Source organism: Curtobacterium sp. MCLR17_059 (assembly GCF_003234665.1).
In the GTDB taxonomy this organism is placed as follows: domain Bacteria; phylum Actinomycetota; class Actinomycetes; order Actinomycetales; family Microbacteriaceae; genus Curtobacterium; species Curtobacterium flaccumfaciens.
Genome location: NZ_QKSU01000017.1, coordinates 1 through 52,160 on the forward strand (window position 1 = coordinate 1; position 52,160 = coordinate 52,160).

39 protein-coding genes, 1 rRNA gene and 1 pseudogene are annotated in these 52,160 nt (G+C 68.6%); 21 read left to right on the forward strand and 20 right to left on the reverse strand.

Features of this window, described 5'->3' with window-relative positions; all coding sequences use genetic code 11:
- Window positions 1-94: 94 nt before the first annotated feature.
- The 10 genes from DEJ12_RS16950 (at window position 95) to vsr (ending at window position 8,973) form a co-directional block, all read left to right on the forward strand.
- Window positions 95-574, forward strand: a complete 480-nt coding sequence (locus DEJ12_RS16950; protein ID WP_111030946.1) for a DUF4395 domain-containing protein — start codon at window positions 95-97, stop codon at window positions 572-574.
- A 255-nt stretch (window positions 575-829) separates the two neighbouring features.
- On the forward strand, window positions 830-1,279 hold the full coding sequence (locus DEJ12_RS16955; protein WP_111030948.1) for a hypothetical protein: 450 nt from the start codon (window positions 830-832) through the stop codon (window positions 1,277-1,279).
- Window positions 1,276-1,878, forward strand: a complete 603-nt coding sequence (locus DEJ12_RS16960) for a hypothetical protein (protein WP_111030950.1) — start codon at window positions 1,276-1,278, stop codon at window positions 1,876-1,878. The genes DEJ12_RS16955 and DEJ12_RS16960 overlap by 4 nt, the downstream gene beginning before the upstream one ends.
- An 86-nt stretch (window positions 1,879-1,964) precedes the next feature.
- Entirely contained in the window at window positions 1,965-2,708 is a 744-nt protein-coding gene (locus tag DEJ12_RS16965) for an ATP-binding cassette domain-containing protein (RefSeq protein ID WP_220034820.1), read from the forward strand.
- Window positions 2,708-4,000, forward strand: a complete 1,293-nt coding sequence (locus DEJ12_RS16970) for a hypothetical protein (protein WP_111030952.1) — start codon at window positions 2,708-2,710, stop codon at window positions 3,998-4,000. Before DEJ12_RS16965 ends, DEJ12_RS16970 begins: the two co-directional genes overlap by 1 nt.
- Window positions 3,997-4,584, forward strand: a complete 588-nt coding sequence (locus tag DEJ12_RS17865; RefSeq protein ID WP_146245622.1) for a hypothetical protein — start codon at window positions 3,997-3,999, stop codon at window positions 4,582-4,584. The genes DEJ12_RS16970 and DEJ12_RS17865 overlap by 4 nt, the downstream gene beginning before the upstream one ends.
- A 56-nt stretch (window positions 4,585-4,640) precedes the next feature.
- Complete coding sequence (locus DEJ12_RS16975; RefSeq protein WP_181433193.1) at window positions 4,641-5,537, forward strand: MurR/RpiR family transcriptional regulator; 897 nt, start codon at window positions 4,641-4,643, stop codon at window positions 5,535-5,537.
- 8 nt (window positions 5,538-5,545) lie between these two features.
- Window positions 5,546-6,469: an N-acetylmuramic acid 6-phosphate etherase gene (gene murQ / locus DEJ12_RS16980; protein ID WP_111030956.1), complete on the forward strand. Its 924-nt coding sequence runs from the start codon at window positions 5,546-5,548 to the stop codon at window positions 6,467-6,469.
- Between the two features lie 43 nt (window positions 6,470-6,512).
- Window positions 6,513-8,024 (forward strand): PTS transporter subunit EIIC, encoded by a 1,512-nt coding sequence (locus DEJ12_RS16985; protein WP_111030958.1) that lies wholly within the window; start codon window positions 6,513-6,515, stop codon window positions 8,022-8,024.
- A gap of 94 nt (window positions 8,025-8,118) precedes the next feature.
- Window positions 8,119-8,973 (forward strand): DNA mismatch endonuclease Vsr, encoded by an 855-nt coding sequence (gene vsr, locus DEJ12_RS18270; RefSeq protein WP_258370654.1) that lies wholly within the window; start codon window positions 8,119-8,121, stop codon window positions 8,971-8,973.
- Here the strand turns inward: vsr and DEJ12_RS17000 are convergent.
- Window positions 8,963-9,901, reverse strand: a complete 939-nt coding sequence (locus tag DEJ12_RS17000) for a hypothetical protein (RefSeq protein ID WP_111030960.1) — start codon at window positions 9,899-9,901, stop codon at window positions 8,963-8,965. The genes vsr and DEJ12_RS17000 overlap by 11 nt on opposite strands.
- Before the next feature lie 370 nt (window positions 9,902-10,271).
- On the opposite strand from DEJ12_RS17000, the gene DEJ12_RS17005 reads away from it, so the two are divergent.
- Window positions 10,272-11,042 carry a hypothetical protein gene (locus DEJ12_RS17005; RefSeq protein WP_111030962.1) on the forward strand — a complete coding sequence of 257 codons (771 nt, stop codon included), beginning with the start codon at window positions 10,272-10,274 and terminating at the stop codon, window positions 11,040-11,042.
- A gap of 11 nt (window positions 11,043-11,053) precedes the next feature.
- The gene (locus tag DEJ12_RS17010; RefSeq protein ID WP_258370655.1) at window positions 11,054-12,430 is read left to right on the forward strand and encodes an XRE family transcriptional regulator; all 1,377 of its coding nucleotides are present in this window, start codon (window positions 11,054-11,056) and stop codon (window positions 12,428-12,430) included.
- A gap of 186 nt (window positions 12,431-12,616) precedes the next feature.
- On the opposite strand, the gene DEJ12_RS17015 is transcribed toward DEJ12_RS17010, so the two are convergent.
- Together DEJ12_RS17015 and DEJ12_RS17020 are read right to left on the reverse strand one after the other, a co-directional pair.
- Entirely contained in the window at window positions 12,617-15,547 is a 2,931-nt protein-coding gene (locus DEJ12_RS17015) for a DEAD/DEAH box helicase family protein (RefSeq protein WP_111030966.1), read from the reverse strand.
- Window positions 15,544-17,436 (reverse strand): DNA methyltransferase, encoded by a 1,893-nt coding sequence (locus DEJ12_RS17020; RefSeq protein WP_111030968.1) that lies wholly within the window; start codon window positions 17,434-17,436, stop codon window positions 15,544-15,546. The genes DEJ12_RS17015 and DEJ12_RS17020 overlap by 4 nt, the downstream gene beginning before the upstream one ends.
- 1,122 nt (window positions 17,437-18,558) lie before the next feature.
- Here DEJ12_RS17020 and DEJ12_RS17030 point away from each other — a divergent pair.
- Window positions 18,559-19,284 (forward strand): annotated as a pseudogene (locus tag DEJ12_RS17030) (leucine zipper domain-containing protein); the annotation flags it as partial.
- A gap of 102 nt (window positions 19,285-19,386) precedes the next feature.
- Here DEJ12_RS17030 and DEJ12_RS17035 read toward each other — a convergent pair.
- Both DEJ12_RS17035 and DEJ12_RS17040 read right to left on the reverse strand, forming a co-directional pair.
- Entirely contained in the window at window positions 19,387-21,513 is a 2,127-nt protein-coding gene (locus DEJ12_RS17035) for a DUF262 domain-containing protein (protein WP_111030972.1), read from the reverse strand.
- Window positions 21,514-21,553: 40 nt separating this feature from the next.
- Window positions 21,554-22,369: a hypothetical protein gene (locus DEJ12_RS17040; RefSeq protein WP_111030974.1), complete on the reverse strand. Its 816-nt coding sequence runs from the start codon at window positions 22,367-22,369 to the stop codon at window positions 21,554-21,556.
- A gap of 213 nt (window positions 22,370-22,582) precedes the next feature.
- On the opposite strand from DEJ12_RS17040, the gene DEJ12_RS17045 reads away from it, so the two are divergent.
- A complete protein-coding gene (locus DEJ12_RS17045; protein WP_220034823.1) occupies window positions 22,583-24,703 on the forward strand; it encodes a nuclease-related domain-containing DEAD/DEAH box helicase in 2,121 nt (706 codons plus the stop codon).
- A 40-nt stretch (window positions 24,704-24,743) separates the two neighbouring features.
- Here the strand turns inward: DEJ12_RS17045 and DEJ12_RS17050 are convergent, their stop codons facing one another.
- From DEJ12_RS17050 to DEJ12_RS17070, 5 genes are all read right to left on the reverse strand, one after another.
- Entirely contained in the window at window positions 24,744-25,217 is a 474-nt protein-coding gene (locus DEJ12_RS17050; RefSeq protein WP_111030976.1) for a hypothetical protein, read from the reverse strand.
- A 4-nt stretch (window positions 25,218-25,221) separates the two neighbouring features.
- On the reverse strand, window positions 25,222-25,896 hold the full coding sequence (locus DEJ12_RS17055) for an ABC transporter ATP-binding protein (RefSeq protein ID WP_181433200.1): 675 nt from the start codon (window positions 25,894-25,896) through the stop codon (window positions 25,222-25,224).
- 2 nt (window positions 25,897-25,898) lie between these two features.
- The gene (locus DEJ12_RS17060; RefSeq protein WP_111030980.1) at window positions 25,899-27,797 is read right to left on the reverse strand and encodes a hypothetical protein; all 1,899 of its coding nucleotides are present in this window, start codon (window positions 27,795-27,797) and stop codon (window positions 25,899-25,901) included.
- Entirely contained in the window at window positions 27,794-28,162 is a 369-nt protein-coding gene (locus DEJ12_RS17065) for a lactococcin 972 family bacteriocin (RefSeq protein ID WP_181433201.1), read from the reverse strand. The genes DEJ12_RS17060 and DEJ12_RS17065 overlap by 4 nt, the downstream gene beginning before the upstream one ends.
- A gap of 225 nt (window positions 28,163-28,387) precedes the next feature.
- Window positions 28,388-29,320 carry an NADP-dependent oxidoreductase gene (locus tag DEJ12_RS17070; protein WP_111030991.1) on the reverse strand — a complete coding sequence of 311 codons (933 nt, stop codon included), beginning with the start codon at window positions 29,318-29,320 and terminating at the stop codon, window positions 28,388-28,390.
- 139 nt (window positions 29,321-29,459) lie between these two features.
- Between DEJ12_RS17070 and DEJ12_RS17075 the strand changes: the two genes are divergently transcribed.
- From DEJ12_RS17075 to DEJ12_RS17100, 6 genes are all read left to right on the forward strand, one after another.
- A complete protein-coding gene (locus DEJ12_RS17075) occupies window positions 29,460-30,032 on the forward strand; it encodes a hypothetical protein (RefSeq protein WP_111030993.1) in 573 nt (190 codons plus the stop codon).
- Window positions 30,033-30,196: 164 nt separating this feature from the next.
- Window positions 30,197-31,036, forward strand: coding sequence for an ABC transporter ATP-binding protein (locus tag DEJ12_RS17080; protein ID WP_181433190.1), 840 nt, complete (start codon window positions 30,197-30,199; stop codon window positions 31,034-31,036).
- Window positions 31,033-31,830: an ABC transporter permease gene (locus tag DEJ12_RS17085; RefSeq protein WP_111031023.1), complete on the forward strand. Its 798-nt coding sequence runs from the start codon at window positions 31,033-31,035 to the stop codon at window positions 31,828-31,830. Before DEJ12_RS17080 ends, DEJ12_RS17085 begins: the two co-directional genes overlap by 4 nt.
- A 29-nt stretch (window positions 31,831-31,859) precedes the next feature.
- On the forward strand, window positions 31,860-33,062 hold the full coding sequence (locus DEJ12_RS17090; protein WP_181433191.1) for a sensor histidine kinase: 1,203 nt from the start codon (window positions 31,860-31,862) through the stop codon (window positions 33,060-33,062).
- Window positions 33,059-33,691 carry a response regulator transcription factor gene (locus tag DEJ12_RS17095; protein ID WP_111030999.1) on the forward strand — a complete coding sequence of 211 codons (633 nt, stop codon included), beginning with the start codon at window positions 33,059-33,061 and terminating at the stop codon, window positions 33,689-33,691. Before DEJ12_RS17090 ends, DEJ12_RS17095 begins: the two co-directional genes overlap by 4 nt.
- Before the next feature lie 79 nt (window positions 33,692-33,770).
- Window positions 33,771-35,375, forward strand: a complete 1,605-nt coding sequence (locus DEJ12_RS17100; RefSeq protein WP_111031001.1) for an MFS transporter — start codon at window positions 33,771-33,773, stop codon at window positions 35,373-35,375.
- A 205-nt stretch (window positions 35,376-35,580) separates the two neighbouring features.
- On the opposite strand, the gene DEJ12_RS17105 is transcribed toward DEJ12_RS17100, so the two are convergent.
- From DEJ12_RS17105 to DEJ12_RS17130, 6 genes are read right to left on the reverse strand one after another with little or no spacing between them, the layout of a single operon-like run.
- On the reverse strand, window positions 35,581-37,725 hold the full coding sequence (locus tag DEJ12_RS17105) for a glycoside hydrolase family 36 protein (RefSeq protein WP_111031003.1): 2,145 nt from the start codon (window positions 37,723-37,725) through the stop codon (window positions 35,581-35,583).
- Window positions 37,722-38,615: an ABC transporter ATP-binding protein gene (locus DEJ12_RS17110; RefSeq protein ID WP_111023915.1), complete on the reverse strand. Its 894-nt coding sequence runs from the start codon at window positions 38,613-38,615 to the stop codon at window positions 37,722-37,724. The genes DEJ12_RS17105 and DEJ12_RS17110 overlap by 4 nt, the downstream gene beginning before the upstream one ends.
- Complete coding sequence (locus DEJ12_RS17115) at window positions 38,612-39,568, reverse strand: ABC transporter ATP-binding protein (RefSeq protein ID WP_111031005.1); 957 nt, start codon at window positions 39,566-39,568, stop codon at window positions 38,612-38,614. The genes DEJ12_RS17110 and DEJ12_RS17115 overlap by 4 nt, the downstream gene beginning before the upstream one ends.
- Window positions 39,565-40,605 carry an ABC transporter permease gene (locus DEJ12_RS17120; RefSeq protein WP_111023919.1) on the reverse strand — a complete coding sequence of 347 codons (1,041 nt, stop codon included), beginning with the start codon at window positions 40,603-40,605 and terminating at the stop codon, window positions 39,565-39,567. The genes DEJ12_RS17115 and DEJ12_RS17120 overlap by 4 nt, the downstream gene beginning before the upstream one ends.
- Before the next feature lie 14 nt (window positions 40,606-40,619).
- Window positions 40,620-41,609, reverse strand: a complete 990-nt coding sequence (locus tag DEJ12_RS17125) for an ABC transporter permease (protein WP_071247140.1) — start codon at window positions 41,607-41,609, stop codon at window positions 40,620-40,622.
- 34 nt (window positions 41,610-41,643) lie between these two features.
- On the reverse strand, window positions 41,644-43,329 hold the full coding sequence (locus DEJ12_RS17130) for an ABC transporter substrate-binding protein (RefSeq protein ID WP_111031007.1): 1,686 nt from the start codon (window positions 43,327-43,329) through the stop codon (window positions 41,644-41,646).
- 116 nt (window positions 43,330-43,445) lie between these two features.
- Here DEJ12_RS17130 and DEJ12_RS17135 point away from each other — a divergent pair, with 116 nt between their 5' ends.
- On the forward strand, window positions 43,446-45,995 hold the full coding sequence (locus DEJ12_RS17135) for a glycoside hydrolase family 2 protein (protein ID WP_111031009.1): 2,550 nt from the start codon (window positions 43,446-43,448) through the stop codon (window positions 45,993-45,995).
- 527 nt (window positions 45,996-46,522) lie between these two features.
- Here DEJ12_RS17135 and DEJ12_RS17145 read toward each other — a convergent pair.
- The 4 genes from DEJ12_RS17145 to rrf form a co-directional block, all read right to left on the reverse strand.
- The gene (locus DEJ12_RS17145; protein ID WP_258375603.1) at window positions 46,523-48,682 is read right to left on the reverse strand and encodes an alpha-galactosidase; all 2,160 of its coding nucleotides are present in this window, start codon (window positions 48,680-48,682) and stop codon (window positions 46,523-46,525) included.
- The gene (locus DEJ12_RS17150; RefSeq protein ID WP_111031013.1) at window positions 48,679-50,694 is read right to left on the reverse strand and encodes a beta-galactosidase; all 2,016 of its coding nucleotides are present in this window, start codon (window positions 50,692-50,694) and stop codon (window positions 48,679-48,681) included. Before DEJ12_RS17150 ends, DEJ12_RS17145 begins: the two co-directional genes overlap by 4 nt.
- A 104-nt stretch (window positions 50,695-50,798) precedes the next feature.
- Window positions 50,799-51,929 carry an ROK family transcriptional regulator gene (locus DEJ12_RS17155; RefSeq protein ID WP_111031015.1) on the reverse strand — a complete coding sequence of 377 codons (1,131 nt, stop codon included), beginning with the start codon at window positions 51,927-51,929 and terminating at the stop codon, window positions 50,799-50,801.
- A gap of 128 nt (window positions 51,930-52,057) precedes the next feature.
- Window positions 52,058-52,160 (reverse strand): 5S ribosomal RNA (gene rrf, locus DEJ12_RS17160); the annotation flags it as partial.

Consider the following 52,160-nt stretch of genomic DNA (forward strand, 5'->3'; position numbering starts at 1 on the left):
CACCCCGCCCACCCGAGCTCGCCGCAGCCCTCGCCACCGTCCTGACCGCAGGAACCGCAGGCACCGCAGACACGACCGGCACCCAGGAGTCCCGATGACCACCACGAACGACACCGACCGAGGCATCGACCCGCGCTCCCCACGCTTCGGCGCCGCCATCACCACGGTGCTCCTCGCCGCGACGATCGTCCTCACGCTGATCCCCGAGACGTGGGTCGCCGGCATCGTGCTGCTCGCGGTCATCGTCGCGCTGTTCGCCGTCGGAGGCATCGCCGGCGTCCGCCGACACCCCTACGGCGCACTCTTCCGACGGGTCGTCCGCCCCCGCCTCGCCCCGCCCGCCGAACTCGAGGCCCCGGAACCCCCGACCTTCGCCCAACAGGTCGGCCTGTTCGTGACCGCGGTCGCCCTGCTCCTCGCGCTGCTCGGCGTGCCGTACGCAGCTCCGATCGGTGCCGCGGTCGCCCTGGTCGCCGCATTCCTCAACGCCGTCTTCGACGTCTGCATCGGCTGCCTGCTCTACGTGTGGCTGGTCCGGGCGGGCGTCTTCCGTCCGCGGCGCGGCGTCGCCTGACGGCGTCCGGCCTGGAGGCCCGCCTCGCCTCGACCGCACCGCCAGCGCCTGACGGGTGCTCGGCTCCAGAACACGGCTCTGCCCCGCCCCGTAGGGTGAGCGGGTGGGGGAAGACGAACGAATCATCCGGCGCGCCTGGCGTCGCACCGCCCTGGTCGTGTCGATCGCCGCGGTCGCGGGGCAGTAGCCGGTTGGGCAACCTCGCGGGACGAGGGCGGTTGGACCGTCGCCCTGGCGATCTTCACGTGCGTCGCCGTGTTGGTCGGCATGGCCGGGATGCTCTCGTTGCTCCCCACCACAGCACGCGCGTCGTCGATCATCACGCAGGCGACCGAGGACCTGACGAGAGACCGTCGCAAGATCATCAAGGGAGCCATCCGCTCGGGCGTTCCGCTCGCGGAAGACGCGGGCCCGGAACTCCAGCACCGCGCGCTCACCCTCGCTCGCGGGACCGCGATGTTCAACGGGATCTTCCTGGGGCAGGGCCTCCTGCTCTTCGCAATGGTCGCTGCTCCTCACTTCGCTCGTGTCCTCAGCGGCGGCGGCGATGTGGTCTTCAGCCGGATCATCCTGGCGCTCTTCGTCGTCGAAATGGTGTTCGTCGTGCCGTTGCTGGTCGTCCGAGGCCGCCGCGCTCGGCGCTACGCAGAAGCCGCGGCGGCCGACAACGAACGCCGCATCGACACTCCGGTTTCCGTCGTATGACCACCGCGACGGAGGCACCAGAGACGCCCGAGGCGATCGCCCGCCGAGCCTGGCGCAGAACCGCCGTCATCGTCACGATCGGGGTGGTCCTCGGTGCGGTCGGCGGGTCGCTCTTCGCACGGCAGGACAGCACGGTCGAGACCACCCTCGCGATCGTCGGCATCGCTGCAGGAGTTGGTGGTCTCCTCGGCACCTTGTCGATGCTCACCACGACGCTCCGCCGATCCTCCGACATGCAGGCGCCGATCGATGGGCTCTCACGCTTCGGCCGGAAGACGCTCGCGCAGGCGATCGCGAGCGGGACCCCGCTCGAACCGACGGACTCTGACCTCGCACGACGGGCATTCGCTCTCGCCCGTCTCCGCGCCGCCTACCAACCGGTCGCGCTCGGCCAGTTCCTGCTGCTCTACGTGGGGATTGCTGGCCCGCAGATCCCGAACCTGTTCGACGACAACTCGTTCGTAGCTGGCCTCAGTCGCATCATCTGCGGAGCACTCCTCGTCGTGGCTGCCGCCATGTCCCCCGTCATCCTGCGTCAGACCCGGGCTGCACGACGCTACGTGCAGGCGGCCCCCGAAGCAGCCGCCCGCCAGCGCTGACTCAGGAGGCCTGCCGCACCTCGTGCTCCTGAGTGATCCTTCGCCCTGTACGGTGAAACACCAGTACAAGGTTTCAAGGGGGCGCAGTGGGCATACAGATCGACGAACTCACCTTCGGGTACCGGCGCGACCACACGGTGCTCTCCGGGTTGTCGACGGTGTTCCCGACCGGAGCGAGCGTCCTGCTCGGGCCGAACGGCGCTGGCAAGTCGACCCTGCTCGGGCTCGTCGCCGACACGCTCCGCCCCCGCGCCGGGACGATCAGCATCGAGGGACTAGGGGAACCGGGGACGCGCGGAAACCGCCGACGGTACCGCCGCGGCGTCGCGTGGCTTCCACAGCGGAGCGGCGCCTTCCCCGGCTTGACCACACGGGAGCACGTCGCGTACTGCGGTTGGCTGAAGGGCTTGTCGCGCGCCGACGCCTGGGATCGCTCGACGGCCGCGCTGACCGCCGTCGATCTCGCCACCCGTGCCGACGCACGAGCGACCTCGTTGTCGGGCGGCCAGATCCGGCGGCTCGGCGTTGCCGGCGCGTTGGTGTCCGGCGCGCAGTGGATCCTGCTCGACGAACCGACGGCCGGACTCGATCCGGCACAGCGCGCGCGGTTCGCTCGGGTGATCCAGAACCTGCCGACGGAAGTGTCCGTCGTCGTCTCGACGCACCAGACCGAGGACGTCGCCGCGACCTACGACCACGTGACCGTCCTCGTCGACGGCCGGGTGCCGTTCGCTGGTTCGGTCGCGTCGTTCACCGAGCCGTTCGCAGACCTCTCGCCCGCCGAGGCGATCACCGCTTCGTACGCGCGGTTCAAGAGTGAGGACGACTGATGCGCCCGATCATCCCGTGGCGCAGCCGAGCAGCAGTGTGGCTCCTCATTCCTGGGCTGCTCGGCGTCGTCGCCTACAGCGTGCAGTTCGCAGATGAGACGACCGTCGCCGGCTACTGGCCCGCGGCGATGGCCGGCTCCGCGATCTACCTGGTGTTCTCGTGCGGAGTGGCGGCCACGGCCGGCGCCTGGGAAGGGAAGCGCTTCCGTCTGGCTGCGCCCGTGATCGAGTCCAGCAGCCGATCCAGTGCAGCAGTCGTCACCGATCACCTGTGGACACCACTGGCCGCTGGTCTGCTGCTCCAGCTCGTCGCGGTCGCACTCATGAGTCGGGACACCTGGGGCGCTCCCGGTGGCCCGTCGCCCCTCGTCGGCCTCGCCTTCGCGGGGATCCTGTTCTTCAACAGCTGCATCGGGTTCGCACTGGGGCGGTGGCTCCCGCCGGTGGCATCCATCCCACTGAGCCTGCTCGTCTCGTACAGCTGGCTCGGCTTCACCTGGTCCGTGGACTACTTTCCGCTCCGGTACCTCGCCGGTCTCGTGATGGCGGACTGCTGCTCGGTCGAGACCTCGCTCGACATCCGGGCTCCGGTCATCGCGACGGCGTTCAGTCTGCTCGCCGGGTGCAGTCTGCTCGTCATCGCGGTCGCTCGACGCTCGAGTGGTGACCGTGCGCGCCGGTTCGGACTCCAGATCGGCGCGAGCTCGTTCGTCGTGATCACCCTCGTCGCGCTGACCGCGGGCTCCGGCCTCGGCGCGGCACCGATCATCGACCGTCCGCAAGCGCAGGCGATCTGCAGCGGCGCGGCGCCGACGATCTGCCTCTTCCCGGAGCAACGCGACAGCGGCAACTCAGAATCCGTCATCCGCAAGGCTGCGGAGAACCTCGGCCGCTCGGGCGTCACGGCACCGTCGACCATCCGCGCGAGTAACGCGCCGTCGACGCTCGACGTCCTGAACATGATCGTCCAGGTCCGGATGACCGACGCCGACGTGCTCCACAGCATCACCACCTCCTTGCTCGGCGACGCCGAGGTGGCGTACTGCGGCACCGAGGAGGACGATGCCGAACGCCTCAACGATGCCGCCGTCGCCAACCGATGGCTCATCGACGTCGCCGCCGAGGGCATCGTGAACGCCGACCAGGTGGAACCCGCCCTCGAGCTGGATGACCCCGACGTTCTGCGAACCCTTCACCGGGCTCCGATCTCGGCTCAGGCGGCGTGGGTCACCGCGACGATCGACCGGCTGACGGATTGCTCGGTCGGCCACATCGCGGTGCCGTCCTCGTGATCTGGTGGCTGCGTGTCCACCGCACCCTGCCGTTGCTCGGACTCACGACCGCCCTGGCGGTGCTCTCGATCGCGCTCGGCCCGATCGGCATGCTCTTCCCCTCGTTCGGCGGCGGCGCACCGTTCGCGCTGATCCCCGTCGCGGCCGTGCTCCCGCTGGTGATCGCCATCGCGACGAGCGCTTCGGTCACCCGCGCACCGTTCTCCGCGCCCACTCGGCGGACGGACCTGCTCGAACTGGCCACCGTCATCGCGGTGGTCGCGCTGGTGACAACCACCGCGAGCATCGGCCTCGCGGTCGGCGCCGAACCCGAGGCCGCGGTCCCAACCGCCCGGAACACGATCGCGTTCTGCGCACTCGCACTGGTCAGCCGAGCGGTACTCGGCGACCGGTACCAGTCCGTGCCGGGCGTGCTCTACCTGTTCGTCGCAGCGCTGTTCGGTCGCGGGACCCCGGATCAACAAGCCGGATGGGCCGGAGTCGTGTCGACGAACACCGACCCGGCGTCGTGGGCGTTCGTCCTCCCCCTGGTGATCGCCGCCACCGTCAGTCCACTGGCACACAAGTCGGGCAGAACGACTTAACACGCAATTTACTTTCAGCACTGGCGCTCACTTGCGAAAGACGCTTTCATGGCGGGATGACGATCACCGAGCGGCCCGAGCGATCCGAGCGCGCCGACGCCTTCGCCCTCGTCCGCACCCAGTCGGCGAGCATGCCGTCGAGCATGCGCGCCATCGCCGACGCCGTCCTCGAGGACCCGGCAGCCGCGGCCACCACCAACGCCACCGACCTCGCCGGCCGAGCCGGGGTCTCCCCCGCCACGGTCTCCCGCTTCGCCCAGCACCTGGGTTTCGCGAACTTCGCCGCCCTGCAGCGCAGCATGACCCGGGCCGTCGAACGCGGGATCCACGAGCGTGAGTCCACCGAGATCCACGCCGGGGTCGCGGTCGACGACGACGTCGCCACCGTCATCGCGAAGGTCACCGAGGACGTCCGCGCGGTGATGGCCGACACCCGCGCCGCACTCGACCCGCACGCGCTCGACGAATCAGCACGAAAACTAGCCGACGCCCGCCGCGTCGTCCTGTACGGCGTCGGCGCGAGCGGCATCGTCGCCCGCGACCTGCACCTCAAGCTCGAACGCATCGGCATCGTGAGCTCCATCGCCGACGACCCGCACAACGCCCTGACCCTGGCGAGCGTCATCGGCGAGCACGACGTCCTGGTGCTCGTCAGCCACTCGGGCTCCACCGTCGAGACCCTCGAGGTCGCCCACGCCGCCCGAGCCCAACACGCCACGATCGTCGCGATCACCGGCCACGCCTCCGCCCCGCTCGCCACCACCGCCGACCACGTCCTGCTCGGTGTCGCCGGTGCCGAGAGTGCCCTGCGCCCCGCAGCCATGGGCAGCCGGATGAGCCAGCTCGCCATCGTCGACACCCTGTTCATCGTCGTCGCCCAGCGCACCGACGAGCGCTCCCAGACACTCCTCGCCCGCAGCCGCGACGCCGTCCGCACCCACCACCGGAACTGAGCACCACCATGAACCAGACGCACGAAACCCACGACGCCCTCCGCGACGAACTCGCCGCCCTCACCACCGAGGCGACCGACCACTCGCTGGACGACATCGACACGATCTCCACGCTGGAAGCTGCCCAGCGCATGAACGCCGGCGACCGCAGCGTGCCTGCGGCACTGGAGCCGTGCCTCCAGGCCATCGCTCTGGCGGCAGACTCGATCGCCGCAGCGTTCGCGCGCGGCGGCCGCCTCGTCTACGTCGGCGCCGGCACGCCGGGCCGGCTCGGCGTCCTCGACGCCAGCGAGTGCCCGCCCACCTTCGGTACGGACCCGAGCCAGGTGGTCGGCGTGATCGCCGGCGGCGACCCCGCCCTGACCACCGCGGTGGAGGGCGCGGAGGACGACGAAGCGGCCGCCGTCCGCGACCTCGACGCGCTCGGCCTGACGGCCGACGACGTGGTCGTCGGGATCAGCGCGTCCGGCAGGACTCCCTACGTCATCGCGGCCATCCTGGAGGCCCGGCGCCGCTCCGCCCTGTCGGTCTCCGTCGCGTGCAACCCCGACTCGGCCGCGGGGCGGGAGGCGGACATCGCCATCGACGTCGTCGTCGGCCCCGAGTTCATCGCCGGATCGACCCGCCTGAAGGCGGGCACCGCGCAGAAGCTCGTGCTCAACATGCTCACCACGCTCGCGATGGTGCGCAGCCACAAGACCTACGGCAACCGCATGGTCGACGTGCGGGCGACGAACGCGAAGCTCGTCGCCCGGGCGTTCTCGCTCGTGCAGGACGTCACGGGCGCTGCCTCCACCGAAGTCCAGGCGGCGCTCGATGCCTCGGACGGCGAGGTGAAGACCGCCATCGCCGTGATCCTGACCGGCGCCTCCGCTGCCGATGCCCGCGAGCGCCTCGATGCTGCTGCCGGCTCGTTGCGCGCCGTGCTGTAGACCCCGTTTCCCCGTTCGTTTCCTTTCCCCCGAGGAGCATGCCATGCCCGATGCCCAGCAACTCGCCCAGCAGATCCTCGACGCCGTCGGCGGTTCCGCGAACATCGCAGACGTCGAGAACTGCATGACCCGCCTGCGGGTCGAAGTCGTGTCCGACTCCTCCGTCGCGCTCGAGGACCTCAAGGCCACCGACGGCGTCATGGCCGCCATCGCGGCCGGCTCGAACCTGCAGATCGTGCTCGGCCCGGGTCTCGTCGACCGCGTGGCCGACGACCTGGAGGCCCTGCGCGCGGCCGCTCCGCCGGCTGCGGCTGGTGGGCCTGGTGCGTCGCCCCAGGAGCTCGCTGCTCGCGGTGCGTCCATCAAGGCGACCGCGCGATCCCGTTCCGACGGCCGCACGATGCGCGCGATCCGGAAGATCTCCGCGATCTTCATCCCGCTCATCCCCGCGCTGATCGCCTGCGGGCTGATCGCCGGGATCAACGGCATCCTGACGAACCTGGGGTGGGTGCCCGGGGTGACGCCGTTCCTCGGCGTGCTCTCGTCCGGGTTCCTGTCGCTGCTCGCCGTGTTCGTCGGGATGAACGCCGCGAAGGAGTTCGGCGGCACGCCCATCCTCGGTGGTGCGGTCGGCGGAATCATCGTCGCGGCCGGCGTCGCGAACGTCACGGTGTTCGGCGAGACCCTGGCACCCGGCCAGGGCGGTGTACTCGGGGCGCTGGCCGGCGGCATCCTCGCCGCGTACGTCGAGCGCTTCATGCGGCGCGTCACGCCGGACGTCATCGCGCTCATCGTCGTGCCGACCGTCACCGTCCTCGTCGCCGGTTCGGTAACGCTGGGGATCCTGATGTCCGTCGCCGGTGTTGTCTCGGTCGCGATCGGCACTGCTGCGACCTGGCTACTCGCGAACGGCGGGGCGTTCGCCGGATTCGTGCTCGGGGGCCTCTTCCTGCCCCTCGTCATGACCGGGATGCACCAGGGACTCATCCCGATCCACACCACCCTGATCGACCAGACCGGGTGGACCGTGCTGCTGCCCGTCCTGGCGATGGGTGGTGCCGGGCAGATCGGTGCGTGCATCGCGCTGTGGGTGCGGTTCCGGTCGAACGCTTCGCTGGTGCGGACCATCCGCGGAGCGCTGCCGGCCGGGTTCCTCGGTGTCGGTGAGCCCCTGATCTACGGCGTGACGCTCCCCCTCGGCCGGCCGTTCATCACCGCGTGCATCGGTGGCGCGTTCGGTGGCGGTGTCGTCGGGCTGTTCGACCAGCTCGGGCACTCTGTCGGGGCGATCGCCATCGGTGCGTCGGACCTGTCGCTCATCCCGCTGCTGAACGGCTCGTCCGGGTACGGGTGGGCCCTTCTCGGGTACGGGTCGGGGCTCGTCGTGGCGTACGTCGTCGGGTTCGTGGCGACGTTGTTGTTCGGGGTGTCCGCGTCGGTGCGGGCTGACTTGGAGGCGCAGTCGGCTGCTTCGGCCGGGGATCCGGTCGCTCCGGACGCGCCGCTCGACGTCCAGGTCACGCCGGTCGGTGCGACCGCGGCTACCTCGCGCTGATCGCCCGTTCCTCCACATCGCGATTCACCGCCGATCCGTTCACAGACCATCGCTCCGATCCTCGCCCGAACCGTCGTCAGGCGAGGATCGGAGCGTGGGGACCTGGGAAGCAGACGAAGCTCGTCGGCGGCACATGGCCCGCTTCGGTCGACGGGACACCGCGCCCGAGCTCGCGCTGCGCCGTGAACTGCACCGCCGAGGGCGACGGTTCTTCGTCGATCGGCGCGTGAGCAGTCAGTGCCGTGTTCGACCCGACCTCGTGTTTCCACGTGCACGGATCGCGGTCTTCGTCGACGGGTGCTTCTGGCACTTCTGCGAGGAGCACGCCCACCTTCCGAAGGCGAACGCCGACCTCTGGCGCCGGAAGTTGCTCGCCAACCGCCAGCGGGACGCACAGAATCAGGCGATCCTGATGACGGAAGGCTGGCGTGTGCTCCGCTTTTGGGAGCACGACCGTCCCGAGGATGCAGCCGCCTGCGTCGAGCACGCCCTGGATCAGTGGAGTGCAATCGTTCGTACCGCGTTGAGCTTCTCAGGCAGGATGGAACGCATGATCGAGGTCGTCGCCGGCGTACTCACTCAGCCCGACGGTCGCGTACTCACATGTCGAAGGGCACCTGGTCGACCAGCGGCGGGCCAATGGGAGTTCCCCGGAGGGAAGGTCGAGCCAGGAGAGCCCGCTGCGGAAGCCCTGCGACGCGAGCTCCGCGAAGAGCTCGGTCTGGACGTCGTCGTTGGCGAACCGATCGACCGGTCCATCACGCGTGTCGGCAACGTCGACATCGACCTCGCCACCTACCGAGTCGCCTGGACCGCGGACGGACCGACGTCGAGCACGGACCACGACGAGTTGCGCTGGGTGCTCCCCGTCGAACTCGGCTCGCTCGGTTGGGCCAAGCCAGATCTGCCCACCGTGAAGATCCTGAGCAGCGCCGCGGCTACGGCCTGACCTCCTGGAAGTCACCGCTCGAGATCGGCCACCACACGGTGATCCCGACCGAGGTGCACAGCTCCACCATCGAGGGTTGGGGCTCGGACGGCAGGAGGACGGCCGGGGTCACCGTCAGGCCACGACGTCGCGCGACCGCCGCGTAGTCGAGCGCCTGCCCGATCGCGGTGCGGACGTACGCCCGCGCGGTCGACTTCTTCGCCTCGACGACCTGGCCGATCGTCGGGACGTAGAGATCGGGCACGATCGTCACACCGTCGTCCGTGAGACGCAGCACCTGCACGTCCTCACCCCGAGCGCGGAGCCATTCGCCGAAGCGGGTCTGCAGCTCAAACTCGCGACGGGAGACGGATCGCACCGACTCGCCTTCGTTGACCCGCCGCACCTGGTACTGGCTGAAGTCGAGCGGTTGCCAGGCGGACGTGGCTGAAGAGGCACCGATCGCTGACGCGCGGCCGGAAGGGTCGCCGGCCTCGTCGACGAGGGCGGGCAAGAGCGACGTGTCCGCGTCGACGGCGACGAGGTTGAACACCAGTCCGTCTCGCTGAGGAGACGAGCCGGTCCCGGGGAAGCGCTCCCAGGTGTAGGGCGGATCAGCGAGCGCGAAGCTCCCGACGTAGGTCACGGTCTTCTGACCCCGGAACACGCGGATGGGGCGACCGATCGCCTCGGAATCCGCCAGCGCCTTGTTGTTTCCGGTCAGCTTCTGGTCGCCGTTCTGTCCTTGCCCGCTGTAGCGGAACAGGCCATCACCGCGGAGGCCCTCGTGCACGCCGTAGCCATGTTCCCCGCCGCCATCGTTCGTGAAGACGAGCATCTCGTTCGTCTTCACGACACGCGTGATGCCGTCCTGCCAGCTGCCACCGCCGAGACGGCTGTGCAGCTCACGCCGTCCGATACTTGTGCCGATCGGGATGTCCCAGACCATTTCCATTCCCCTCGTTATGGAAACGCTAGGCGACGACCGACGAGCTGCTCGAACGCCGAGCAGCCCCAGAACGGGGAGCTCCCTTGACGGTTGCTAACGAGAGAGGATGTAGCAGTACCGGAGCGTTCGAGGGCGACGCCGGTGTGATCAGGACACTCCTCGGGGAGCACCACCATGACCATCGCCGGAAGCTCTGCAGGGGCAGAAGCTCGACGACTCCGCAGCCGCGCCGACGAACACCGGCGGCAGTCCCGATAGCTGCGGCCAGAGTGCTGACAAAAAGCCGGACGACACTGTATTCCTAGTGACTGATTTGCGCTCCGATCCGAAGTTCTGCAGTATGGTGGGAGCAGCACCTTAGGAGGTTGCGATGACGACGACCGGTCTTCCCATGACGACGACCCGCGACTGGCATGACGCGTTCCAGCCCGGCGAGCTGGACGCGCTCCGGCGGATGATTCCCGCTGGCATCCACGCCGCACAGGCGCGCACCGGGCGGGCGAACACGGAGTACGCGGACCCCGAGGGCGAGCTGGATGTGTACGGCGTCGGCATGTCCAAAGCCGCCGCCAAAGAGATTCGTGCGCTGATTCGTACCCTCCCGAGCTACCACGAACTGACCATCCCGAAGACCTCGCGGCGTTTGATGTTCGTCGGACGAGCGCTGATCTTCCCCATCCGGGTCGGCGAGAAGATGCGCCGTGACAAGAGCCGCCTCTGGCTCCGGTCCTTCTCCGAATCCCGCCAGAAATACCTCGGTGAGAACAGCACAACGCGACGGGCACCCGAGCACACCGCGCTGTTCGAGACCGACGCGACGGCTTCACCGATCACGGAGGAGACCGGTGTGATCGACGCCCTAAAGCACGTCGAGGACGATGCAGGTCGATCCGAGCTGTTCGTTGCGTACTTCAGCAGCTCTCCTCTCGGCGTGGGCCAGATCATGTGGGCGCCGGCGCACCTGGACGGTCGCCACCTCCAGTTTCTCGACGCTGAGACACTGAGCTTCCGAAAGACTGTCGTTGGCGAGACAGCTGCTCAGAAGCCACAAGTGGCCTCCGGTTTCGCCTCGTCGGCGAGGCCGAGGACCTCCGTCAAGCGTCGTCCGCGGCCCACAACCACGACCGATCCGGGTCACTGATGGCGGGCACCATGAGTCCGGTCGACGTCGCCCGGGCGTTCGACCCCGCTCGCCTTGGACAAGCCCGACGATTCCGCGCCATGACGAAAACCGACCTGCACCGGGTGGTGGGGGTCTCGGCGAATGCGATCGGCCAGTACGAGCGGGGCGAGATCAGCCCTCGGGCTGAAACGGTTGCCTCCCTCGCCAGCGCGCTCGACGTCCCCGTTGCTTTCTTCTCTCTCGGCCGCCCAGGCGTCCGAGTCGAGGTCGCCCAGGCGTCCTTCCGTCGGCTTCGGTCAACGACCGTCGCGCAGCAGCAGCAGGCGACCGCCTACGTCGAGCTCGTCTGGGAGCTAAGTCGCTACCTCGAGCATGACGTCGAGTTCCCCTCCATCGATCTCCCAGCGTGGGCGGGTGCCGACTCCGATGACGTGCCGGACCCAGTAACGGCCGCCCGACTGATGCGGGCCCACTGGGGACTGGGCACAGAGCCGATTCCGCACCTCGTCTATGAGCTCGAACAGCACGGCATCCTCACCGTGCTGTTCTCGATGCGCGAGACCGAGACCGACCCAAAGCGGAAAATCGACGCCTTCTCGACGAGCTCGCTGCCCCGGCCGATGATCGTGTTGACGCCTGATAAGGCCGATGACGTCATGCGTCACCGGTTCTCTGGCGCGCATGAGCTCGGGCATGTGGTCCTCCACCATGGTCGGCACGGCTCCGACACCAACATGGAGCGCGACGCGGACATCTTCGCGGCAGAGTTCTTGACGCCGAGAGAGATCATCCAACACGAGCTCCCGCGACGCATGAACCTCGCCAAGCTCGATGACGTCAGCATCCGGTGGGGAGTGTCGATTCACTCGCTCCTCTACCGGTGCCGCGAACTCGACCTCATCTCGGACTCAACCTATCGCCGTGCGTTCATCACGCTCAACACCGTCAAACCGACGACATACTCGATCCGCGATTATCCCGGCGAACGGCCTGAGCTGCTGAAGAACGCCCTCGCCCTACTCGACGAGGACGGTACCTCGCTCGCAGACGTCGCGAACGATCTACGAGTCAGCCCCCGCATCATCCGCCGCCTCGCCGATGTCGACGAGCCCCCGGCTCCGCGACTGAGCCTCGTCCGCACCGCGGGCGACTCGGACGGCCGCCTGGCCGATCCGGACACCACGGACGACCATGAGGAAGGAGGAGCCATGCCGAACAGGTCAAGCATCTCGGTCCGCTACATCTCGAACTCTGCTGCGACACGTCACCCGCGCAACAGCATCGCCGAGACGGGCGCGAACCGCACGAGCGCTAGGCAAAACCGCAGCGCCGCTAACGGGCGGGACATCACGCCGGCCGCTCCTGCACGCAACCTCCACACCAGCCTCGCGGGGAAAGAGAAATAATTCATACCCGAGAGGGCTCGATATCAATAAACCTGGGATCGAGCCCTCTCATCATGAACGAAACACGCGAGGGCGGAGCGGCATCTTCAACGCAGGGCTGTTTGATTCGCACCCTTCTGCCCTCACCAGGTTGATCACAATCGCGCGTTTCAGACATGGATCAGCCGCGAGACCAGCCGCCTAGACCTACAGAAGCTTCTCTTGACGTGCCGTTATAGACCGTCGCAGACGGGCATAGTCGAGAAGTTCGCTCGCGCGGGCGTTCTTCTTCTTCCAATCCTTGACGATCGTTTCACCGAGTAGCACATAGTGCCACTGACGGCCATCGCGTTGCTCATCTGGAAGTTCGTTAATCTGCTCGCACCAAGCGAGAGCCGCACGTTGCTTGCGCTTAACATTTTCGTCGCTGAGCGCTGACTGAGCTTTCGTCTCAACCACGTAAATGTCTCCCCCGGTGCGTACCAGGAAATCGGGCGAGTACTGCGCTGGCATACCGTCGTCCTTCAGATAAGGCCGACGGAGGAAGTCATGGCGGTATTCGTGAATCTTTGCAAGCGCCTCAATTGCCGAATCGCCGTCCGCCCATTGAATGAAAGTGCGCTCTAACCCTCCGGCCTTCGTCGGGATCGGCAGGCGCTCGTAGATGCACTTATTGACCTCAACTGCCGAGCTTGCGCGCACGGGGATCGTGGCGACATCGGACAGCTTGCGGTACTGAACGATCGCTGAGTCGACTTCCTCGTTCTCCTGCAGTTCAACCATCCTTGTCGCGAACGTGCCGGCCAGCTCCTGAGCCACGTCGTCGAGCATGAGCACGCGCCAGTTCTCACCCTCGAGCGGGTCGAACGGCGCGCCGAACATGCGCTTGCGGATGTAGGTGTCTATCCACCCGAGCAGAAGCGGGCGGTAAGATTGCAATATTGGGAACTGACTGATTTCGCGGTATTTCTTCGCGGACGTCGTCATATTCCGACCCAGCGCTTCCGTAACACGCCTGGTCATACGCGACAAGTAGTCGTTATAGCCGGTCGCCGTGAGCACGCCACCGTCGACACGGTAGTCACCGAACTGCGTGCCCGTCTGCTGATCCTCTGAGACGAACCTATCGCCCTTGCCGACCTGCTTGAGGATGAGGTCGAGTGGGAAGCGGCTGACTTGAAGCTCGAGCGGGTTCATGCTCGGCTCGCGGAGTTCTTCGTCAGCGTCGCGGATGATAATCGGTATTTCGAAGTCGTACGCCTGGTACCCGGGACGGAGATCAACGAACTCCAGGTCGCCCGTCGGCGACGTGCTGTTCTCGTTCTCATCGCCGACCTCGACGGCGATGCCGCCGTTGAGCAACTCCTCGTAGAAGTCAGAGAATGCCGGGTGCTCGACGACGAAAAGCACGTCGAAGTAGTTGGTGGGTTCCAAGCGCTTTGCCATGCGCTCGCGTGTCTCTGCCTTCAGCTCGTCGATCGCATCGTTACCGCGCCACATGAGACGAAGACCTCGCCCGACGGTCTGCTCCAGCAGGATTGATGCCTGCGAAGAACGTAGCGGCACGATCACACAGATGTTGCTCACGTCGAAGCCTTCGCGGAGCATCAGGACGGAGATGATCACTTTCGGCTGCGCGAGCTTGTCGACGTCGAAGAGCTTCTCGCGCACCGGTTCCCAGTCCTTTGCGCCCAGTTCGGACTTCCGGCCCGAGTCGACTCGGAGGATATCGTCCTGCTGAAGTCCAGCCGTCTTCAAGAACTCCTCGACGTGTGGGGACACGGTGGTGTCCTCGCAGATCACCAGGAGTTTTGGGTACTTGCTGGGGTCTGCATCCTTGAATTTGTCCTCGAGGATCTGCAGCTTCTTGAGGCCGGCACGCAGCATGACCCTCTGACCGTTCGATAGTCCCGTGACCGCGTTCTGCTCGTCGCGTTCGGCACGGAAGTCGAGCGGAAGCGCTGCGACTTCCTTGCGCTTGTCGAGCGCGAGCGTCTTAACAAGTCCAGCCTTCATCGCAGAGGTAAGATCGAAATCAACGACGATGTGTGGGAAATACGCCTTGTTCTTGTTTCGACCAGAGCCCACCTCATTGTACGGAGTTGCGGAGAAGTCGAACTGCACGAATCGCTCACCCTTGGGGGACGCAATCTCCGACAGGCTCTTCTGCCACTCGACATCCGTGACTTCCTCGGATTTCTTTACCTCGTGAATGTGGTGTGCTTCATCGTTGAACACAACCAGGCTCGGCAGGTCCTTCAGCGCCGCGAGCGGGCCGCCACGGGCGAAGCGTCGGTCGAGAGTGTCGAGCGCGTTGCCGGCCGATGTTCCGGGCGTGAGCGGGAAGAGGCTCTGCACGGCATCCTTCGGGCTGATCGCGACCCCTGTCGCCTCGACCTCGTCTCCGTCGTCGAGGAAGTTCGGATCCTCTTGGCCTGCGAGGAGGTGCCAATTGGTGATGGCAATAAGGCCAGAGCCCGTGACCTTGCGCCCGATTTCTGTCTTCGTCACGACCGAAGACTGCAGGAAGGCGAAGACCTTCGGGCGGTAGTTTTCGGGGACGAAGAGGTCGCGCTGCGAGTAGATATCGCTAGACGAAAAGTCTCGCTCGCCGGCGCGTTCCTTCCCCATGAACGAGTCGAGGAGTCGTTCGTAGACGATCAGGCCGGGCGCGACGAGCAAGAAGTTGCTCGAGAACCGCGCGTCTGCTGGGGCGGCAGCGTTGTTCAGGTACTGCCAGAGCATCAAGGCGTTGAGCACCCACGTCTTACCCGATCCGGTCGCCATCTTGGCGCCATACTTCGGGTAATCGTGCCGCTGGCGAGTCACCTCTCCAAGCACGCCGCTCTGTTGAAGGTACTCCCCCGCGACAGCCTCGTAGAGGTCGCGCAGGCGCGTCGTGCCGAGGACTTCGTGGGCATAGATGATGTTCAGAATCGCCTGCCGCTGCCCCTCATGGAAGTTGAGGAAGCGGGTATCGCAGTAATCCTGTTCAAACCAGTAACGAAGTAGCTGAGCCGTGACCGGAGTAACCTCCTCGAGGATCGGTGCGCCGAGACCTCCGACGAGATCAGGAATCTGTGGCGCGACAATAGTGCTCAGTCCCTTCGCAAGTGGGAAGTCAGCGAACCCGCTCATGCGGACACCTCGACGCCCGGAATGAGCACCTCCGACTCGAAGCCGAACACGTCGACGGCACGGATGCACACCGTTCGCGGCCCATCCTTCGGGGCCAGATCCAGCGTCGCTGTGGTCACGACGCGCAAAGGATCTCCATCATTGTCGACGTTGCCTCGATAGTCTTGCCACACGGAACGAAACACTTGACCGTCATAGTCGGGGTCGACTGCCCAGTACTCGACAAGAGCAAGTGGCTCGTCGTTCATCACTTCCTGAAGCTTCAGGCGATTTTTCTCGTCGAGATTGATGGCTTCCGGCGATAGCAAAACGTAGTTCTGGAGGCTCACACTGAGGGACTCACCCGCACTGCGCTGAGTACGTGAAATCACGTGTGCCTGCAGGTACTGAAGGCTGGAGAAGCGCACCTGTCCGGCAAGCCTCTCAGCGCCCTTCTTTTTCAGTCGGTCAAGCAGATCCGGCGGGATGACGAGGACTTCAAGCTTCTCGTCGTTGAGGTCAGCAATGTCTTGTCCAATTCCGGCGACGAAGTTCCAGCCGAGTACGATGACCTTTTCAAAACCACCCATCTTCGCGTCCCGATACCCCTGTGCACGCTTAAGAGTTGAGAGCGTCGTCATACGGGAAGGACTTTCTGCCACCACCAGCGTTCGCGTCCCTGGCAATCGGCCAAGACCGCCATTAACGTTTTCCTCTGCGGGAAGGGGCAGGGCTCCAAACACATCCAAAACCACCTTTGCCAAGTCACCGACGCGGAAGCTTCTACCGAGAGTTGATCGCGCTTGCTCCACCTGGTAGTCGCCGATGGCTTGGTAAAGGAATGGACCAGCGTTGGAGTCGATCAGGCGCTTGCGCATGATCATCGTTGCCGGCTTGCCCAAGTCGGTCGTGACCCAGGTCCGCCCCAAGGACTCGGCTACAGCGGCGGTGATCCCCGATCCGCCAAAGAAATCCGCGACGATTGAATCAGGGTTTGAACTGCCCTTCACGATTCGCTCGATGAGGGGCCACGGCTTCTCTGTAGCGTAACCCACTCGCTTCTTTCCGTCGACCGGATAGCGACCCGATATTGCCATAATCCACCAATCTTCCGGAATCTTGCCACCAGCATCGAGGGCGTAGTCGTCAACGATGAACCCAGAACCGGCTAGGCCCGATTTGAAGTTGCCCACTGTTTTTTGCGAGTGCTGCTCTCGGATGGCCTGATCGTTGAATATCCATTTGTCGGTTTTTGAATACCAATAAATCGAGTCGTGCTTCCGGTTGTATTGCTTCATACCAGGGGAGCCGGGCCCGTGATAGGCCCAGATAATTTCGTTTCGAAGATTCTGCTTTCCGAAAATGTCATCGAGAAGCAGCTTTGCATAATGCCCTACATGCCAGTCTAGGTGCACATAAATCGATCCCTGATCAGAAAGGAGTTCTCGCATCAGCACGAGACGAGGCACCAACATCGCAAGGTATGACGCCGTCCCGTTTGACCACGTGTCCGAGTAGGCGAATTGCTCAAGAACCGCAGGGCGCTGCTCAATGGTCCCGCCCGGAAGCGTTACCTTCGTCCGGTAATCGGCTTTCGAGTCGAACGGCGGATCGATATAGATCAGATCGATTTTGTTTCTGAGGCTGGGCGTGCGTTCGTCGCCCGCCAAAAGAGCTGCGATAGCCAGGAGATTATCGCCGTAGATAAGGCGATTAGGCGCCGTGAAGGTTTCTTCATCAGCTTGCGACGCCCAAAGATTGAATCCCGTCTTATCCTTTGAGGGAATGACAAGCTCGCGGGTCTGCAAACTAACTTTATTCTGCCCCTCCAACTGCTCGAGGATCAGCGCCGCCTGCCGCTTGCCGGCAGCGACGATGCTGGGAAGTTGCTCGAGTAGTGACTTAGCCATATGAGTGAGGTCTCCTTCGCACGTTCACGTGCGGACTGCAGGTTGAGCTAGTGGGTGACTCAACGATATCTGCGAGACTCAACTTTTTGCGAGGCCAGGCGCGCCCTCATCATCGACTTCACGATTCCTCCTGTGTATTCAACATACATATCAGTCGTTCGGCGCATCGGGGCGCCCCCGCGATTCATCGATTTTCGCGAGCGTTCCCTACAGCGGTGCCCCGGCGATCACGCCCGGGTGTGCCTGTCGGCCGCGCTGGTGAGCGCGTGCGCCGACACGCAGGATTCGACTCAGGAAGCGTGCGTCGCTAAAGGGCGGCACCATTGTTGCACCACGACCGTCCTACATCAGCAGAAAGACCCCGCTTGAGCAGGGGTTTTCCGTGGCCACACCGGTCGGGGTCTGAATTCACGGGTATGCAGCGAAGGTCTCTGGGCGACTCCCCCGAACGCGTGCGCCGGCGCCGGCACGACGCCATCGTCCGTCGTCGTCTTCGCAGATCACGCTCCCGGCCGAGCATCGCGCACAGCCACCGTCTCGTCCTCTTCGGTCGGATCCACGAATCGTGACCGGCGATCCGGACAACACCAACCTTCGGCCCGCCGCTGGCGCGGTACTCGTCGCCGACGAATGTTGGCGAGACGTCCGAGATGCGCGCGACGACGAGGTGGGCCGCGACCTCGTGCGGCATCCGGTGCCGGGTCGGCTGGTCCGCCTCCCGCAACTCAACCCGCGGTGTCGGCACCTTCGGCGCCATCCGCCACGGAGGGCGTCGCCTGGCAACCCAACACCACCAGGCCACACCGAGCCTCCAGGTCTACGCCATGGCCGTGGTAGTGCTCCGCGAGGAGCGGCCGCCGCACGTCCGCCAGACCGTTCGCATCGATTTCGCGCATCAGGAACAAAGGCCTCGCCTTCGCATCGTGGCCGGCGAGGGCAGTGTTGAGTCGCGTCAGCAGAATGGCGCGCTTGTTTTGAGACCCTCGGTCGCCGTGCAGCCGGCTAGTTGTGATGTCCAGGGACGTTGTGTCGCAGGGCGGTCGGTGACGCGCTGATCGAAGAAGGCCTCCCGGTGGTGGAGTAGAGCTGTCTAGGAACCGCTTCACCCATCAGGAGGCCTTCGTGTCTCACGCTAACGCTGCGCGGGCCCCGCGCACTCGTCGTCGCCTCGCGAGGCTGATCGTTGAGCGCTGATGGCCCGCGACCACCGCGGCGAAGATGTTCATGGTGTCGCCCGTCACAGCCCGGAAATGGGCTGCCCGCTACCAGGTGGAAGGCCCAGCCGGGATGACGTATCGGTCCAGCCGTCCGCACCGGATGCCGGCGAAGACACCACCGGAATTGGTGAAATGGATCGTGAAAGCGAGGTGGCGACGGCGCCTCGGGCCGGTGCAGATCGGCGGCGAGCTCGGCCTGCCGGCATCGGCGGTGCACGCCGCCCTGGTGCGGTGCCGCATCAACAGGCTCTCTCACATCGACCGGATCACCGGCGAGTCGATCCGGCGTTACGAACACGACGCTCCCGACGCGATGATCCACGTGGCTGTCACGAAGTTCGGCAACATCCCCGACGGCGGCGGCTGGCGATTCGTCGGGAAGCAGCAGGGCGACCGGAACCGGGCAGCAACGCCAGGCAAGCCGCGATCGGCAACCCGAGAACCGCCGCTGGGCGGAGCGTTCGTGCATTCGTCATCGATGACCACTCCCGCATCGCCTACGCCGAGATCCACGCCGACGAGAAAAGCGGCCACCGCGATCAGTGTCCTGCAACGGGCTGTTGCATGGTTCGCCGATCGCGGTGTCACGGTCGAGCGGGTGCTCTCCGACAACGGCTCCGCCTACAAGTCCCAATAGCGGCGCTTGTCATCGGCGCACCACGCTCGCGTAGGACCACGAGCATGGCCTCGTGCAGGTACACGCGGCCATCCTCGCGCAAACGCACGCTCGTGCCTAGCTTTCCTCGTCGGCTGCTTCGTCATCCGTTCCCGCGAGGTACTCGGCGCGGACCTCCGTGAGGACGGTGCCGTCTTCTCGCGCCCAGTAGTGCCAGCCCGCTTCGGCGCTGTTGCCGCTGACTGCTTTCGCTGCGCCGCTGAGGGTGGCGTGCACGCTGCCGCTATCGAGGTGGATGCTGCCGTCCTGTCCGATCGTCGCCGTCCTGCCTGCGGCGCCCCCGGGCCGAGCGCGGAGGACGCCACCAACTGTGAGCAGGCCGGCGCGGGTCAGGTCAGCGACTTCGACACGGTGCACGGTGCGGTCCGCGCCGTCCTCGTGCTGCACATGGTGACCATCCGGCACAGGCCAGACCTTCAAAATCATGTCAGCGAGCGTGGCGGTGCGGGCTGCGATCAGGCTGTCATCCCAAGCCGGCTGCTGTCCGCCGATCACGGGGCGGGTGATGAGCAGCGATGAGTACCGCTCGAGCGTCGTCCGCTTCGCGTCCCACGTGGCGTTGGAGAGCCGACTGTTCAGCGGTTGCGTCGCGAGGGTGAGGTTGCCGAGGGTCTGCACGATCCGGTCTCGCTCCGACTCGATCTGCTCGGAAGGTGCGGGCCAGTTCGCCCGCCACTCCTGCGGCATGATGTGCTCGATCGTGTAGACGCCACGGCTGATGGTGCCGTCGCCGTAGCGGTGCCCACCCGGATAGCCGCGAAGGTGGTCCTCGACGGCCTCGAGGACCATCCGCAGCCGCGCCCGACGGAACCGCTTGTACGCCTGCACACCACGCAGCTCTCTGGCCACCTCGGCGTTGTCGGGCCAGTACGCGGTGCTGGTGTTCTGTTTCGCGAGGAACGCTTCCGCAGCGTCCGCGACTTCTTCGTGGGGTTGCGTGCTCAGATGGGTGAGGAGGTCCAGGAGGAATCGATTGGCACCCTGCGATGAAGCGCGCACGACTGCTCGGCGCACGAACCAGCTCTCCAGCACGGCGAGCAGACGATCTCGGACACGGTCCCGGATGCCCGCTTGCTCGGGCTCGCCGAGCCAGATCAGCAACGGTTTCGCGAGCTCGGAGTCAAGCGTGCTGGTTCGGTACACGAACAAGCCCAGACGAGTCAGTTCTCCGTCGCGCGCCTCCGCAGCGACGGTAAAGTCCCGATACCGGGTTGCGGCCGCGTGGATCTCGGGCAGGAGCTGGCTGACACCGCCGGTGGCGGGGTCGGTGGCGAACCGTTTGAAGGCCGCGAACACCTCCCGAGCCGGGATGTCCCGCATCGTGCGCGCGGTCAGCCACTGGGTCAAGAACAGGGACGATCGGGTGTAAAGGATGCGGCCAGCACGCACCTCGGTCTCCCAGAACGGGGTCTCGAACTGCGCCCACCACTGCCGGTACGCGTCTTCAGTCGCCTCGGGCGTGGTGTTCAGCCGTTGGAACACGAAGTTCTTGATCAGGTCTGCCGCTGACAGCGGTGTCCCGCGCGCGTTCAGGGTCTCGAAGATCTCTTGCGCGTCCTCATCGGCCTGCAGCTGGATCACGACCAGCTGCAGCTTCGTCGTGATCGCCGCGACGAGGGTCCGCGCCGCCGTTTCCGGAACGACCGCAGCATCGAACCATGCCGCGATAGCGGTGGCGAAGAACCGGTGTGCCTCCACCAGTCTGGACCGCCCAAGGCTCGCGTGCGCCACCGGCGGTGTGGCACGCATGACGCTCTTGAAGGCGGGCCGGTCGCGGTTCGTCGGCCACAGTTTGAACTGGTCCTCCGCCACGATGCGGAATGCCTGTTGGTTCTCCACCAGGTCGATGACCTGTCCTGCGACGGCCGTCCATCCGCGGAAGTCGAGCTCGGCGTGCAGAGCATCCAGCAGCAGCTGCAGCGTCGTCAACCGCTGCTGCCCGTCGATCACGGACCACGCTGGCAAGCCCCCGAGAGGCACCTGCTGCTGTTGAAGCACGATCGCGCCCATGAAGTGCGTCGCTTCTGGTCGTTCCGTGACGGCGCGCACGAGGCGGGTGATGTCTTGCCACAGCGGTTCCCACTGCAACTCGGCCGACCACACGTATGGCCGCTGGAAGAGCGGCAACACGAACCGTTGCGGGGAGAAGAACACCTCTTGCGGGCTCCGCACCTGCGTCAGCACCCTCGGACCTCCGTCCTCGAAATGCAACGAACCGGGCCGGTCACGACTGCACCGGCTCCGACGACTTCGGAGCGGCCTTGTCCGATGCGGCGGTAATGGCCGCGGACTGCGATGTCGGGTTGGCGGTCTCGAGGGTGGCCAGATGCTTCCGCAATCGCTTCGCCATCGGCAGGAACGTCGCCAACGTCAAACCGCCGGAAAACACGCCTCCAACGACGGGTATCGTCTTCGCGACCCCCTTTGCGAAGATGCTCTTGCTCATCTGAACACCGAGGTGCTTCGCGACCGTCTTGACGATCGGGTAGATCATGCCGTGGGTGAGGGCTTGCTTCGGCAGCTGCTTGACCATCTGCGTCGCAAGCTTCTCGGCGACTATGCCGATGCCCTTGTTCGCCGCCTGCACGCCGAACATCACGCCCACGAACAGCGTCAGGAGGTTCTGCGTGCCGTCGTCAGGCTCGTCGCCGTCCTTCCCGAATAAGTCCGGCCAGCTGTAGAGGTATGCCAATTTCTGCGCGATCCGCAGCATGTGTGCCAAGTACTGCGCGGAATCGATGGGGATGGTTCCGGCGAGGGCGAAGCCACCGGGGATACCTGCCGCCGCAGAGATCGCTGTGACCCTGCTGGTTTCGTTCGTGATCGACGCGTCCGCGATCGTGCGGAGGGTGGCCGCCGGGATCCCCGCCGCTGCCGGCGTCTCGGCAACCGCGGTCCGTATCTGCTCCTCCGTGCAGTACCGCGCGAGCGACCTCCGCAGGAACGCTGCCCTATCGATCCGAACACCCGGCAGCTTCGTTGCGACGACAAGCGCCTTCCCGAAGCCCGAATTTGACGAGGTGCTCTCAGTAGTTCCCATGGTGCGTTCAAACTAGTCGACTTCACAGACAGCGAAAAGCCGAGCGAGCCGCTGCGGCAACGTCTGAGCATCGTGAGCGACATCAGTGCGACGATCCGCCCCCCCCCCCCCCCACCCCAGAACGGGTGCTCGCGCCGATCCTGAGCGCTCGACGAGGATGGGGCAGCACCGCGCGCCCAGGGGAAGACGCGCGTTGCGTCGAGCAACATCCCCATGGGACCAACCATGACGATGGCCGGAGAATCCGCAGGGGTCGAGGCACACCGCCAGCGCAGCCATGCACGCGAACTCCGCCGCCAGGCGGACGACGCCGAGCAACGCGCTGCCCGCTTCGAGATCGCCCACCGCACCGAGAGCGAGACCGCCCGCATCCTCGCGCCGCTCGCCGGCATCGGCTACCACCTGCTCGCGGACCGCCGCTGGCCGGGCAGCCGCACGGCACAGGTCGACATGGTCGTCGTCGGCCGAGCCGGCGTCTTCATCGTCGACACGAAGGCCTGGCGCGAGGTCGCGGTCCACGGCGACCGGATCACCCGCGGCCAAGAGGACGTCACCGACGACATCGCCCGACTCGCCGATCTCGCGTACAGCACCGAGGCAGCACTGGCGGACACGGGCCTGGCGCCCGGCGAGGTGCATGCGGTCGCCGCACTCGCCGGCCAGAAGCGCATGCACGCTCGCGTCGCCTCGGTCGATGTCATCGGGGCGCACGACCTCGTCGGCCACATCACGAAGCGTGGAGCCCGATTGTCCGCGTCCCGCGTCGACGAGGTCCTCGCCGCGATGCTGCACCACTTCCCCGTGATCGGCGACGGCGGAGCAACACCGCCACAGGTCGTCGTCCCGGCACCGGTACTCCCCCGCGAATCCGACGTACTCGTCCCGACGGTCGACACCGCGGACGACGAGCTGACCGACCAGCTCCTCGACGGCGTGCTCGAAGCGCCGATCGAGGACTGGATGGCGTTCCTCGACCCGGCACAGGCCAAGCTCGTCCGCCGCAGCTTCAACGGCCCGGCACGCATCCGCGGCGCTGCCGGCACCGGCAAGACCGTCGTCGGCCTGCACCGGGCCGCGTACCTCGCACGCGCGACCGGCGGTCGCGTGCTGTTCACGACGTACATCAGCACTCTGCCGAAGGTCCTCGAGTCCCTCCTCGAACGCCTCGCGCCCGACATGGTCGGTCGCGTCGACTTCATGGGCGTCCACGCGTTCGCCACGCGCCTGTTGAAGGAACGCGGCATCGCGTTCCGCACTCCTGGACGGGAGGCCCAGCTTGCGTTCGACGACGCGTGGAACGCGATCCGCGCCTCCAGTCCGTTGCGGTCGTCGCGATTCTCGCGCTCGTACTGGGAAGACGAGATCAGCCACGTCATCAAGGGCCGCGGCCTGACGCGGTTCGACGAGTACGCGGACCTTGCTCGCGTCGGGCGCAAGCACGCGCTCCCGCTGGAGACGCGGCAAGCCGTCTGGGACCTGTACGAGGTGTACGCGCGCGGGCTGCGCGAGCGACGGGCGCACGACTGGGAGGACATCGTTCTGCTCGCTCGCGACGCGGTCCGCGCGGTGCCGCTCGAGCGGTACGACGCGGTCATCGTGGACGAGGCGCAGGACCTGACCTGCGCGATGGTCTCGCTGGTGCACCAGCTCGTGGGTGACCGGACCGACGGCCTGACGCTCATCGGCGACGGCCAGCAGACGATCTACCCCGGCGGGTACACGCTCGGCGAGGTCGGCATCAGCCTGTCCGGACGCGGTGTCGTGCTCGACGTGAACCACCGGAACACCGCCGAGATCCTCGAGTTCGCGAAGGAGATGGTGGCGGACGACCAGTTCGTGGACATCGAGGGTGTCGACGGAGTCGGTGACGCGGTGTCCGACGTCTCCCGCTCCGGTGCTGCCCCGACGATGACGCAGTTCGCGAGTCGTGCGGACCACGACCGGGCGATGCTCGACCGGCTGACCGAGGTCCTCCGACTCGTCGGAACCGGCCACGGTGACGTCGGCATCCTCACGGCGACGAACCGGCAGGCGAACGACGTCATGCGGGCGCTCGCAAGCGCCGGCGTCGCGACCGTCTCGCTGCAGCAGTACGCGGGGCGGAGCTCGGACGCGGTTCGCGTGGGGACGGTGAAGCGTGCGAAGGGCCTCGAGTTCAAGCAGGTGCTGCTCGCGCACGTCGACCGTGGGCTGCTCGATGCTGCCCCGGCCGTCACATCGGAGTCCGAACGAGAGCGCCGAGAGCGAGGGCGCCGCGAGCTCTACGTGGGGATGACCCGGGCGCGGGACGGTTTGTGGGTCGGCGTCCGCAGCGGAGCCCCGCGCAGCCGCTGACGGTTCTCTTCGGCCAGCTATGACGACCAGCTGAGCGTCTTCAGTCCCGGTCGCAGAGCACTTGCCGCACACACTCTGCTGTCCTCGGGTCCTTGAATGCGACCACGAACGTTCGCCCGTCCCGCATCTCCAATCGGACGGCGACTTCCCCGCCCACCGAGTAGAGCCGCCCACAAGCGCTTCGAACCGCACCCTTGATGCCCCATCCGCCGTAGTCGGCGTGAGCATCGATCCGCACGATCGCGACTTCGACGACGTCGCGACGCACCAAGCGAGTCCGCCAGAAGGGCGTCAGGCCAACGGTGATCTGTTCCGGCGAACACCGGACGAACGCGGCCGTCCTGGTGGCGAGTACCGCCATCCAGATCAGCGTTCCGACGAGCAGGCCGAGCACGACGAGCGACGGCACATCGAACTCTCGGACCGCCGCTCCTGCGACACCGACCACGGCGATGGGGCCGAGCAGCAACATCGTCCCGAACACGACGCCGTGGTCCGCGGGGCTGCGGAACACCTTCTCAGCTGCCCCGACGCGCTTCGGCGGTCTCTGAGCCGAGGTCGATCTCGCGCCCGCTCCACTCCAGCAGCGCCGGGTCGTGCGTCGCGACGACCACCGCTCCCCCGTGCGCGCGGATCAGGTCCAGCCCAGCACGCACGCGGGCAGCGCTCCGGTCATCAAGCGAGGCCGTCGGCTCGTCGGCCAGCACCAAGCTCGGCCGCTGCGCGAGCACCCGGGCGAGCGCCACCCGTTGCTGCTCGCCGCCGCTGAGCAGACCCGCTCGCTGACGCTGCCGTCCATCAAGACCGACGGCGTCGAGTGCCTCATAGATCCGCACGTCGAGCGCTTGGCGGCCCACGCCGTCGGGCCGAACGACGCGCAGATTCCGGAGAACCGACCACTCGGGAACGATCGCATGGTCTTGCATGACGAACCCGATCATGTCTCGGCGGAGCGATCGCTGCCGCCGCTCGCCGATCGAACCCAGCTCTTCACCGCCGATCCGCACCTTCCCACGTGTCGGCTGTTGCAAGCCGCCGAGGCAGCGCAAGAGGGTGCTCTTGCCCTGCCCCGACGCCCCGCGAACCGCGAGGACTTCTCCGTGGGCGACGGTGAACGCGAGGTCGTCCCACAGGGTCCGGGACGCGACGTCGTGGCCGAGACCATCGACGTGCAGGATGGGCTGGTCAGTCATGGTCATGTCCTTTCGCGCCGGCCGGTGATGGCCAGCAGTACAGAGAGGGTCCCGGCAGCAAGGACTGCCGCGAGCACAGCGAAGGCCCCGGCGTCCGAAGCCTGGTGCCCGGTGAAGGCGAGCGTCACAGCGGTGACTGCTGCAGTGAGACCGACCCCGACGAGGACGAATCGCCGATGTCGGATCACCGGATTGCGGCCGGAGAGGAAGAGCACTCGTCCTGGGACACGACTTCGAACGCGGTGCTCGACGACCAGCGCGCTCGCGGTGAACACGGTTGCGGCAAGAGCGGCGAGCGCGGCGACCATCGCAGTGAGGCGTTCGCTCCTCAGCATCGCGAGTTGCCCTTCGACCGTTGCGCCGACCCGCCGAACCTGCAGCACGACGTCGGAGAGACCTGCATCGTCAACGGCACTGAGCAACGCGCGGCGGTCGGCGAACCGGACTTCGCCGTTCGCGACCGCGGTCCCGATGCGATTCGGTGCGATGTCCGTTGGATCAGGGACGACGAGTACCGGGATGTCCGGCCAGGTGGAAGCCTCCGGCCGCAACGCGCCCGTCCAGTCGATGACGGACTCCGTGATGTCGGCCGTCGATGCAACCGTCACGGCCCGCACCGACCTTTCCCTCGGCGGAGCACGACCCTCGACTTCCCAGCCCGCAGCGAGTTCTTCTTCCGCGGTCCGCCTGAGCTGCGATGCGTCCGGGGCGAGGACCTCGGGAACGAGCAGCACGGGTCCAGGTCGAGCTTCGATCTCATCGTTGTACGCACTGAGTCCGACAGCAACATCGCCGACGACGGTGAACGACTCAACGAAGGAAACCTGGGCCAAGCCGGCATCTCCTCTGGCGAGTGGTCCAAGCGCGAGCTTGCCGAACGCCACGTCTTGATCAAAGTCGGTGAAACCCGTGCCCAGGACGACATCATCACCGTGCGCTGATTCAGCGACCAACGTCCTCTCGAGCGCCGTGCTTCGTTCCTGACGTGCCGCGATCGCGCCGATGTCCAGGACAGAGAGAACCACCAAGCCAATCGCGGCCGAGGTGACGACGACGAGCGGCCAGTGCGCGGCCTTCGCCGAACTGAGCTCTCGTACCCACAACACGTTGGCGAGGACGTGTCCGCAGATGATCACGGCTCCCACGGGGACCAACACGATGACGAAGAGAACGGCGGTGAGACTCCAGACGGACGTGCCTGCAGCTCGCGCGGTGAGGAGTGCTGCGACCGCCACACACGACACGACGACGAGAGCGCCGACGAGCACGCTCATCTCAGCGGCTTCCCGAGCTGCGACCCGCCGCCGTGACCAGCCAACGGTCCGGCGGATCCCCTGGCGCGCACTCCTCCTGGCCGACTCTGCGATGAGCGCAACCGCGATCCCGAGGGCAGTCGCGACGAGGGCGGCCAGCGTGCCGGACTCTGAGACGACGAAGACGAGCGCCGCGGGACCCCGGGGCGTGTCGTCCACGAACTTGTAATCGGCCCGTCCGAGGCCTTCGAGGAAGCGCTCCGTCGCCTCGGCAGAACCGCCGACGGCGAAGGTCGTCCGCAGGTCGAGGTCAGCACCGTCGCCGATCGGACGGACGTCCAGCTCACCTCGAAGAACCGGAACGACCGGGCGACCGCGGAACACGTAAGCGGTCCAGACGTCCGGCCGTGCGTGGCGGTCCGGCACGAGCATCGCCAGCGACACATCAGAATCGGTGGCGATGGAAGTGAGATTGCGCACTTGTTCTGACTTCGTCAGGCCGTACGGAAGATCGGTGAGGGTCACGACACTACGGCCCACCAGCGCACCGGATGCTTCCATCGTGCCCACCACGGAGATGACGAGCGCGGTGGCGGCGAGGATCGCGGCCGCCACCGCGACGGCAGTGGCGGCCGCGAAGGCCCTCATCCGCGAGTTGCCCAGTACGACTGGTTCCCGGAGACCGCCTTGGCTCGCGTTGCGTAGGCCAGGGTCTTCGGGGGCTGCCAGGCTGACCGCGTCACCGTGCCGTTGGACTTGACCGACGCTCGGTGCGTGGACCGCTCGTGCGCAAAGAGCGAGTGGACCTTCTTGTCCCAGATGCCGTAGGTCCACATGCCGCCGCCAGCGGGCACCATCTTGCCGGCCCGAGTCTGCTGAGGAGCGTCCGCCGATGCGCTTCCTTCGACCACGATTGCGGCGTCGGACGGTGCCGCGCTGGCCGGCGAGACGCCGAGCCCGGCCGCTATGAACAATGCCCCGCAAAAAGCGCCGAGCTGGATGATCTTCTTCATCGAGATGCCTCCGTATCGATCGTGGTCGTCCATCGACCACGTCCGAACCGTAGCGACCGAAACGCTAAATCATAAGTCCAGCATATTTTGTATCTCGCATCGTCGCTGCCACTCGGGCTGCGTCGTCTGCTCGACGACGTCTCAGCACGAAAGCGCCGCCGCCAAACGACGAAAGGCACGGCACCAACCGGCACCGCACCTCCCGCCGATCATCACGTCGTCAACTCACCACGTCAACACGAACCGCCCCCGCGTCCCGCCCGCTTCCAACCGCTCATGCGCCTCCACAGCCCGAGCAGCCGGCAGCACCTCGGCAACCCGCGGCGTCAACGTCCCACTCTCCACCGCATGCCGCAGCTGCTCGAGCTTGTCGAACGACCGGTACTCCGAGAACACCATGATCTGCACGAACTCGATCCCCCGAGCCCCGTTCCCCTGCCACCCCCGCACGTCGAAGAAGACTCCCCCGTCGCGAACGGCGTCCACGACCTCGTCGCGCTGCACGGCAGCATCGGCGAGCGCATCGACCCCGTCCGGCACGAGCTCGCGCACCGCGGCAGCAAACCCATCACCGCGAGGCACCACGTGGTCCGGCCCGAGCGACCGGACCAGAGCCTCGTCCGCCGGAGCAGCATCCGCGATCACGGTCAGCCCGGCGGCCTTCGCCAGCTGCACCACGTAGTTCCCGAGCAGCCCAGCGGCACCGGTCACGGCGAGCGTCTGCCCCGGCGCGAGCGAGGCGTGCGACAGGATCTGCAACGCCGTCAACCCGTTCATGGGCACGGTCGCCGCGGCCTCGATCGACGTCCCACGAGGGATCCGCGTGAACGACCCCACCGGCGCGACGAGCTCCTGCACGTAGGCGCCACCGTGGGCGCTGAGCGGCAGCGCCATCGCCATGACCTCGTCGCCGACCTGCCATCCGGTGACGTCGGGCCCGACCTCGTCGATGACGCCGGCGGCGTCCATCCCCGGCACGTACGGCGGCGAGGCCTGCGAGCTGTCCCGCTGCCCGGCACGCACCCCCGTGTCGGTCGGGTTCACGGCGAACGCCTGCACCCGGATCCGCACGGATCCCGCACCGGCGTGCGGCTCCGACACCTCGTGGACGGCGAGGGCCTCGGGCCCTCCGAACTGTTCGACTCCGACGACCTGCATCCTCCCGGTCTACGCGCACGTTGCTTGAGGCAACCTGACGCGACCACCCCACGGCCTGGAGGCCCGGCACCACCCCGCCCCGCGCCTCCCGCCCGTCAGGGGGTGCGGTCCACGGCACGTGGTGCGCCATGCTGGCACCGTGCGTCTCGACGAACTCCTCACCCGGTCTGACGGTCCTGCGATCGCCGAGGAGCTCGCCGCCCTCCGTCGACCCGCCCGGTACGTCCTCGAGGGCGTCCACCAGGAGTCCCGGCAGAAGTACTGGCAGTTCCGCGTCGACATCGACGAGGCCGCGCAGACCTGGACTCTCGTGCGCCAGCGGGCCAGGCCGGTCTCCTACCGCGAGGGCGTGCTGCACGACCCCGACGACGGCCCGATCGAGGTGTCGTTCGCCCGGAGCACGGTCTCGTCTCCCGTCGTCCGGATGGCCGTCCCCGACCTGATGCTCCGGTGGGGCCGCGCCACGGACGACGTCCACCCGATCCTGATCCAGCACGTCGGCGAGCACTCGATCCTGGTGACGTTCGAGCACGGCGAGGACCCGGCGTTCCGCACGACGCTGGTGATCGACGAGCGCGACGGCATCGCCCGCCGGTCGTACGAGTACGGCCAGACCACGATCATCACGAGCGTGCGGACCGCCGAGCCGGGCGAAGTCCTGCCCCACGCCCGCTTCGTGCAACCGACGGACTGGATCCGGCCGCAGTACTGAAGTCGTGACGGTTCTGGTTCACGAACCCCGACGATCGCGAACCAGAACCGTCACCGGCCGGAAACCGAACCACCTCCCCCGCCGGCACCATCCCCCGATCGGACGATGCCGAGACCACCGCCCCGGTCGATCCCGCACGGCCACCCGGCGGCGAAGCTGGACCCATGCCCGAGTCCCCCGCCATCGAGGTCCAGCACCTCGGCAAGCAGTACGCCACCGGCAAACGCGCCGTGGACGACGTCTCCTTCACGATCGAACGGGGCGAGACCTTCGCGCTCCTCGGCCCCAACGGTGCCGGCAAGTCCACGACGGTCGAGATCCTCGAGGGGTACCGCTCCCGCACCGCCGGCGAGGTCCGCGTCCTCGGCCACGACCCCGCACGGACGAGCCGCAGCCACAACGCACGCATCGGCATCGTCCTACAGACCAGCGCGGAGTCCCCGAACGTCACCGTCGCCGAGCAGCTCAACCACTTCGCGACGCTCTACCCGAAGCACCGCAGCACCGAGGAACTCCTCACCGCGACGGGCCTCGAGACGCAGCGCAACACCCGCATCAGCCGACTGTCGGGTGGCCAGCGCCGCCGCGTCGACGTCGCCCTCGGCATCATCGGCCGCCCGGAGGTCCTGTTCCTCGACGAACCGACCACGGGCTTCGACCCCGAGGCCCGCCGGCAGTTCTGGGACCTCCTCCGCCAGGTGCAGCGCGAGGGCACGACGATCCTGCTCACCACGCACTACCTCGACGAAGCCGCTCAGCTCGCCGACCGGGCCGCGGTCATCGCCGACGGGAAGCTCCTCGACCTCGCACCCATCGACGAGATCGGCGGCGCCGAGGCCCGCACGCCCCGGGTCCGCTGGCGTGACGACGACGGCGGACACCACGACGAGCGCACGACCGACCCGGCGGCGCTCATCCGCAGCAGCACCACGCCCATGCACGACCTCGAAGTCATCCGTCCGTCCCTCGAGGACGTCTACCTCGACATGGTGGGACAGCAGTGAAGACAGCGACCAGCCGCATCTCCTACGAGATCCGCACCTACTTCCGCGCTCCCGACGCGGTCTTCTTCACCTTCCTGTTCCCGATCATCATGCTGGCGCTCTTCTCGGTGGCGTTCTCCGGCGCCGCCGACATCCAGGCCGGCCCCGACGTCAGCGTCGACTACGCCACCTACTACCTGCCCGGCCTGGTCGCGACGGGCATCCTGCTCTCCGGCACGCAGTCCCTCGGCGTCGACATCGCCACCGAGCGCAGCGACGGCACGTTGAAGCGCCTCGGCGGCACACCGCTGCCCGTCCTGTCGTACTTCGTCGGCAAGATCGGCATGGTCCTCGTCACCACGCTCGTGCAGACCGCACTGCTGCTGGCGATCGCGAGCCTGGTGTTCGGCGTCGACCTGCCGACCGAGACGAGCAACTGGGGTGTCTTCGCCGGGGTGATGGTCCTCGGCATCGCCACCAGCTGCGTCCTCGGCATCGCGGTCTCGGCGCTCCCCCGCGAGGGCCGGCGAGCCACCGCCACCATCGTCCCGATCGTGCTGGTGCTGCAGTTCATCTCCGGCGTCTACCTGCCCTTCACGCAGCTCCCCACCTGGTTGCAGGACGTCGCCTCCGTCTTCCCCCTGCGCTGGATGGCGTCCGGCATGCGGTCCGTCTTCCTGCCCGGTGCGTTCGAGTCGGGTGAGCCGGGAGGCGCGTGGCACCTCGGCCTCGGAGCCCTCGTGTTGGCAGCGTGGCTGGTCCTGGGCACGGTGGCATGCCTGCTGACGTTCCGGTGGAACCGCAAGGACGCCTGATGGCGCCGCACTGGTGGGATGCTGGGCACATGAACGGCGAGACGTGGATGCGCAACCGGTGGTTGCACGTCTTCTTCGCGGGCACGATGCTCCTCACCGCCGTGATCACCGTGTTCGGGTGGTCCCCGTGGTCGATCCGCTGGCCCGCCTACACCGCGGTCGTGGTGCTCGTCGTCGCCTACGCCGTGTTCGGGCACCGCGGCTACGACAGCCCCCGTGCCGCCGCGGCCTTCCTGCCGCTGGTCCTCGTCGCCGCCCTGGTGTTGCCCGCCGTCGTGCCGAGCACCGCGTTCGTGCAGTGCATCGCGTTCCCGCTCGTGTGGGTGCAGTCCGAACGGGTCCGCACCGCCGTCCTGCTCTCGGTCGCGGTCGGCGTCGCGAGCGGCATCGGCCTGCAGGTCTCCGGCGGCTCGGACGCCCTCGTCAGCTCCCTGCTCATCGAGGGCATCAGCGTCATCGGTGCCTGCGCGATGGGCGTGTGGATCTCGAGCGTCGCCGGCCTGTCCGAGGAGCGCCGCCAGCTCCTCGACGAACTCCGCGCCACCCAGCAGTCCCTCGCCGACGCCCACCGCAGTGCCGGTGTGGCGAGCGAACGGGAGCGCCTGGCCCGCGAGATCCACGACACTGTCGCGCAGAACCTCGCCGGCATCGTCATGCTCACCGAACGTGCCCGCAAGGACCTGGCGAACGACCGCGGTGCCGCGCTCGACGAACGGTTGGCGGTCCTCGAAGAGTCGGCACGAGCGGCGCTCGAGGACTCCCGCGCCCTCATCGCCGCCGGGGTCGCCGGTGCCACGAGCGGCAGTCTCGCCGGAGCCCTGCACCGCCTGGCCGAGCGGTACACCCGCGAGACCGGCACGCCCGTCGCCGTGGACGCGACCGACGGCCCGCTCGACCGTGATGCCCAGGTCGTGCTGCTCCGGGTCGTCCAGGAGTCCCTCGCGAACATCCGTGCGCACGCCGACGCCGGCTCCGTCAGCGTCGTCCTGCGGCACGCGCCCGATCACGTCGGCGTCCGTGTGACCGACGACGGCGTCGGCTTCGACACCGGCGTCCCGACAGCCGGGCACGGTCTCCGGGGCCTCCACGAACGGTTGGCGCTCTCCGGCGGTGCCTGCACGATCACGAGCAGCCCGGGCCGGGGCACCGTCGTCGACGCGAGCCTGCCCACCGGACCCGAGCCGAGCCTCCCGGCCACCGATCATCACCCCGTGGCAGAGGTGCCCCGGTGATCCGCGTCGTGGTCGCCGACGACCATCCCATCGTCCGGTCGGGCATCGTGGCCCTGCTGCAGGACGCCGACGACATCGAGGTCGTCGGCCAGGCCAGCGACGGCCGCGCCGCGGTGACAGTGGCACTGGCCGAACGTCCCGACGTCGTGCTCATGGATCTCCGGATGCCCGTACTCGACGGCGATGCAGCGACGGCGGAGATCCTCGCCGCCGATCCCGGCGTCCGCGTCCTGATCCTGACCACGTACGAGTCCGACGACCAGATCCTCGCCGCCATCGAGGCCGGCGCCACCGGCTACCTGCTCAAGGCCGCCCCCGAGTCCGAGATCCTCGCCGGCGTCCGGGCGACCGCACGGGGCGAGACCGCGCTGGCTCCCTCGGCAGCCGCAGCACTCGTCCGCCGAGCGACGGGTTCGCTCCCCGCCGCGGCCGGCCCGTCGCTGACCCCGCGCGAGCTCGACGTCCTGCGCCTCGTCGCCCAGGGCAACAGCAACCCGGCGATCGGCCGGGCGCTGTTCCTCAGCGAGGCCACGGTGAAGACCCACCTCGGCCACGTCTTCGAGAAGCTCGGCGTGAACGACCGCACCCGTGCGGTGACCCGGGCGATGGAGCTCCAGCTCCTGCCGTGAGTCCCCGGTCCGCCGGTCACCGGGAGCGGGTGTACCGGCAGGTCGTCAGCATGCTGATCATCTGAGAGGAACCACCGGAATGAGCGCTCCCGCCGCAGCAGCACCCACCGCGCCGGACCGTCGTCGTTGGCTCGGCCTGGTCGTGATCAGCCTCGCCGTGGCGCTCATCATCGTCGACTCCACGATCGTCAACGTCGCGATCCCGAGCATCGTCGCCGACCTCGACATCGGCTCGACCCTGGTGCAGTGGGTGCAGGAGAGCTACACGCTCGTGTTCGCCGCCCTGCTGCTCGTCTTCGGGTCCGTGGCCGACCGGTTCGGCCGCCGACGCCTGCTCACCACCGGCGTCATCGTGTTCGCAGTGGCGTCGGTGCTCGCCGCGCTCTCGCCGACCGGTGAGCTCCTCGTCGTGTCCCGCGTGCTGCAGGGCATCGGCGGCGCGATGGTCCTGCCCACCACGCTCTCGATCCTCAACGCGACGTTCACCGGCCGGGAGCGTGGCATCGCGTTCGCCGTGTGGGGCTCGACGATCGGCGGCATGGTCGCGGTCGGCCCGTTGCTCGGCGGCTGGCTGACAACGGACTTCTCGTGGCGGTGGGCCTTCGGCATCAACGTCCCGATCGTCGCGGTCATCCTCGTCGGGCTCGCCGTCGCCGTGCGGGAGTCGCGGGATGCCCGGCACACCGGCCGCATCGACCTCGTCGGAGCGCTGCTGTCCGTGATCGCGAGTGCCGCCCTGGTGTTCGGGCTCATCGAGGGCCGCACCTACGGCTGGTGGACCCCGTCGTCGACGCCGCTCACCATCGGCTCGTGGTCGTGGGACGGCCCGGTCTCCCCGATCCCGGTCGCGTTCGTGATCGCGGTCGCTGCCGGAGCCGCCTTCGTGGTCCGTTCCCTGCGCAGGCAGCGAGCCGGACGCTCGACCCTGATCGCACTCGACCTGTTCCGCATCGGCTCGTTCCGGAACGGTTCCGTCGCCGCGCTCATCGTGTCGCTCGGCGAGTTCGGCATCATCCTGTCGTTGCCGCTCTGGCTGCAGAACGTGCTCGGGTACTCCGCCCTGCAGACCGGCTTCGTGCTGCTCGCACTGGCGATCGGGTCGTTCGTCGCGAGTGGGTTCGCCGCCACGGTCGGGCAACGCGTCGGAGCACTGCCGATCGTCCGGATGGGCATCGGCGCCGAGATCGTCGGGGTCGCCGCGATCGGGTTCGTCGTGACGTCGTCGACGCCGTGGTGGGCGATCGTGCCGTGCCTGTTCGTCTACGGTTTCGGCGTCGGGCTCGCGACGGCCCAGCTCACCGGTGTGGTGCTGCAGGACGTCCCCGTCGAACGCAGCGGTGAGGCATCCGGCGCCCAGAGCACCGCGCGCCAGATCGGCTCGGCGCTCGGCATCGCCGTCCTCGGCACCGTCCTGTTCACCTCGACCGGCAGCATCCTGGAGCACCGCCTGCAGGACGCGGGCACCCCGGCCGCCACCGCGACGAAGATCGCCGACGCCGTGGTGCAGTCCTCCGGCGGAGCCATCTCCGGCCTCGACGGGGCCACCCGCGCCGACGCCGCCGACGCCTTCTCCGACGGCACCCGCGCCGCCGCCTTCTCCGCCGCCGGCTTCCTGGTCATCGGCCTCGGCGCCACCCTGCGCCTCCGGGCTCCGCGACGCCCCGACGACGAGGACCAGGCGTGACCGGAGACCCCGTTCTGCAGCGCTGGTGACGGTTCTGGTTCACGATCCCCGAGGATCCCGAACCAGAACCGTCACCGCGCGGACACGAACCCGCCTCCCCCGCGCCGTGGACGCGACCACGGACGAGACGGGAGGCACGGTGCCTGCCCGCACCGTGCCTCCCGTCCGCTCCAGCGCGCGCCCTGCCATCGCGACGCGCGCCCGCTCAGGCCTCCGCGTCCGCCTCCTGCGACCGGACGCGGAGCACCCGCGCTGTGGGGGTCGACCCGCCGTTCGCGACCTCGAGCGAGCCCGAAGCGGCGTCCCACGCCACGGACCACGACCCGAGTGCCGTCGGGAACAGTGGCTCGACGACCACCGCCTGCCCGGCGAACGCCGGTAGCGGCAACGACACCGACGCCGACGCCGACGCACCGGGCAGCGACCACACCGACAGGTACAGGTCGCCCGTGGTGGCGTGCAGGCCGAGTGCGACCCAGGGGTCCTCCCAGGCGGGCAGCCCGAGGGGCCAGACCGGGACGGACGCCTCGACGACGTCCAGGACCTGCCGGTGTGCCGCGACAGCTTCACCGACCACCGCCCGCTGCGACGACGACATCTCGTTGAGGTACCCGGACAGGTACATCCGCCCGAGCACCCCGTTCACGAGCGACAGCGTGAACAGCTCCGGGTCCATGGTCGGCGCCGGGTACGCCCAGTTCCCCGCCTGTTCGGGCAGCATCGCGGCGGGAGCGGCGGCGGCGATCGTGGCGGACAGCACCGGGTCCTGCTGGTCCGATGTCGACTGCATGTGCAGGCGGGACAGCATTGCCCAGTCGGCGCGCATCGCTCCCGAGGCGCAGTTCTCGATGAGCAGTGCCGGGTACCGCTCCTGCACCGCGTCGAGCCAGTCGAGCAGCGCCCGCTCGTGGTCGAGCATCCCGGCGAACGGCCCCGTCATGGTGTTGTTGTCCATCTTGAAGAACGTCACGCCGAGCTCCCCGACGAGCCGGTCGACCACCGCGTCGAGGTGTGCGCGGGCCTCCGGCGAGCGCAGGTCGAGCAGGTGCCGCCCGTGCTCCGCGACCCGGACCCCGTGGTGCTCGACGAACGCGGACGACGGCAGGGTCGAGGCCAGCGGCGAATGGATGCCGATGACCTCGGGTTCGAGCCAGAGGCCGGCCAGCATGCCCCGTGCACGGATGTGGTCGATGACGGCCCCGAGCCCCGTCGGGAACCGCGACGCTGCTTCCTCCCACGCTCCGACGGTGTCCCACCAGTGCCCCTCGGCGTACCAGCCGGCGTCGATGCAGAACAGGTCCGCTCCGGCGTCGGCGGCTGCGTCGATCAGCGGCAGGAGCTTCTCGGTCGTCGGATCGCCCATGAGCGTGTTCATGTAGTCGTTGAACACCAGGGGCAGGGCGCGGTCGGCCTCCCGCACGTGCCGGAACGCCCGACGCTGCCGGGTGAGCACCCCGAAGGCGTCGTCGATCGACCCGGCGATCCCGACGGACACCGGCACCGAGGTGAACGGCTGCGCCGGTGTGACGACGGTGGTCCACTGGTGTTCCTGGTCGGTGGGACCGCTCAGCAGCAGGTACGCGTGCCGCCGGGTCTCGCCGAGCTCGTACAACCACGGCCCGTTGTGCTCGACCTGCCAGACGAGCGCGTACGGATGCGACACAGCGTCCTCCGCCCGCAGCACCCCGATCGGCAGCGCCTCGCCCGTTGACCACGAGCCGCGGTTCTGCACGACGGCGCGGCTGCGGGGCGGGTGGTGCTGGGCCTCCCGGTCGATCGCCGCGAGCCCGATCGATCGCAGCGGATCGGTCCGCCACCGGCTCTCCGCTGCCCAGTCGTTGTCGGCGTGCACGAGGGCGAGCTCGTCGACGGTGGCGCCCGAGTCGGTCAGGAACGCCCCGGTCGCGAACGACGACACGGAGTCCACGACGTGCTCACCGTGCTCGGCCGACACCTCGGTCCACGTCTGGAACGCGGGCACGCCGGCGCGCGCCCGGAACACCGACTCGGCCTGGAGGCCCGTGGCCGCGTCCGCCTGCACGATCCGGAACCACAGGTCGGTCCCGTCGTCGTGCACGTGGTGCGACACGGGGCGCAGTCGCGCCCCGATGGTGGAGTCCACGTGCCGGAAACCGCCCGGGAACCGCCCGTGCCCGATCGTCGTCAGCTCGACGAGCGGCTGCGGGTCGTCCGGCCCGTCGGCGAGCGTGCCACCGGCGAGCACTCCGCCGGCCGACGCTCCGCCGGCCGGCACGAACGACACGAGCGCCGCGGGCTGGTCCGCACCGACCCGGAACCGTGCCGCGAACCCGTCGGTGACCCAGTCGACGAACGTCGACCCGTCGCTCATCGCGCCCCGACCGGTGCGGGCTCGCTCGACACCCAGTCCCCGACCGTGTGGTCGTAGCAGGTGGTGTTGTCGATCTTCGTCCGGTCGAGCGGCGGCCCCGCGGTGATCCGGCGCTCGGTGCGCTCCGGGTCGGGGGCGGCCTCGGCGAGCAGCCGGGTGTAGTCGTGGTGCGGGTCGAGGATGACGGCGTCCGACGGTCCCCGCTCGACGACCCGGCCGCGGTAGAGCACGAGGATCTCGTCGGAGAAGTGCCGCGCGGTCGCCAGGTCGTGCGTGATGTAGAGCACGGCGAGTTCGTCCTCGCGCTGCAGCCGGCCGAGCAGGTTGAGCACGCTCAGGCGGATCGAGACGTCGAGCATCGACACGGGTTCGTCGGCGATGAGCACCTGGGCGCCCGGGGCGAGTGCGCGGGCGATGGCGACGCGCTGCCGCTGCCCGCCGGAGAGCTCGTGCGGCCGCCGCGACGCGAAGTCCTCGTCGAGGTTCACCCGGCCGAGCAGTTCCCGCACCTTGTCGGCGGTCTCGTCGGCGCCGCGGGCCCGGTGGTGCAGCTGCAGCGGTCGGGCGATGTGGTGCTCGATCGAGTGGAACGGGTTGAGCGAGGCGAACGGGTCCTGGAACACCATCTGCACGTGCCGCCGGTACATGCTGCCCTCGACGGGGGTGCCGTCCTCGAGCCGCACGTCGATCGAGCCGCGCGTCCTGGTCTCGAGCTTGGCGAGCATCCGCGCGATGGTGGACTTGCCCGAGCCGGACTCCCCCACCAGTGCGACGGTCCGGCCGGGCAGCAGGTCGAACGACACGTCGTCGACGGCCCGCAGGGTGGTGCGTTTCAGGCCCTTGCGGGTGTGGAAGTCCTTGCCGAGGTGGCTGACGGTCACACTGGTCATCGGTCCGTCTCCTGTGCTGCCTGGACCACGACGGCCCGGGTGTCGGTCTCGGGTTCGGCGCCGTCCTCGACCCCGGTGCGGATGAACGCGCCGCGGGCTCCGGACAGGCTCGGGAACGACTGCAGCAGCTTCCGCGTGTACGGGTGCTGCGGGTCGTGCTGGATCACGCTGGCACGGTCGCACTCGACGACCTCGCCGCGGAGCATGATCGCGATCCGGTCGCTGATCTCGAGCAGCAGCGGCAGGTCGTGCGTGATGAACACGACGGCGAACCCGAGCTCGTCGCGCAGTCGGACGATCTCGCGCAGGATCTCCCGCTGCACCACGACGTCGAGCGCGGTGGTCGGCTCGTCCATGATCATGATCTGCGGTTCGAGCAGCATCGCCATCGCGATCATGACGCGCTGCCGCATGCCGCCGGACAGCTCGTGCGGGTACGCGGTGATGCGGGACGGGTCGACGCCGACGCGGCGCAGGGCGTCCTCGGCGATGGCCCGTCGTTCCTTGCGGGGCAGGCCCTTCCGGTGTTCGACCAGCGCGTCGTCGAGCTGGGCGCGGATCGTGGTGACCGGGTTGAGCGCGTTCATCGCCCCCTGGAACACCATCGACAGCTTCGACCACCGCACGGCGCGGAGCTGCTCGTGCGGCAGGCCGAGCAGGTCGACGTCGGTGCCGTCGCGGTCGTGGAACGTGATGCTGCCCGACGTGACCTTCGCCGGCGGCCGGTGCAGCCGGGTGATGGCGTACGCCAGGGTCGTCTTGCCGCAGCCCGACTCCCCCGCGAGTCCGAGGATCTCGCCGGGCGCCAGGGTGAGCGAGACGTCCTTGACGGCGTGCACGGGGTGCTCGGTCTCGTAGACGACGTCGAGGTGGTCGATGGTCAGCACGGCCGGCCGGCGGCCGTCGCCCGTGGCGCCGGAGGTGACCGGTCGTGCGGTGTCGGTGGCGCTCATCGGGCGACCCCCTTCGTGTCGTGACCGGCGGTGGCGACGCGGGCCGGGCCTCCCGAGCGGGCCGCACGCTTCGCACGACGGTCGCGCCGTCGCTGCGCACGCACGTTCGCGAGTCGCGGGTTGATGACCTCGTCGATCGAGAAGTTCACCAGGGACAGGCCCATGCCGAGCAGGGCGATGAGCAGGCCCGGCGGCACGAACCACCACCAGGCGCCGTTCGCCAGCGCGAAGCCGTTCTGGGCGTAGAAGAGCATCGTGCCGAGCGTCGACGAGTTCGACGCCCCGAGCCCGAGGAACGACAGTCCCGCTTCCCCGAGGATCGCGGCGATCACCGCGAACACGAACTGCGACGCGAGCACCGGCAGCAGGTTCGGCAGGATCTCGACGGCGATGACCCGCCAGGGCCGTTCGCCGGCGACCCGGGCAGCGGACACGTAGTCGCGGTTGCGGATCGACATCGTCTGCGCCCGCAGCACCCGGGCGGACCCGGCCCACGACGTGATCGCCAGGACGACGGCGATGGTCCAGAGCCCGCGGGCCTCACGGGGCACCAGGCCGGAGATGACGATGACGAGCGGCAGGCCGGGGATGACGAGGAACACGTTCGAGAACAGCGAGAACGCCTCGTCCATGATCCCGCCCAGGTAGGCGCCGAGGATGCCGAAGAACGCGGACAGCACCGTGGCGAGGACGCCGACGATGAGCCCGATCTGCAGGCTGCCCCGGGTGGCGAAGGCGAGCTGGGCCAGGACGTCCTGACCGGTCTGGGTGGTGCCGAGGACGTTCGAGCCGCTCGGTCCCTGCAGTCCGGTGTCGCGGATGGTGGTCGGGTCACCGACGAGCAGCGGTCCGATCACCCCGAACAGCGTGACGCCGGCGACGAGCGCGATGCCCGTGACGAGCCACGGGGTGAGCGTGGGGAGGAACCGACGGATGCCGCCCTTCGACGCGCGCCGGGTGGCGATCGACGTGGTGCTGTCGGCCTCCTCGGTCAGCGCGCCGATGGTGGGCTCGGTCTCCTGCTGGATGTTGGTCATGGTCGTCTCCTCCCCTAGCTCCGGGCCCGCGTGCGCGGGTCGATCAGTCCGTACAGCAGGTCGACGACGAGGTTCGCGCCGAGGACCGCCAGGGTGATGAACAGGAAGATGCCCTGCATGAGCGCGTAGTCGTTGTTCGTCACGGCGGACAGCAGCTTCGACCCGATGCCCGGGTACGAGAACACCTGCTCGGTGACGACGGAACCGGACACGATGAACCCGAGGGAGATCGCGAACCCGGCGACGGACGGCAGCACGGCGTTCCGGGCGGCGTAGTTCCGCAGGATCTTGCCGTCGGACAGGCCCTTCGCCTGCGCGGTGGTGATGTAGTCCTCGGACAGCGTCGACACCATCATGTTGCGCATGCCGAGCAGCCAGCCGCCGAGCGACGCGAGCACGATCGTCACCGCCGGCAGCACCCCGTACTGCACCGCCGAGACGATGAAGTCCCAGTTGAACCCGGGCGTCAGGATGACGTCGTAGCCGCCCTGCGCCGGGAACAGGTGCAGCCCGGTGGCGAAGAAGTACACCAGGATCAGCGCGAGCCAGAAGTACGGCACCGCGGCGAGCAGCGTGGTGGCCGGCACGAACGAGTCGAGCCAGGTGCCGGGCCGCCACCCGACGAAGGCCCCGAGGCCGACGCCGATGATCGCGGCCACGATGGTGGCGATCCCGACCAGGGCGATGGTCCACGGCAGCGAACTGCCGATCACCTCGGTGACGGGTGCCGGGAAGTAACTGACGGACACGCCGAGGTCACCGCGGAACACGTTGACCAGGTAGTGGCCGTACTGGGAGATGAGCGGCTCCGAGGAATCGCCACCGAGGAGCAGCTCGTACGCCTCCCGGGTCGCCGGGGTCACCTGCCCGCCGCGCTGCTGGAGCTTGGCGAGCAGGATGTCCACCGGGTTGCCGGGCAGGAGCCTGGGGATGATGAAGTTCAGCGTCAGGGCCGCCCACAGTGCGACGACGTAGAAGCCGATCTTGCGCAGGAAGTAGGTCATCGTCGAGTGCTCCTCGGTCGCGATCCCATCGGTGTCAGCCCTTCGCCGGCTTGAGCGCCTTGAAGATCTCGGCGTTGTCCGGGCTCGCCCAGACCGCCGGGAACGCGTACAGGTCGTCCTTCGTCGGCCAGCCGGTGAACTTCGCCGCGTGGAACTCGCTCGTCGTGCCGCCGGTCATCACGGGGATGTAGGGCAGGTCCTCGACGATGTGCTCCTGGATCGTGTCGAGCTCGGGCTGGGTCGCCGCGGTGTCCTCGGGGTTGATCGTGGCGAGCTTCGCGATGGCCTTGTCGACGTCGGGGTTGCTGTACCGCGAGATGTTCATCGGGGCCGCTTCACCGACCTTCGCGGTGTTGGCCGTCGTGAAGTAGTTGTTGTACAGGTAGTACGGGTTCGCCGTCGGGCCCTGGCCGAGCGAGTCGATCGCGAGCTCGAAGTTGCCCTTGGTCTTCTTGTCGGTCCACTCGTTCCACGACGACTGCTGCGCCTTGAGCTCGATGCCCGCGGCCTTGAGCTGCTGCGTCATCGTGTCGATCGCGGTGATGTAGTCGGTCCACCCGGTGACGACCTCGACCGTCAGGGACAGCTTCTTGCCGTCCTTGGCGTAGATGCCGTCGGAGCCCTTCTCCCACCCGGCGTCCTCGAGGGTCGAGGCGGCCGCGTCGGTGTCGGCGGTCTCCGGCATCACGGCCGGCTCGATGTCCTTCGAGATGGTGTCCTTCTGCGTCGTGGTGAGCGCGAACGTCGGCGAGATCTCGCTCGCGGTGTTCTCGAACGCCAGTGAGTTGAGCTGCTTGCGGTTGATGGCGTCGGCGATCGCGTGGCGGACGGCCGGGTCGGTCTGCGGGCCGGCGCAGCCCAGGTCGGTGTTCGCGCAGGTCAGCAGGGCCATCTGGTTCTGGCCGACGGTGATGCCGTCGTAGCCGTTGTAGTTGGCGGGGATGTCGTCCATGTTCGGCACCGGGCCGGTCTGCCAGTCGATCGACCCCTGCTTCAGTGCGTCGGCGCCGGCGGTGTTGCCGGAGAGCGACAGGTAGCGGATGGTCTTCACGGCCGGGGCGCCGTCCCAGTACTTCTTGTTCGCCTCGAGGGTGAACGCCTGCGCCTTGAAGGTGCCGAGCGTGTACGGGCCGGTGCCGACGGGCTCACGCACGACGTCGGTGGTCGGGTCGATGTCCTTCCACAGGTGCTCGGGCACGATCCAGGTCTTGCCGAGCAGGTTCGGGCCGAGCACGAACGACGGCTTGTCGAACGAGACGACCACCTTGTCGTCGCCGTCGGCCTTCGCGGTGCCGTCGTAGCCGATCGAGTTCAGGGCCTTCTGCTTCTTGAGCATGTCGAGCGTGAACACGACGTCCTTCGAGGTGAAGGGCTCGCCATCGCTCCAGGTGGCTCCGTCGCGCAGCGTGATGGTGAGCTGCGTGCCGTCGTCGTTCCACTCGTACGACTTGCCGAGCAGCGGCTTCGGGTCCTTCGTGTTGACGTTGGTGATGAAGAAGAGCGACTCGTAGATCGTGCCGACGCCGCCGATGTTCGACGGCGACCACGGGTTGAAGTTGATCTGGTAGTCGCCGGACTGGCCGGTGTACGCCACCAGGGTCGAGGCAGCGGCGTCGTTCGTGCTGGCGGTGCCGCTGGAGCTGCAGCCGCTGAGCGCGAGGCCGGCTGCGAGGAGAACGGCGCCGCCGATGGCGAGCCGTGAACGGGTTGGGTTGAACATCGTTGTCCTCTCGGTCTGCGTCGTCGCAGGGTCCACGTTGTGAGCGTGATTGTTACACGCGTAAACTAAGGCGGTCAAGGGGTCGGGTCACGGCCCCGTAACGATGAGGAGACGCAATGGAGCGGACCACCCTGGACGGCACGTGGACCCTCGAGGCGGTGACCGGGCCCGAGCAGTCGGCGGAGCACCGCGAACCGGTCGAGGCGCAGGTCCCCGGCTGCGTGCACACCGACCTGCTGCGGGCCGGCCGGATCCCCGACCCGTTCGACGGCGACGGCGAGGCCGCCACCCAGTGGATCGGCGACACCGTCTGGCGCTACCGCCGCACGTTCGAGTGGACCGCGCCGGACGAGACCCGCCACGACCTCGTCGCCGAGGGCCTCGACACCCTCGCCACGATCGAGCTCAACGGCATCGTCGTCGCGACCACCGCCAACCAGCACCGCTCGTACCGGTTCCCCGTCGGGCACCTGCTCCGACCGGGCACGAACGAGCTCGTCGTCACGTTCGACGCGCCCGTCCCCGCCGCCGAGCGTCTGTCCGCACTGCACGGCGGCGAGCTGCCCCACGTCAACCACCACCCCTACAACGCGCTCCGCAAGAACGCGTCGAACTTCGGGTGGGACTGGGGCGTCGACGTCGCCACGAGCGGCGTCTGGAAGTCGATCGGCATCGAGTCCTGGAGCGGCGTCCGCATCGCGGGCGTCCGCCCGCTCGTCGACCTCGACGGCACCACCGGGGTGCTGACGGCCCACGTCGACGTCGAGCACGCCGGCTCCACCGGCTCCTTCTCGCAGGCCATCGGCAGCGCGCCCGTCGCGTCCGCGGACGGTTCCGCGGGCACCGGCCTGGAGGCCCGGATCACCCTGGCCCCGCACCCCGCGTCCGCAGGACACACCGGTTCCGACACCGGCGGCCGGGTGGTCGGCGCACGCCCCGTCGTCGACGGCGCGGCGACCGTCCGCCTCGAGGTCCCCGACGTCGCCGTCTGGTGGCCCCGCGGCGAGGGCGACCAGCCGCTGTACGACGTCCGGGTCGAGGTCGGCGACGACGTGTGGACCGGCCGCGTCGGCTTCCGCACGGTCACGCTCGACACCGCCGCCGACGCCGGCGGTGCGCCGTTCCTGCTCCGCGTCAACGGCCGTCCGGTCATGGTGCGCGGGGCGAACTGGATCCCCGACCACGCGTACCTGACCGAGATGACGCCCGAGCGCTACGCGGACCGGATCCAGGACGCGATCGACGCGAACATGAACCTGCTCCGCATCTGGGGCGGCGGCATCTACGAGTCCGACGACCTGTACGACCGGTGCGACGAGCTCGGCGTCCTGGTGTGGCAGGACTTCCTGTTCGCCTGTGCCGCCTACGCCGAGGAGCCCTGGCTCGCCGACGAGGTCGAGCCCGAGGTCCGCGAGGCCGTCACCCGCCTCAGCCCGCACCCGTCGCTCGTGGTGTGGAACGGCAACAACGAGAACCTCGTCGCCTACGCCGAGTGGGGCTGGCGGCCGTCGCTCGTCGGCCGGACCTGGGGCAACGGCTACTACCGTTCCCTGCTGCCGGCGGTCGTCGCCGAGCTGGACCCGACCCGGCCGTACACGCCGGGCAGCCCGTTCTCGTTCGACGAGTACCTGACGCCGAACGACCAGCGGAACGGCAGCGTGCACATCTGGGACGTCTGGAACCGGCTCGACTACCGCGCCTACGCCGACTGGGAGCCGCGGTTCGTCGCCGAGTTCGGGTTCCAGGGTCCGCCGGCGTGGTCGACCCTGACCGCGGTGGTGCACGACGAGCCCCTCGACCCGGACGGCCACGAGATGCTCGTGCACCAGAAGGCCGACCAGGGCAACCGGAAGCTCGCCGACGGCATGCGGGGGCACCTGCCCGAGCCGACCTCCATCGAGGACTGGCACTTCGCCGCGCAGCTCAACCAGGCGCACGCGATCCGCTTCGGCATGGAGTGGTTCCGCTCCCGCACGCCCGACAACACCGGCATGGTCGTCTGGCAGCTCAACGACGACTGGCCCGTGGTCTCCTGGGCCCTGGTCGACCACGCCGGCATCCGGAAGCCCGTCTGGTACGCCGTCCGGCAGGCCTACCAGCCCGTGCTGCTCACCGTCCAGCCGTCGTCCGGTGGCCAGGGCGGCGACGGCGACGGAGGTCTCGACGTCGTCCTCGTCAACGCGTCCGGGGCGCCGGTCGCCGACGAGGTCACGGTCTCCCGCGTGGCCTTCGACGGCACCGTGCTCGAGTCGTCGTCGTTCATGCTCGCGGCCGCCCCCGCCGATGCCGACCGGGCGCAGCTGCCGTCGTCGCTCGCGGTGCCGGGCGACGCCGGTTCCGAGGTCCTCGTCGTCACGGGAGCCGGCACCCGCACCGTGCACGACTTCGCCGAGGTCGTCGACCAGGCACTCGAGCCCTCGCCGCTGTCCACGGTCGTGTCGGCGACGGAGGACGGCGCAACGGTCACCGTGACGGCAACGGCGTACGCGCGCGACGTCTCGCTGTTCCCCGACCGCGTCGATGCGGCCGCCCGCGTCGACGACGGCCTGGCGTCCCTGCTCCCCGGCGAGTCGGTGACCTTCACGGTGACGGGCGCGCCGGGCATCGCTGCACAGGAGCTCGTCCACCCGCTCGTCCTCCGCCACGCAGGTTCGCTGCTGCCCTGACCCGGGTGCCCTAGGGGGGGGACGGCGACGTTCCCTCGCGCCGCTGACGGTTCCGGTTCACGATCCCCCGGGTTCGCGAACCGGAACCGTCACCCGAGCACGCCCGCACACCTCCGCTGCACCCGCAACCCGGCAGCACCGCCGCTCGCACCGGCACCACTCGCACCCGCACCACTCCCACCCGCAATACCGCAGCCGGCAGCCCCCGACAGCGCAGCCCGCAGCCCGCAGCCCGCAGCCCGCAGCCCGCAACAGCGCAGCCTGCAGCACCTGCAGCACCTGCAGCACCTGCAGCACCTGCAGCACCTGCAGCACCTGCAGGCTGCAGCACCGCAGCCCGCGGACGGAGTGATCGTCCCGCACCGCGCCTCGTTCACCGCGCGGCGCCCCACCGAGCGCCCCGGGACGGCCATTTCCTCTCGACGCGTGACGGTTCTGGTTCACGATCGCCGAGGATCGCGAACCAGAACCGTCACGTCGCCGATCAGGAAACCCTTCCTCCGCCGAAACAGCGCGGCTGACGGCGCTCAGTCGATCGCGCGGAGCTCCAGCACGATCGCGGTCGCGGGTGCGAGCAGTGGCAGCCGTGCGCCGACGTCCTCGAGCACGGCGCCGGTCAGTTCCAGGTGTCCGCGCACGAGCCACTCCGGCGGCACCATGTCGAGCCCGCGCGGCACAGCGAGCCCGGACACCGGGGCGAGCCGGTAGCGCCGCGACCGGTCGAGTCCGCGCATCCGGAGCGGCACCGGCAACGACCTCGGCCCCGTCTCCGTCCGCGCCACCCGCACCAGCGCCCGCGCACGGTCGGTGGCCACGACCGACGTCGCCACCGTCCCCGGTTCCCCGAGGTCCAGGTGCCGCAGCCGCCCGGAGTGCAGCAGCCCGCGCTCCCGTCGGTACAGCGCCGTCCAGGCCCGGAGCCGGTCGAGCTCCTCGGGCGACAGCTTCGTGATGTCGGTCTCGATGCCGGCCGAGCCGAACAACGACACCGCCATCCGGAAGTCCAGGTCGAGGTGCCGGCCCGTGGTGTGCGAGATCTCCGGCCCGACGTGCGAGCCGATCAGCTCGAGCGGGAGCAGTGCCTCGGTCCAGCGCTGGATCGGCAGTCGCTCGAAGGCGTCGTTCGAGTCCGACGGCCACACCCGGTCGGTGCGCTCGAGCACGCCGAGGTCGATCCGGGCACCGCCGCTCGCGCACGCCTCGATCTCGAGCCACGGGTGCCGCGCACGCAGCTCGTCCATCAACGCGTAGACGCCGCGGGTGTGCGCGTCGATGCCGGCGCGTCCCGCGTGCACAGCGTGCACGATGTCCCGGTTCTGGTCCCACTTCACGAAGTCGACGTGGTGCTCACCGATCACGCGGGACATGCTCTCGAGCACGTGGTGCCGGGCCAGTGGGTTCGCCATGTCGAGCACGTACTGGTTCCGCCACGTGCGGACGTCGTCCTCGGGGCGCTGCAGCATCCACTCGGGGTGTGCCTCCGCCAGCTCGGACACCGGGCTGGCCATCTCGGGCTCGAACCACAGCCCGAACTCCATGCCGAGCGCGCGTACGCGGTCGACGAGCGGTGCCAGCCCGTCCGGCCACACCGACGGGTCGACGCGCCAGTCCCCGAGCGAGGTCGAGTCCGACCGCCGGCCGAGGAACCACCCGTCGTCGAGCACGAACCGCTCGACGCCGATGTCCGCCGCCGTCTCGGCCAGGGCCACCAGGGGCTCGAGCTCCTGCCGGTAGTAGACGGCCTCCCACGTGTTGAGCACCACGGGCCGGGGTCGTCGCGGGTGCCCCGGGCGGCTGCGCAACGAGTCGTGCAGCCGGTCGGACAGCCCGTCGATCCCGGTGTCGCTCCACACGAACACGGCGTCGGGGGCGGTGAACGACTGCCCCTCGCCGAGCACGACCTCGCCGGCGCGCAGCAGTTCTCCGGCACCGAGCAATGGTCGCGCCTCGGCGAGCTGGTCGTACCGGTACACGGAGTCCGCGCTCCAGGCCAGGTGCACCGCCCACAGCTCACCCTCGGCGTCCGAGAACCCGGGCGTCCCGAGCACGAGCAACGTCGGCGAATCGTGGCCCGTCCGCCCGCGACGGCTCTCCCGCGCGTGGCTCCCGGCCGTCGCCCCCCGGCGCTGCGGTGTGCGCTCTCGGGTCCACCGTCCGCCCAGGTCGAGCACCTCGGTGATCCGCTCGCCCACCGGCAGCGTCGCCTCGAGCGCCTGCACGTGCACGGGCTCGGCGTGGGTGTTCGTCACCGTGTGCCGCACCCGCAGCACCCCCGCGGAGTCGAGCGCGAACTCGCTCCGGAGCGCCAACGAGTCCGACTCGGCGGTCACGACGATCCGCTCGTCGTCACCGATCACCACAACGTCGAGCCACCGCGGCACGAGCGGCAGCCCGTCCACGTGCCCCGCGATCCCCGGTCGCCCCTCCCACCCGTCGCGCTCGGTCGGCAGCACCGTGAGCGGCCACCGCGCGTCGAGCGCACTCGGTCCGAGCGGCCGGCCGAGTGCGAGCAGCAGGTCGGCCGCGTCGTCCGGCGCGACGGGCCCGACGTCCCGACCCCAGTGCAGCACCTCGGGCAGCCCGTCCGCAGCGGAGGCCAGCACCAGCGACACCCCGGCTGATCGCAGCACGTGCACGCGTCGATCGCCTGCACCGACGGCTGTCGACTCGCGCTCCACGACGGTCACGAGGCCCGCTCCTCGCGCAGCACGCGGACGCGTCCGGCCGGCACGACGGTGTCCGGCCCGTGGCCGGACCCGTCGAGCAGGTCCGTGCCGGACGCGACGACCGTGATGTCGTCAGCGCGGTGGTTGACGAGGAACAGGAAAGCAGAACCGTCGTCGCCGACGCGACGCACCGCCTCCAGGCCGGGAGGCCCGGTGACCGTCCGCAGGATCCCCCGCTCCGCGATCACCCCGTCCACGAGCCGTTGGATGCTGTCGTCCGCGAGCATCGCGGACACGTACCAGGCGCCGCCGCCGACGGCGCGGCGTGTGACGGCGGGCCGGCCCGCGAGCGGGCCGTCGGTGTAGCGGAGCACGGACTCGGCGTCCTCGAGGACGACCGCCTCGGCCCAGTCGGTGACGACCTCGCCGTCGTCGAGGGTCCAGCGTTCGTCGCGCTGGAGCGGGGTGAACTCCTCGCTCCAGGCGCCGAGCACCTCGCGGAACGCGCCCGGGTAGCCGCCGGTGCGGATGCGGGCGGTCTCGTCGGCGACGCCGGACAGGTACGTGACGATCAGGGTCGCGCCGCGGTCCACCACGGCGGACAGCCGCGCGGCGGTCGCGTCGTCGACGATGAGCATCGTCGGCACGACGACCACGTCGTAGCCGTCCAGGTCGGCGTCGGCGGGGACCACGTCCGTGAGCACCTGCCGGTCGTGGAACGCGCGGTGCCAGGCGCGGAGCTCCCGGCCGTAGCGCAGGCCCCGGTGCGGCTTGAGCCCCGACTGCACGGCCCACCCGGAGGCCTCGTCCACGACGATCGCGACCCGGGCCGGCTCGACGCGGGTGCCCTGGACGGGTGCGAGGGCCTGCAGTGCCCGGCCGAGGGCGAGCACCTCGCGCCAGATGCGTGTGCGGGTGCCGGCGTGCGGGAGCATCGCCGAGTGGAACTGCTCCGCGCCCGCGGTGGAGGCCCGCCACTGGAAGAACAGCGCCCCGTCGGACCCGTGCGCGACGTGCGCCAGGGCGTTCCGGACGAGCTCCGCGGGTTCCTTGGCGCGGTTGCGCTGCTGCCAGCTCGGGCCGCCCGTCGAGTGCTCCATCAGCAGCCAGGGGCGGCGGTCCGCCGACATCCCGCGCATCCGGTCACCGGCCAGCGCGAGGTCCTGCTCGCGGCGGGTGTCGTCGACGAGCGTGTAGTGGTCGTTCGCGACGATCGCCACGTGCTTCGCCCACCCGGCGTAGTCGACGACCTGCGACCCAGCGCCCACCATGAAGTTCGTCGTGACCGGCACGTCCGAGTGCTGCTCGATGACGGCCTTCTCGGCGTCGTACTGGCGGAGCAGGGCGTCGGACGAGTACCGCTCGAAGTCCAGCGCGAGCCCGGGGTTCGGTGCCCCGCCCACACCCCGTGGCGGCGAGACCTCGTCGAACGAGGTGTACGTGTGCCCCCAGAAGGCCGTGCCCCACGCGTCGTTCGCGGCCTCGACGTCGCCGTACTTCGCGACGAGCCAGTGCCGGAAGTCCGCTGCCGACTCCTCGCAGTAGCACCGGCCGTTGCCGCCGCCGAGCTCGTTGCTCACGTGCCAGAGCCGCACCGCGGGATGCCGACCGTACCGCTCCGCCAGCGCGTCGACCATGCGGAGCGCGTACTCCCGGAACAGCTCGGAGGCCGGGCACCACCCGAGTCGTCCACCCGGTCGCTCTCGCCGCTCCGTGGCGTCCACCGGGAGGATCTCCGGGTGTGCGGTCAGCAGCCAGTTCGGTGGAGCAGCGGTCGGCGTCGCGAGGTCCACCGCGATGCCGTGCTCGTGCAGCAGCGCGAGCACGTCGTCGAGCCACTCCCATGTGAAGTCCCCCGGCGAACGCTCGAGCAGTGCCCACGAGAACACCCCGACGGTGACCAGGTTCACCCCGGCCTCGCGCATCAGGCGGACGTCCTCGAGCCAGGTCTCCCGGGGCCACTGCTCGGGGCTGTAGTCGCCGCCGAACGACAGGCCGTCGGTCGGCCACGGGACGGTGGGGGCAGCGGTCACGGCATCTCCTTCGATGGTGTGGACCGCTCAAGCCTCCCGTCTGCGTCCGCGTTTGTCAACGTGTGTAACTAACGCGTCGACAGCTCTGCAAGGCCGGTCGCGGGCTACTCCCCCAGCAGCCGACGGATGGCGAGGACCGCCCCGGCACGTGCCCACTCCGAGAACTCGAACGGCTGCACCTCCACCGTGACCGGCTCGGTGTACGGCGCCAGGGCGGCCCGCATCGACTCGTCCACGGTCGCCCGCGCCAGGTCGTACACGGGCAGCCCGTCGCCCGTCAGCACGATCGCCGAGGGGTCCGCGATGTGCACCGCGGTGGCGAGCAGGACCCCGAGGGCGCGGCCGGCGTCCTCGAACGCAGCGAGGGCGCCCTCGTCGCCGTCCCGCGCGAGCTCGACCACCTGGTCGTACGTCTTCCCCTCGTGGCCGGCGTTCCGCACGATGACCGGACTCGGCAGGTAGCTCGAGGCGCACCCGGCGTGACCGAGACCGCAGTCCGGACCGCCTCCGAGGACGGGAAGGTGCCCGATGCGCCCCAGTCGCCCGTGCTCCCCGGTGGAGACCTGCCCGTTCGCGATGAGCCCGAGGCCGAGGCCCTCACCGACCGTCACGAGCACCATCGACCCACGGCCGGCGCCCGCACCGAACCAGTGCTCCTTCGCCGTCAGCGCATGGACGTCGTTCGCCGTGAACGTGGCGATCCCGGTCCGCTCCTCGAGCATCCGGGCGAAGGGCACCTCGTGCCACCCGAGGAACACCGACGCCGCGACGACGGACTCCCCCGCCCGCACCATGACGTCTCCGGGCAGCGAGACCCCGATCGCACAGATGGCCGGGTGCGCATCCCGGAGCCGCTCGAGCACCAGGGTGATCTGCTCCGCGAGCGACTCGGCCGCGGTGTCGTCGATCGCCTCTTCGTGCAGGGCGAGGACCCGTCCGCCCAGGTCCGTGACCGCGGCGTACAGGCGGTCCTTCGTCAGCTTGATGCCGAGGAACTCCCACTGCCCGCTGCTCACCTGCAGGAGCTCAGACGGGCGACCGGTGGCACCACGCACATCAGTCCCGACCTCGACCACGAGCCGCTGTGACACGAGGATGCGCATGGCTCGGGTGAGGCTCGCCCGTGAGAGCCCGAGTGACCGGGCGATCTCGGCACGGGAGAGGACCCCGTGGATGAGGATCTCCCGCAGCGCCAGTCGGGAGCCGTCGGGCAGGGCCGGCCAGGCTTCGGTCATCGTTCCTCCGTCGTCGGCTGATCCTACGGCCTGACCGGTCCCCTTCGACAAGGACCCAGAACGGGCCGCAAACGCAGAAAACCCCTGACCACGAATGGTCAGGGGTTCCCTGGTTCTTACTACGTTAAGTCCGGCGGCGTCCTACTCTCCCACAAGGTCCCCCTTGCAGTACCATCGGCGCTGAGAGGCTTAGCTTCCGGGTTCGGAATGTGACCGGGCGTTTCCCTCTCG

Excerpts from the sequence above, each read along its gene's own strand:
- DEJ12_RS17135 (WP_111031009.1), top strand. The coding sequence starts at position 43,446 with ATGGAGCGGACCACCCTGGACGGCACGTGGACCCTCGAGGCGGTGACC.
- DEJ12_RS17125 (WP_071247140.1), bottom strand. The coding sequence starts at position 41,609 with ATGACCTACTTCCTGCGCAAGATCGGCTTCTACGTCGTCGCACTGTGG.
- DEJ12_RS17115 (WP_111031005.1), bottom strand. The coding sequence starts at position 39,568 with ATGAGCGCCACCGACACCGCACGACCGGTCACCTCCGGCGCCACGGGC.
- DEJ12_RS17120 (WP_111023919.1), bottom strand. The coding sequence starts at position 40,605 with ATGACCAACATCCAGCAGGAGACCGAGCCCACCATCGGCGCGCTGACC.
- murQ (WP_111030956.1), top strand. The coding sequence starts at position 5,546 with ATGAACCAGACGCACGAAACCCACGACGCCCTCCGCGACGAACTCGCC.
- DEJ12_RS17010 (WP_258370655.1), top strand. The coding sequence starts at position 11,054 with ATGAGTCCGGTCGACGTCGCCCGGGCGTTCGACCCCGCTCGCCTTGGA.
- DEJ12_RS17000 (WP_111030960.1), bottom strand. The coding sequence starts at position 9,901 with ATGGTCTGGGACATCCCGATCGGCACAAGTATCGGACGGCGTGAGCTG.
- DEJ12_RS17070 (WP_111030991.1), bottom strand. The coding sequence starts at position 29,320 with ATGCAGGTCGTCGGAGTCGAACAGTTCGGAGGGCCCGAGGCCCTCGCC.
- DEJ12_RS17090 (WP_181433191.1), top strand. The coding sequence starts at position 31,860 with ATGAACGGCGAGACGTGGATGCGCAACCGGTGGTTGCACGTCTTCTTC.
- DEJ12_RS16960 (WP_111030950.1), top strand. The coding sequence starts at position 1,276 with ATGACCACCGCGACGGAGGCACCAGAGACGCCCGAGGCGATCGCCCGC.
- DEJ12_RS17155 (WP_111031015.1), bottom strand. The coding sequence starts at position 51,929 with ATGACCGAAGCCTGGCCGGCCCTGCCCGACGGCTCCCGACTGGCGCTG.
- DEJ12_RS17100 (WP_111031001.1), top strand. The coding sequence starts at position 33,771 with ATGAGCGCTCCCGCCGCAGCAGCACCCACCGCGCCGGACCGTCGTCGT.
- DEJ12_RS17105 (WP_111031003.1), bottom strand. The coding sequence starts at position 37,725 with ATGAGCGACGGGTCGACGTTCGTCGACTGGGTCACCGACGGGTTCGCG.
- DEJ12_RS17015 (WP_111030966.1), bottom strand. The coding sequence starts at position 15,547 with ATGAGCGGGTTCGCTGACTTCCCACTTGCGAAGGGACTGAGCACTATT.
- DEJ12_RS17130 (WP_111031007.1), bottom strand. The coding sequence starts at position 43,329 with ATGTTCAACCCAACCCGTTCACGGCTCGCCATCGGCGGCGCCGTTCTC.
- DEJ12_RS16975 (WP_181433193.1), top strand. The coding sequence starts at position 4,641 with ATGACGATCACCGAGCGGCCCGAGCGATCCGAGCGCGCCGACGCCTTC.
- DEJ12_RS16970 (WP_111030952.1), top strand. The coding sequence starts at position 2,708 with ATGCGCCCGATCATCCCGTGGCGCAGCCGAGCAGCAGTGTGGCTCCTC.
- DEJ12_RS16950 (WP_111030946.1), top strand. The coding sequence starts at position 95 with ATGACCACCACGAACGACACCGACCGAGGCATCGACCCGCGCTCCCCA.
- DEJ12_RS17045 (WP_220034823.1), top strand. The coding sequence starts at position 22,583 with ATGGGACCAACCATGACGATGGCCGGAGAATCCGCAGGGGTCGAGGCA.
- DEJ12_RS17110 (WP_111023915.1), bottom strand. The coding sequence starts at position 38,615 with ATGACCAGTGTGACCGTCAGCCACCTCGGCAAGGACTTCCACACCCGC.
- DEJ12_RS17080 (WP_181433190.1), top strand. The coding sequence starts at position 30,197 with ATGCCCGAGTCCCCCGCCATCGAGGTCCAGCACCTCGGCAAGCAGTAC.
- DEJ12_RS17040 (WP_111030974.1), bottom strand. The coding sequence starts at position 22,369 with ATGGGAACTACTGAGAGCACCTCGTCAAATTCGGGCTTCGGGAAGGCG.
- DEJ12_RS17055 (WP_181433200.1), bottom strand. The coding sequence starts at position 25,896 with ATGACTGACCAGCCCATCCTGCACGTCGATGGTCTCGGCCACGACGTC.
- DEJ12_RS17065 (WP_181433201.1), bottom strand. The coding sequence starts at position 28,162 with ATGAAGAAGATCATCCAGCTCGGCGCTTTTTGCGGGGCATTGTTCATA.
- DEJ12_RS17020 (WP_111030968.1), bottom strand. The coding sequence starts at position 17,436 with ATGGCTAAGTCACTACTCGAGCAACTTCCCAGCATCGTCGCTGCCGGC.
- DEJ12_RS16985 (WP_111030958.1), top strand. The coding sequence starts at position 6,513 with ATGCCCGATGCCCAGCAACTCGCCCAGCAGATCCTCGACGCCGTCGGC.
- DEJ12_RS17060 (WP_111030980.1), bottom strand. The coding sequence starts at position 27,797 with ATGAGGGCCTTCGCGGCCGCCACTGCCGTCGCGGTGGCGGCCGCGATC.
- DEJ12_RS17005 (WP_111030962.1), top strand. The coding sequence starts at position 10,272 with ATGACGACGACCGGTCTTCCCATGACGACGACCCGCGACTGGCATGAC.